Consider the following 57671-nt stretch of genomic DNA (forward strand, 5'->3'; position numbering starts at 1 on the left):
GACGGTCGTCTTCTTGAACCCCTTCACCGGGGCGTCGCCGAAGCCGCCCATCTGACTCCAGGCCACGACCGTCACCCTCGTGCCGTCCCGGCCGACGGAGAGGAGCCGGATGTCGGTCGCGCCCAAGGACGTCTCGGTGTGCAGCCCGTAGACGTGTGCGCCCTCCTCGACATCGAGCTGCCCGTAGTCCCTGAGCGTGGCCTCGACCTCCGGGTCGGCCCGCTCGATCCGGCGGGCGCAGGACCTGATGTCCTGGTTGATCCGCGAGTACCGGCCCTTCGCCGCGCTGACGCTCGACGACCGGATGCTGAACTGACGGGCGCTCGTGTCGAGGTCGGTCCGGAAGTCCCGGTACCAGGAGTTCGAGCCGTCGCCCAGTGCCCTGCCGAGGCAGCGGTCCGTCTCCACGTCGGGCGATGCGCCGGCGGTGACCTTGCCCGCCGTCCAGGAGGAACGGGGGCGCGGGGGGAGATCCGCAGCCGAGAGGAAGCCCGGCCGCTGCGAGGCCGCGACGCCCGCCGGTGGGGCGAGCACGGCGCCGAAGGCGGGGCCCGTGCCCGTGAGTGCGGTGAACCCGGTGAGCGTGGTGAGTGTGGCGGCTCGAATGCGCTTGGGCATAGATGTCCCCCGTGAGTGAGTGCTGAGTGAGTGCATGAGTGTGGAGTAGGTGCATGAGTGTGGATGGTCGCCACAGGTCCGGTCGGTCGTTTCCGGCCCTGGTCGGTGCGACACCAAGAGCATCGGCGGTTCCCCCGGCGCGCTGCAACGGTCCTCGCCCGATCGGCTGTGGTGGAACCATCCCACCCCATCTGACGTGCAGGTATATGTGTGCCTGGGATGACCGCCCGGGCCGGACGAGCGCGGGGGACCGGTGTCGACCGACGACTGTGTGAGCGATGTGACGGAGTTCGCGTCGCTGCTGACGGAACTGAAGGGACGCACCGAGCGCAGCTACGGCTCCCTCGCGCGCCGCCTGGGCATGAACACCTCGACCCTGCACCGCTACTGCGCAGGGGAAGCGGTTCCGCAAGATTTCGCCCCGGTCGAACGGCTCGCGGAGTTCTGCGGGGCGACACCCGAGGAACGCATCGAACTGCACCGGCGGTGGCTTCGAGCAGCGTCGGCACGACAGCGACCGCGGGACACGAGGGCCACGGAAACACAGGAACAAGCGGAAACGGCAGCAACTGCTGGAACACCGGGAACAGGGAAAACCGGGGAAGCGGCAGAATCCTGGGTAACGCCGGGAAAACGGGAATCGAAGCAGGAAACACGAGAAACGCAGGAAACGTCGGAAACAACGCGGAGTTCGGAAGCACCTGAGGTGCCCCGAGCACCCAGAGCCCCCGGAACTCCCGGAGCCCTCAGATCCCTCAGATCCCTCGGAGCCCCTGGAGGTGCTCGGGCATCCGGGGCAAGCGAGGCCTCGACGGGCGCGAAAGTCGGGGCTCCGGCGGTCGCGGCAACTCAGAAACCGGCTTCGACGCAAATACCGCCGCACCGCTGGTACCGCCGTCGCACTTCCGTCCTGGTCGGCGCCGCGTGCGCACTCCTCACCACCCTGAGCACGTTGTCCGCGCTGCCCGGCGGCAGCCACCCCTCGAAATCGGACGACTCGGCCCGGTCCGCCGCGTCCCCCGCCGTCTCCTTTCCCACAGCCACCCCCGGCCGCTCCGCCGCATCCGCCCCGAAGCCGACTCCCGCCTCCGCGACGCCCCCCTCCCCCTCGCCCTCGCCCTCGCCCTCGCCCAGCCTCGGGAGGACCTCGCCCGTGGCAGAGGCCGCCCCGACCGGCGCCGGCGCTCCGGCGTCCCCCGCCATGGGTGAACCGCTCACCTTGACCGTCGACTCACAGGTCTGGGCACAGGGCTGCGGTCATGACTACGTCATCGGCAAACCGCCCGCACAGGTCCCGCCTCCTCCGATGGCGCAGGACGCCGGACCCTGGGCATCGGCGCAGGGCGCTGTGCACGGACGGGAGACCAACGTGGAGATCGCCGTTCAGGGCCGCGGTTCCGCTGCCGTCGCGCTGACCGCGTTGCGTGTGCGGGTCGTCGGACGGGCGACGCCGGCCCCCGGAACCGTGTACGCGATGGAGCTGGGCTGCGGGGGCTCGCTGAGCAAGCGTTACTTCGCCGTCGACCTCGACCAGGACAGCCCGCGTGCGCGTTCGGTCGCCGGCGCCGACGTCGACACGCCGATCCCGGCGGTGAGACTGCCGTACCGGGTGTCCAGTAAGAGCCCCGAAGTACTCCTGGTCACGGCACGGACGGAAAACTGCGACTGCAGCTGGTACCTCGAACTCGGCTGGTCCTCCGAGGGACGTAGCGGCACGGTCCGCATCGACGACCACGGCCGTCCGTTCCGCACCACCAGCATCAAGGGACTGCCCCGCTTCTGGTACGGCTCGGACGACGGTGACCGCCACTGGATCCCGATCACCGACTGAACCCACCTACCGCCCCACCCGCCACCTCGCCGGTCGGCGCCACCGACCGACCCCGCCGACCTACGGCGGAGAGCTACGGCGTCGACGTACGGCGTCGAGCTACGGCGTCGATCGGCTGTTGGCTGACGTGGCAAGGCGGATCGTCCAACGCTAAGGCCGGGGCATGTTGCGCAGGTTGGAGCGGGCCATCTGCAGCATGCGTCCCACTCCCCCGTCCAGGACGATCTTCGAGGCCGACAGTGCGAAACCGGTGACCATGTCAGCGCTGATCTTCGGCGGGAGGGAAAGCGCGTTGGGGTCGGTGACGACGTCGACCAGGGCCGGGCCCTTGTGCCGGAAGGCGTCCTTCAGCGCACCGGCCAGTTGCCGGGGCTTCTCGACGCGTACACCGTGGGCGCCGCAGGCACGCGCGACCGCGGCGAAGTCGGGATTCTTGTTGCTCGTGCCGTGCGAGGGCAGACCCGCGACCAGCATCTCCAACTCCACCATGCCCAGCGAGGAGTTGTTGAACAGTACGACCTTCACGGGCAGGTCGTACTGGACGAGGGTCAGGAAGTCGCCCATCAGCATGGAGAAGCCGCCGTCGCCGGACATCGACACGACCTGGCGGCCGCGGTCGGTGAACTGCGCACCGATGGCCATGGGCAGCGCGTTCGCCATGGAGCCGTGGGAGAAGGAGCCGATGACACGACGGCGGCCGTTGGGCGTGAGATACCGCGCGGCCCAGACGTTGCACATGCCGGTGTCGACGGTGAACACGGCGTCGTCGTCGGCGAGTTCGTCGAGGACGGACGCCACGTACTCCGGGTGGATAGGAACGTGTTTCTCGACTTTCCGCGTGTACGCCTTCACGACCCCCTCCAGTGCGTCGGCGTGTTTCTTCAGCATCCGGTCGAGGAAACGCCGGTTCTCCTTGGCCCGCACGCGCGGGATGAGACAGCGCAGCGTCTCGCGCACGTCACCCCATACGGCGAGGTCCAGCTTCGAGCGTCGGCCGAGGTGCTCGGGCCGCACGTCGACCTGGGCGATCTTGACGTCGTCGGGGAGGAAGGCGCTGTAGGGGAAATCGGTTCCGAGAAGGATCAGCAGATCGCACTCGTGGGTGGCCTCGTAGGCGGCGCCGTAGCCGAGGAGACCACTCATCCCGACGTCGAACGGATTGTCGTACTGAATCCATTCCTTTCCGCGCAACGCGTGCCCCACCGGGGATTTGATCTTCCCGGCGAACTCCATCACCTCGGCGTGCGCGCCGGCTGTTCCGCTGCCGCAGAACAGAGTGATCTTGCCGGCGGCGTCGATCATCTCGACGAGGGCGTCGATCTCGGCGTCCCCGGGCCGGACCGTCGGGCGGGCGGTTACGAGAGCGGTTTCGACGGCTTTCTCCGGTGCGGGCCGGGCGGCGACGTCCCCGGGCAGGGACACGACGCTGACGCCGCCGCGTCCGACCGCGTTCTGGATGGCGGTGTGCAGCAGCCGCGGCATCTGTTTCGGGTTGGAGACCAGCTCGCTGTAGTGACTGCACTCGCGGAACAACTGATCCGGGTGGGTTTCCTGGAAGTAGCCCAGACCGATCTCGCTGGAGGGGATGTGCGAGGCCAGGGCGAGTACCGGGGCCATGGAGCGGTGGGCGTCGTACAGGCCGTTGACGAGGTGGAGGTTGCCGGGCCCGCAGGAGCCCGCGCAGGCGGCGAGCCTCCCGGTGACCTGGGCCTCCGCGCCCGCGGCGAAGGCGGCGGTCTCCTCGTGGCGGACGTGGATCCAGTCGACGCCGGGATGGCGTCGCACCGCGTCCACCACGGGGTTGAGGCTGTCCCCCACGACACCGTAGAGGCGCTTGACACCCGCACGGGCGAGGATGTCCACGAACTGCTCGGCGACGTTCTGCTTGGCCATGGATCGACGCACCCCTTCGGTTTCCTCGGGTCGGTCCCTCCACAGTGGCGGCGGCGGCGCGCTCACGCCTCCCAGACGGCCGCGGCCGTACGGTCGTCGGCGTAGCCCTTCACCCTCACCTGGGTGTCGGCGAGGAAGGCGGCGAGGCCGGGCGGGGAGGTGCCCGACCAGCGGCCCGTCAGGTACGCGGACAGTTCTGGCTCGCCGCGCAGGGGGTCGGCCAGCCCGCCGGTGCACATCAGGAGCGTGTCACCCGGGCGGGCTACCGAGGCCCGGAAGCGGAAGGGGGCCCGGGGCGGTCCGGGATCGGGCTCGTACGGGTTGGGCGGTGTGGCGATGCCCAGGTCCATGGTGAGCCGGTCGCCCTCGGGCGTCTCGGACGGGAGCGACCCGAAGCCGACGACCGGCTCGCCGGCGACCTCGCCCACCTGCGGTTCGATGTCCCGCCAGACGCCGCCGCGCAGCCGGAAGAGTCCGCCGCCGCCTACGCCGAAGAACACGCGCGTGCGGCAGTCGGGGTCGGCGGGCAGCAGCAGACAGCGCAGGGTGGCCGCGTACTCCTCCGGCTCGAGACCCTGTTCCGCGGCGCTGGCACGGAGCCGGCCGAGGCTGCGGTCGGTGAGCCGGTGCAGGCCCGACTTCAGATCGCCGCGTCGGGCCGCCCTTATGTCCTCGGCGAGGCGGACATGGCTGCGGCCCACGGCCCTCCCGATCCACCGGCACGCCTCGGCGGCCGCACGATGCGCGCCCGGAGTCGCCCTCGCGCCCGTCGCCATCGCGACCAGGATCAGCGCGTGCTCGCCCGTCCCGAAGCGGGCGGTGAGAAGCGAGTCCCGGCGCGGCTCGCCCCGGTACCGCGCCGAATCGCCCCGCACGGACGCGGCCCGCAGCGCCCAGGCCCCGTACCCGGCGCCGTCCAGGACGGTGTCGGCGACCAGGTCGTCCAACGCGTCCGGGTCCGCGGGCGGGAGAGCGGTGGGCTCGGCGTCGTAGGTGGGCGGCCCGGAACCGACGTAGTCCTTGGAAGCGGGGCCAGTGGGGACAGTGGGGAAGGTGAGGACGGTGGGCGGGTGGTCCGGCGGAGCGGGCTCGGCAGCCCGGTCCGGTGCGCGGTCCGAGGCCGTGGTCGGGGCCGGGCCCGTGGTCGGAGCCGGTGCGCGGTCCTGCCCCCGGTCCTGGGCGGGGGCGGCCGACGGACCAGCCGCGACGAAGGAGGGTGCCGGGCCGTCGGCGTAGGCGGTGGGAGCCTTCGGGGGCGGCGGGGCATGGGCCGGTGCGGGCGGCTGCACGGGCGGAGGCGGCGCCACGGCGGGGGCAGGGGGTACCGCAGGTGCAGGGGGTACGGCTGGTGCGGCAGGAACGACAGGTTCGACCGGAACGGCGGGTACGCCCGGCATGGCGGGTACGCCCGGCATGGCTGGCACGGCTGGCACGGCTGGCATGGCTGGCATGGCTGGCATGGCTGGCATGGCTGGTACGGCTGGCATGGCTGGTACGGCAGCGGGCCGGGAAGGGGAGGTCGTCTGCGCCACGGGCGGGGTGGCTGCCGTGGGCAAGGGCGAGGGCGGTGCCTGGGGTGAGGGAGGCAGTCCAGGTGAGGGGGGTTGCGGCGTGAGCGGTTCGACGGTGGCGGACGCCCCGTGCGGCGACGTGTGGCCGTCGGTCGTGACGGGAGCGGAGCCTGCGTCCCGGACCGGCTGCTCGGCGAACCCCGGCGGCAGCGGACCGGAGGGAAGGTCCGCGGGTGCGGGAGGCCCGTCCGGCGGTGGTTCCCGCCGGGCTCCCCAGCCCAGGTCACCCCTGGCTTCGGTCCATGCGTCGCCGCGGGCGTCCGGGCCGGCGCCTTGGGCGTCCCGGTAGGGGCCGCGGTCGTCGGCGGCCGACCCGGTGTCCGGTCCGGTGTCCGGTCCGTCGGTGTTCCGCTCCCCGGAGCCGCGCCCGGCACCGGGCGCAGCGGTCGCGGCAGGCACGGCAGATGCGGCAGATGCGGCAGGCGAGGAAGGCGCAGCGGGCGGGGAAGGCGCGGCGGGCGGGGAAGGCGCAGCGGGCGGGGAAGGCGCGGCAGGCGGCCGGCTTCTCGGCTGCGGAACGGCGGCCTCGGACGACGGGGGTGCCGGTGGCGACGTCATGCCCTGCGAGGTCCACCGATCGTCTGGTGCCCCCGAGCCGGACCGTTCGGAGCGGGGCGACGGCAGAGGGTTGACGGTGCGGGAGCCGGCCTCGCCGTCCGCCGTACCGCCCACCACGTCGCCCACGGCACCGTCCGCCGCGCCCGCGCGCACCGCTCCGGCGGCCGAGGCGAAGCGGTCGTCCAGGGAGTCGACGGCGGGCGCGGGCCCCGTGTCCTCGGTGGCGTCGTCGTACAGCTGCCGCCACCAGTCGTCCTCGCGACCGGTGGGCCTTCCCCCCTGCTGACTCATGCCGCCAATTGTCCACCGCACGGGCCGTATGAAAACGGGGCATGCGGAAAATGCGCCGCACCACGGGTGTCGAACGATTTTGCGAGGGATGCACGGGAGCCGGCGGCGGCTGTGCCGGGCGAGACGCGACGGTGGCCGCCGGGCGGTTCCACCCCCCACGGGAGAACCGCCCGGCGACTCGGGTGACCAGGGCTCGAGTCCCCTGTTGCGCCCCTGCGCGTCACGAGCCCGGATCACGTCTGGCAGACCTCGGAGGCGGCGCGGCGGCCGGGCTCTTCCGGGTGTGCACGGCGTTCGCGGATGCCCACCGTGGATGATCGGTGGATGGACACATGTTCCCGCCGTGGCCACACATTGGCAGAGTGACCGGCGGTACGGCGATGATGTGCGGCGGCGGGTTGACGCCGTGGCCGATTCCCGCCACGCACGGGACGTCGGTCGGCCACGCGCGGGACGTCAGCGTCAGAAGGAGGAACGGCACTCCATGCTGGGAGCGATAGGACTCGACGAGACGCACGAGTCGGCATACCGGGCGCTGGTGTCGGTCGGCGCTGCGGACGTACCCGATCTGGCACGCCGACTGGCCCTGGGCGAGCGTGACACGGAGCGCGCGCTGCGCCGGCTGGAACGGCACGGCCTGGCGGCTCAGTCCTCGGGCCGGCCGGGACGCTGGGTCGCCGCTCCGCCGGGCGTCGCCCTGGGCGCTCTGCTCACCCATCAGCGGCATGAGCTCGACAAGGCGGAGCTGGCGGCCGCCCTGCTCGCCGAGGAGTACCGGGCGGCCGCCGCGGAACCGGCGGTCCACGACCTGGTCGAGGTGGTGACGGGCGCCGCCGCCGTCGCCCAGCGCTTCCTGCAGCTTCAGCTCGGGGCGAGCGACGAGGTGTGCGCTCTGGTCACCGGCTCTCCGGTGGCCGTGACCGGCAGCGAGAACGACGCCGAGGAGCGGGCCACGGCCCGCGGGGTGCGCTACCGCGTCGTACTGGAGCGGGCCGCCCTCGACCAGCCGGACAACATGCGGGAGCTGACCGCCGCGCTGGCCCGGGACGAGCAGGTTCGGGTGGTCGACGCCGTCCCGACGAAGCTGGTGGTCGCCGACCGCTCGCTCGCCCTGGTGCCGCTGACCGGCCGCTCGGCGGAGCCCGCCGCACTGGTGGTGCACGCCAGTGGACTGCTCGAGTTGCTGGCGGGGCTGTTCGAGTCGGTGTGGCGGGAGGCGCTGCCGCTGGGCCTGGGCGCAAGGGGGGTCGCCGAGCGGGACCCGGCCACGCCCGACGTCGGCGACCTGGAAATCCTCTCGTTGCTGCTGGCCGGGATGACCGACGCGAGCGTGGCCAAACAGCTCGATCTGGGGCTGCGGACCGTGCAGCGCCGGGTGAAGGGACTGATGGAGCTGACCGGAGCGACGACCCGGCTGCAACTGGGCTGGCACGCCTATGAACGCGGTTGGGTGACCCGGGAACGGTGACGACACCGCTTGCCGGCGTTTTCACGGCCGTCCAGCCGTAAGCCTTGACCTGCGCGTTCCCTCCGGCTCGGGCAGGCTGGGCAGATGGGAGTGTGGGATCTCCTGCTGGTCGGGCTGGTCGTTCTGCTCGGCCTGTGTGGAGTGCTGGTGCCCGGCGTCCCAGGATCGTTGCTGGTATGGGCCGCGGTCCTGTGGTGGGCGCTGGACGATCCGCGCCCGGTCTCCTGGTTCGTGCTGGTCGGAGCGACGGTAACGCTGTTTCTGTCCCAGGTGGTGCGCTGGGCTCTTCCGCCCCGCCGACTGCGCGCGAGCGGCGCGACCCCGCGGATGGCGGTCTTCGCGGGAGGCGGCGCGTTTCTGGGATTTCTGCTGTTGCCCGTGCTCGGCGCGATCCCCGGCTTCATGGGAGGCATCTACCTCTCCGAACGCCTCCGTCTGGGCCGCCACGGCGAGGCCCGCGCGGCCCTGCGCACAGCGATGCGCTCAGGCGGCTGGAGCGTGCTGGTCGAACTCTTCGCCTGTCTGCTGATCGCGGGGGCATGGCTGGGGGCTCAACTTTGGGGCTGACAGCTGCGGGCTGACGACCCCGGGACTCTACGGACGCTGGACATTACGGATGCGGGACATTACGGATGCGGGACATTTCGCAGGCGGGACATTGCGGCTGCAGGACTTATGGCGGGCTCGGAACGCGCTCCGCCGTCAGACGGACGGTGTCGGAAGCACCCCCTCCAAGGTCAGCAGTCGCACCTTGCGGTCCAGACCGCCCGCGTATCCGGTCAGTGAACCGTCGGCGCCGATGACCCGGTGGCAGGGCCGCACGATCAACAAGGGGTTCGCTCCGACGGCGCCGCCCACGGCTCGTACCGCCATCCGCGAAGCTCCGACTCGCGCGGCGACCTCACCATACGTAGTGGTCGCCCCGTAGGGGACCGAGTCCAGGGCGGCCCACACCCGCTCACGGAACGCCGTGCCGTCGCTGCGCAGGCGAAGCGTGAACTCCTTGAGGTCGGCGGCGAAGTAGGCGTCGAGCTGTTCCCGCGCGGAGCGGAAGGGGCCGGGATCATGCCGCCAGTCCGCCCGGACGATCCGCCCGCCCTTCTGCCCGGGTACGGAGAGGGAGGTCAGCGCACCGTCGGGAGCGGCGGTGAGCAGCAAGGGGCCGATGGGGCTCTCCACACTCGTCCAGTACGTCGTCAGGTCGGCCGGGATCGTCAACTCAGCCGGGTGGGGCAGCTCGACCGGCCGGGGCAGGTCCGTCAGCCCGGTCGGCCGGAGCAGGTCCGTCGACTCACTCGGCTCACTCGGCTCGGTCAGGTCGGTCAGGTCGGTCAGGTCGGTACGGTCGGTACGGTCGGTACGGTCGGTACGGTCGGTCATCGTTCCTCCGCGGCGCGCAGGTGGTGCAGGGCGTAGGTGCGCCATGGGCGCCAGGTGTCGGGGACGTCCGCGCCGGGCGGCGCGACGTCGGGGTCGCCGAGGGCGCGGGCACGGATCGCCGCTACCGTCCTGGCGTCCAGGCCGGGAAGGGACAACAGCGCGGCCTGTGCGTCGTCCCGGTCGACGCCCGGGTCCAGGCGTACGGCGCCGTCGGCGAGAGCGGCGACGAGAGTGCCCAACGGGCCGTCGGGCTCGGACTCCGCCAGGACGGCCGGCTCGGGGAAAAGATGGGTGAGAGTCCCGCAAGGGGCGTCGAGGACCTTCCCGTAGACGCGCACGAGCCGCTCCGCCCGGGCCCGCCCGACGAGCGCCCGCACCGCGTACTCCTCCGGGTCGGCCGCCCCCGGCGCGCGCAGCCCGGGGCGCGCGGCGACCAGCGGGGCGAGCCGTGGATCGGCGCCGAGCCGCTCGTCGACGGCATACGGGTCGGCGTCGAGGTCGAAGAGCCGCCGCAGCCTCTGCACCGCGGTGGTGAGGTCGCGGGGGTCGGTGAGGTGCAGCCGGGCGTCTAGCCAGCCGCCGGGGTGGACGGCCGACGCCCGGCCCGGGTTCCCCGCCCGCTCGTCCACGGCGACGATCCCGGTGCCGTACGGCAACCGCAGCGTACGGCGGTAGGTGCGCCGACCGGCCGGCCCGCTCACCTCCTCCACCCCGGCCACGGCCTCACGCTGCAGCAGGTCGAACACGGTCTGCGCGTGGTACGGGCCCCGGTGGGCGAGTCGCAGCGGTATCCCGGCGGCGGGCGTGGCCGTACGGCGTGGCGCGCGCACGGCGGCCCGCAGCTCGGTCGGGGTCGTCGCGTACACGGCCCGGACGGTGTCGTTGAACTGGCGCACGCTGGCGAACCCGGAGGCGAAGGCGATCTCGGTGACCGGCAGTCCGGTCGTCTGCAGCAGGACGCGCGCGGTGTGCGCGCGCTGCGCCCTGGCGAGCGCGACCGGTCCCGCGCCGAGCTCGGCGGTGAGCTGCCGCTGCACCTGACGGGCGCTGTAACCGAGTCGGTCGGCCAGCCCGCCGACACCCTCCCGGTCGACGATTCCGTCGCCGATCAGACGCATGGCCCGGCCGACGACGTCGGCCCGCGCGTTCCACGCCGCCGATCCGGGCACGGCGTCCGGGCGGCACCGCCGGCAGGCCCGGAAACCCGATCCCTGCGCGGCGGCGGCCGTCGCGAAGAACCGCACGTTGCGACGTTTCGGCGTCACGGCCGGGCAGCTGGGCCGGCAGTAGATGCCAGTGGTCTCGACGGCGAAGAAGAACTCGCCGTCGAACCGGGCGTCCCTGCTGCGGACCGCTTCGTAGCGGGTTTCCTGGTCCGTCATGAGTCCCAGTCTCAGACCGCGACGAGCACACTGCTAGCGGAAATCGGACGTGACGCTGGTGACGTCCGAGACGTGACCACCACCGGCCCCGTTCCCCACCCGACCCCACCCGCCCGCTTCGCCGCCCGGCCGCCATCCGGTCGGCTTCCCGGTGTGGCTGGTGTGGCTGGTGCGGCCGACGCGGCCGGTGCGAAACCGGTCACGCAAAAGAAACCGCCTTCGTAACGGAGACCTTCGCACCACGGCATGAAACCGGTTACCGAGCGAGACCCGCTACGAAATCGCTTCCCGAGGGGTAACCGGTTACCAAGCCACTACCGTTGGTCAACCGCCAGCCGAACGGTTACCGGGGCGGTGCAGGCCGCCACGACCCGCGACCCCGCTTCGCCTCCCCCGCCGCGCGACCCTCGGCCTGCCTGCGCTTCCAGTCCTGACGGACGCCGGCGCGCATGCGTGCGTCGGACTTGGCGACGATCCACTGGTTCTCCCGGACGAGTTTGCGGTAACTCTCCAGTCTGCGCACCGACAGTTCGCCTTCGTCGACGGCCGCACGCACGGCACACCCCGGCTCGGCGTCGTGCGCGCAGTCGTGGAACCGGCAGTCCCGGGCGAACTCCTCGATCTCCGCGAACACTTGGCCGACGCCGCCGCCGGCGTCCCAGAGTCCGACACCGCGCAGCCCAGGCGTGTCGATGAGGACGCCACCGTCGGGGAGCGGCAGCAGGTTGCGGGTGGTGGTGGTGTGCCGCCCCTTGCCGTCCATGTCGCGGGTGGCCTGGACGTCCATCACGTCGTCGCCGACGAGTGCGTTGGCGAGGGTGGACTTGCCCGCGCCGGACACCCCGAGCAGCACGGAGGTGCCTCGCCCGATGAGCGCCGCCAACTCCTCGACGCCGTCGCCGTCCCGGGCGCAGACGGTCAGCACGGGCACGCCGGGCGCGCTGGCCACGACGTCCTCGACCAGGTGGGACAACGCGACCGGGTCGGGCACCAGGTCGGCTTTGGTGAGCACGACGACAGGCTGGGCGCCGGACTCCCAGGCCAGGGCCAGGAACCGCTCGACACGGCCGAGGTCGAGTTCGACGGCCAGCGACATCGCAACGACGGCGTGGTCGACGTTCGCGGCGAGGATCTGCCCTTCGGAGCGCTTGGAGGAGGTGGAGCGCACGAAGGCGGTACGGCGAGGGAGGAGCATCCGCACGTATCGCGGATCGCTGCCGACGGGGTCGACGGCGACCCAGTCCCCCGTGCACACGACCTTCATCGGATCGCGGGGCACGACGAACTCGGTGTCGGCGCGGACGACGCCGGTCGCGGTGACGACGTCGCACAGCCCTCGGTCGACGCGCACCACACGGCCGGGCAGCAGATTCTGTACGGAATAGGGGATGAATTCGGTTTCCCAGCCCTCGTCCCAGCCATAGGCGGCAAGAGGGTGCGAAGAAACCGATGAGGAGGAGAAATGCACGGGAGACCCTTCACAGGGGCAGCCTCGGCAGCGCTCCGCTCCAGCATGTGAAAACGTTCACGTAACGGAAGCAGGAGGGTACGGAGCGGGAAATTCGGTCAGCCGGAGACCGCGGAGGTGGAGCGAACGAACGTCTGGCCGCTGCGCAGAGCGACCCTCGTGGCGACAGTCATCGGTCACACCTCCCTGTTTCTGGCACGGCTCACCGCGGTGGCCGATACGGCCCCGCGTGAGGCTCACTCAGGATAGGTACGACGGTAGCCGGTTGCCACTCATTTTCCGCCCGGCAAGGTCGCAGGTGCAGCCATGGCTGGCAGCCGGTGCTCGCCGCCGGTGCAGGCATCGAGTGCAACCGGCTGGGACCGTAGATGCAGCGAACACGACGGAGACGGCGCAGGCCGCGCAGGCGGCACAGGCGGCGCAGACCGTGAGGACGGTGCAGATCCGTGGGGACGGTGCAGATCCATGGGGACGGTGCAGGCGGTGATGACGGAGGTGCCTTCACGGCAGCGTCGTCGCCATCCACCCGCCCGTCCTGAGCATGCGGACGGGCGGCATAAGAAAGGGCAAGGATGTAACCCTTTCCCTGCCACTCTCAACCTATAGCGCATCTGGGGGCTTGCCACAAGGCCCCTGCCCTATCCGAGAATTCCAGGCCGAGGCAGGAATCTACGGACCCGGGAGTTGTGATGATCGACGTTGTCATCGTCGGCGGTGGGCCGACCGGGTTGATGCTGGCCGCCGAACTGCGGCTGGCCGGAGTGGGGACGCTCGTCCTGGAGAAATTGGCCGAGCCGACCGGGCAGTCCCGCGGTCAGGGCTTGCACGTACGCAGCGTCGAGATCATGGATCAACGCGGTCTGCTGGACCGGTTCCTCGCGGTCACTGAGAAATTCCGGGTAGGCGGTTTCTTCGGCGGTATCACCAAGCCATGGCCGGAGCGGCTGGACACGGCTCATCCCTACGGCCTCGCCATCCCCCAGCCGGCCACCGAGCGACTGCTCAACGAACGGGCCCTTGAGCTGGATGCCGAGATCCGCCGCGGCTGTGAAGTCGTCGGGCTGAGTCAGGACGAGAACGGGGTGACCGTCGAACTGGCGGACGGCACTCGGTTGCGCTCGCGCTATCTCGTGGGTTGCGACGGCGGTCTCAGCGTCGTGCGCAAGCTGCTCGGCGTGGGCTTCCCCGGCACGCCCGCCACGGTCGAGACGCTTCTGGGCGAGATGGAGGCGACCGAGGATCCGGCGACGATCGCAGGCGTCGTCGAGAAGGTCCGCAGGACTCAGTCACGGTTCGGCGTTATCCCCCTCGGGGGCGGTACGTATCGCGTGGTCGTGCCCGCCGACGGTGTGGCCGAGGACCGTGCGGCCACACCGCCCCTGGAGGAGTTCAGGAAACAGTTGCGGGCCCTGGCGGAAACCGATTTCGGCGTGCATTCACCGCGCTGGCTGTCCCGGTTCGGCGACGCCACCAGGCAGGCCGAGCACTACCGGGTGGGCCGCGTGCTGCTGGCAGGCGACGCGGCGCACATCCACCCGCCGACCGGCGGGCAGGGACTCAACCTCGGCCTCCAGGACGCGTTCAACCTTGGTTGGAAACTGGCCGCCGAGGTGAACGGCTGGGCTCCGGACGGACTGTTGGACAGCTACCACGAGGAACGGCACCCAGTGGGCGCCCGCGTCCTCGACAACACCCGCGCGCAGATCACGCTGTTGGGAACCGACCCGGGCGCGACCGCGCTGCGCGGGCTCCTGTCCACACTGATGGACTTCGAGGAGGTGAACCGGTACCTGACCGGCATGATCACGGCAGTCGACGTCCGCTACGACCTCGGCGAGGGCCACGAACTGCTCGGGCGGCGTCTGCGCGACGTGAAACTGAAGCAAGGACGCCTCTACGAGCTGATGCACGCCGGTCACGGCCTGCTGCTCGACCGGACCGGCGGACTCTCGGTGCAGGGCTGGGCGGATCGGGTCGACCACGTCGTCGATGTCGTCGATGTCGTCGATGTCCTCGACGATGTCGCTGTAAGCGAGGAACTGGACCTACCCGCAGTGCTGTTGCGACCGGACGGCCACGTCGCATGGGTAGGCGAGGATCAGCAGAAGCTGACCGGCGGCCTGGAGAAGTGGTTCGGCACCGCCGTCGCCTGAGCCGGACACCCGACGACGATGACGGCGCAGGAGTCGGTGACGGCGCAGGCGACGATGACCCGCCCGGCCACACGTGCCCGGCCTGACCACGCCCCTGACCACGTGCCTGACCACGTGCCCGGAGGACGTGGACGGACGGCGGGACCGGCCGGAAGAGTGCCCGGCCCGCCGGACCGGTCACCCTCCGGCCTCACGACTCCGGCCCGCGACCTCGATCGGCTGTCTGCCTCAAGAAGCGGTGCACGTCTTCCCGTTGAGGGTGAAGGCGTAGGGTGCCGAATTCTTCTTCTGCCAGGAGGCGAGGAACCCGAAGGTGAGGGTGCCGTTCGCGGAGACGGTCCGGTTGTAGTCGGCTGCGGTCGCGGTGACGCGAGGGCCGTTCTGGGCCAGGCTCGCGTCCCACATCTGGTCCACCCGCTGGCCGTCGCGGAAGGACCAGGCCACGCGCCAGGAGTCGAGGGCATCGGCGGTCGTGACGGTGACGGTGGCCTGGAAGCCGTCCGGCCACTGGTTGACCAGGTCGTAGCGGACCTCGCAGGCCGCCTCGGTCTCGCTGCCCCCCGCGCCCGCGGTGGACGAGGAGGTCCCCTGGGGCTCGGGGTCGGGCTTGCTCGCGGTGCCGGCGCCGTCCGCCGAGGGGGTGCCGTCGGCGGACGGCGCCGGGCCGGACGAGGACGGCGCGGCGGAGGTGGCCGGCACGGCGGACGGCAGGGCGGAGCCCGGCCCTGCCACCGGACTGCTGTCCGTGGGACCGCTCTTGGCGAGGGTGTCGCCCCCGCTGCCGCCGGGCATCATCGAGACGGCGAGCGCCAGTCCGGAGACGAGGACGGCGGCGGTGAGCAGTGCGTTGCGCCGTACGCGCGCCTTGCTCGCGGCAGCGCGTTGGGCCGCGCCCTCCGGGTCCGAGGTGTCGGGGCGTCCGGGGCCGAGTCGCACCTCGGCGGCGCGGCGGCGGCGCTCCAGATAGGCGAGGCCGCCCCAGCCGATCACGCCCTGGGCGAGGGCTGCGGGCAGCCCGCCTCCGTGCAGGCGCAGACAGGCAGCCGCCTCCGCGCACTCCACGCAGGTGGCGAGGTGCCGGGAGAGGTCCGCCGGGGTGTCGGCTGCGGGCGAGCGGGTGACGGCGTCCAGCAGCCGAACGTAACTGCGGCACTCCGCGTCCATCGGCGTGTCGAGATGGTTACGGTGACAGCGGTCTCGAAACAGGCCGCGGACTTCGTTGAGCTCTTCCACGGCGGCCAGCGGGTCCAGGCCCTGGCGGCGGATGACGGCGTGCAGCGGCAGCGCCTCGACCTCCGCCAGCCACAGCAGGGCGGCGTCCGGTTCCTGCATGTCGCGCAGGCCGCGCAGGGCGATGGGACGGCTCAGGGGCGGTCCGACATAGCGTGCGGCCTTGCCTGAGTTCAGCCACAGGCGCAGGTCGGGGTCGAGTTTGTGACCTTGGCCCTGGGCCTCCCAGGCAGCCGCCGTGGTGCGTACGGCGGTCAGCAACAGGGGGATCCGGGGCAGCCGGGACGAACGGCGGCCGGCGCCGCGTGCGGTGCTGTCCTCGGCAGCGCGGGCCTCGCGTATGCCGAGCGCGAACGCCTCTCGGGCCAGCTGGTTCGCCGCGGTCGAGCCGGACGTGCACAGGTCCGCGTACGACAGGACGGCGTCCCAGCACTCGGAGAACAGCGCGGCCTCGGCGGCGTCCTTCGGGGTCGGCAGGTCGGGCATGGGTCTCCTGCATCCACAAGCGAGGTCAACTCACCATGACGGCTTTGGAGTTGGGGGGAACCTCGCGGCAGGGGCAGAGCTTTTCACGTTTCCCGCACAACTGACAAGCGCCCTGTTCAGATGTCATGTCAGGACAGCAGGACAGGACGACCGAAGGCGACCGCGCCCGCCGCTCCGAGCTGTTGTACGGAAGCGGACCGCTTCGCGTTCAACGCCGGCACCGACTTTCGAGACCGGTTTCACCGATGTTCCGCACAAGACCACCTCGAGCGAAATATTTCGAACGGACCGTTTCGAACGGACTGTCTCGACTCGCGGCACCCGCCCCCGGGTTGCTTCGAAACCGGTTCCACGACCATACGTCCGGGGACTATACGGTCGCCGCGTCCTGCGCCGGAAGGCTGTCCATGAAAGAGCTCACCGAGAAGACCGCGCGGCCGGGTCCGGGCGGGCCGTAACCGGGCGGCGAGGAGAGGCCGAACTCGTCCATGGTGGCGCGGTAGGCCTGCAGCAGCCGGATGTGGTACTCCAGCGGCGCGCCCTGAGGATTGGCCTTGCCGAGCGGGGTCGTGGGCTCCGGGCACCAGGTGGTGAAGCGGGGCGTGATGCCGTGCGACATGAAGAAGCGCAGGCCCTCCGTGGTGGAGGCGATGGCCTCGTCGACGGTCCCGAATCCGAAGGGCTCGGCCATCTCGACCCCGGCGACGAAGTTGGGGATGACGTTGCGGGCGCCGAAGATCTCCGCCGAGTCGAGGATCCTCTTGTGCCACTCGTCGCGGCCGACGTAACGCTCCTTGCCCGGGCAGTACAGCTCGAACAGCCTGCGGTCCCAGACCTCGTAGTTGGGGTGGTAGATCTGCACCCCGTAGTCCTTGAAGCGCTGCACGTCGTCGCGAGGCAGCGCCTGGGCCACGACCTTGCCGATCCAGCGGCCCGGGAACCGCTCCTCAATGGCCTTGGCGTAGTGGCCGTAGAAGTCGGCCTCGTCGCGGCCCGCGACGGTCTTCGTGATCGCGCCGCCGGTGAGCGTGTAGGCGGTGGACGCCTTCTGGGTGTCGTAGCGGTCGATGATCTCCAGGGCTTCGAGGACCTCCTCCACGTCCTTGACACCCGTGTAAGGCCGCCCGGCCGCCTTGTGCTGGCGCCAGTTGTGGTTGATGTCGCAGTACTGGCACTCCTCCTTGGCGCCGAAGTACTGACACACCCGGAAAACGGTCAGGTAAATCAGGTAACCCCACTGGATGGTGGGGGCGACCTCCATGACGGACTTCCCGTTGGAGAGCTTGTGCCGGTAGTACTCGGGCATCGGCGGCACTCCGACGTCGGCGATGCGCGCTCCGTCGAGGTACAGGCCGAGCAGGCCCTCGTCGTCGGCTGCCACGCGATACGGCGAGGCGGGGTTCACCCGGACCGAGACGACCGTGCGCCGCAGGTCGTAAGGGCCACCCGTGAGGATGATCTCCTCAGGCGGACGGCGCAGCGCGGCCTCGCCGAGCTCGGGCAGGGTGCCGTGGTCGAAGGAGAAGATGAAGTACGACTTCGGTTTGACCTCTCCCGACTCGTTGTCGCTGAGGGCCGAGGCGTCGAAGGCCACGCCTCCACGCAGCAGGTCCTCCTTGATGACGGCCTCCCGCGGCACATGCGGAAACCGCTCCATCAGATCCTCGACCAGCGCGGTACGGCTGTCCATCCGACTCTCCTCCCGGCTCAGGCGTACGACTCCTCACGGTATGCCCCTGCCTGCGCGAAGGCGGGGGCGGGGGGCCTCGTGTTGCGGCAGGGTAGGTTCCACCTGGGAACCGAGGGTTCTCGATCTCCTCGGAAGGGGCGAGCAGTCGCATGACGGAAACCGTTACCAACTGGGCCGGCAACATCGTCTTCGCCGCGAAGGAAGTACACCGCCCGCGCTCGCTCGACGAGCTGCGCGCGCTGGTCTCGGGGAGCGCTCGGGTGCGGGTGCTGGGCAGCGGACACTCGTTCAACAAGATCGCCGAGCCGGGTGGCGACGGGGTGCTGCTGTCGCTGGACGGCCTGACCGGCGAGATCGACGTCGACGTGTCCGCCCGCACCGTGCGGGTCGGCGGCGGCGTCCGGTACGCCGAGCTGGCGCGCCGGGTGCACGAGCACGGGCTCGCGCTGGCGAACATGGCCTCCTTGCCGCACATCTCGGTCGCCGGGTCGGTGGCGACCGGCACGCACGGGTCCGGGGTCGCGAACGGTCCGCTGGCCGCCTCGGTGCGGGAGGTGGAGATCGTCACCGCCGACGGCTCCACCGTCGTCGTCGGGCGGGGCGACCGGCGCTTCGACGGGGCCGTCACGTCGCTGGGCGCCCTCGGCGTCGTGACCGCGCTCACGCTCGACCTGGAGCCGGCCTACGAGGTGGAGCAGCATCTGTTCACCGAACTCCCGCTGGAAGGACTCGACTTCGAGAGGGTCGCGGGTGCGGCGTACAGCGTCAGTCTGTTCACGGACTGGGGTGCGCCCGGGTTCCGGCAGGTGTGGGTGAAGCGGCGCACGGACGAGCCGCTCGCCGACTTCCCGTGGGCCGCGCCCGCCGTGGAGGCTCTGCACCCGGTGCCGGGGATGCCGGCCGTGAACTGCACCGCGCAGTTCGGGGTGCCGGGTCCGTGGCACGAGAGGCTGCCGCATTTCCGGGCGGAATTCACCCCGAGCAGCGGAAACGAGTTGCAGAGCGAGTATCTGCTGCCGCGTGCGCATGCCCTCCGGGCGCTGCGAGCCATCGAGGGCATCCGCCGGACGGTCGCCCCCGTGCTGCAGATCTGCGAAGTGCGGACCGTGGCGGCCGACGAGCAGTGGCTGAGCCCCTCCCACGGCCGGGACACGGTGGCCCTCCACTTCACCTGGATCGAGGACACGGCGGCGGTGCTGCCGGTGGTGCGGGCCGTGGAGGGGGCGCTGGAGCCGTTCGAGCCGCGTCCCCACTGGGGCAAGGTCTTCCAGCTGCCCCCGGACGCGGTACGCGGTCGTTATCCCCGGATCGACGACTTCACGGCTCTCGCGCGGGTGCTGGATCCAGCGGGCAAGTTCAGCAACGCCTTCGTGCGGGACGTTCTCGGCGGCTGACGTCCGACCGGCTCGGGCGACTTTATAAAGCCCCTTTCCTAATCCCTTGTCGAACTCTGCGGCACGCCATAGCCTGACGCGGCGCCGGTGCCGTCGCAGTGCTGGCCCGCCCGGCATGCGAAGGGACGGCAGGATGAGGGGGCACGTTCCATGAAGCGCGGCACGTCACGGGACATCCGCACCGCGAACCGCTACGAGGTGCTGCGCCAGATCATCGCCGCGTCGCCCACCTCCCGGCAGGAGCTCGCGGCCGCGACCGGACTCTCGCTCGCCACCGTCGCCACCCTGGTGGGCGAGCTGCTCGACCTCCGCATGATCACGGAGGTCGGGTTCGAGGACTCGGCGGGCGGCCGCCCCCGGGGCCTCGTGGCCGTCAACGCGTCGGGGGGCGCGTTGATCGGCGTGGACATCGCCGAGACGTACGTCCATGTCGAGCTGTTCGATCTCGCGCTGAACGTGCTGGCGCGCGCCGAGGAGAACATGCGGCCCGGCGAGAGCCGTCCGCAGCAGGTGGTGAGCCATGTCGCCACGGCCGCCGGTTCGGTGGTCGCACAGGCCGGCGTCGAGGCGGCTCGGGTGCTCGGCGTCGGGGTGAGCGTGCCCGGTCAGGTGGACCGCGCGACGGGAATCTCCGAGTACGCGCCCAACTGGGACTGGCACGACGTGCCGTTGCTCGATCTCCTCTCCGAACACATCGCGTATCCGCTGTACTTGGACAATCCGCTGCGGGCCGGCGCGGTCGCCGAGCTGTGGTTCGGGGCGGCGCGCGGGCACGGGGACGCCGTGGTGGTCAACCTCGGGACCGGCGTCGGCGCCGGTCTGGTGCTCGGTGGCGGACTGCACCGAGGGGTGAGCAACAGCGCGGGCGAATGGGGGCACACCACCCTCGTGCTGGACGGCCGGCTGTGCCGCTGCGGCAACCACGGCTGCGTCGAGGCGTACGTCGGCGCGCCCGGCATCATGCAGAATCTCAGTGAACTCTTCCCGCACAGCCCGCTGTTGCATCCCGACGACCAGACCGCCACCATCGACGCGCTGGCGATCGCGGTCGCGGCGAACGAGCCGACGGCCGTCCAGGTCGTCCGCGAGACGGCACGTTATCTCGGTGCGGGCATCGCCAACCTCATCAACGTGCTCAATCCCGAGGTGGTCGTGTTGAGCAGCTGGGTCGCCGCCCGGCTCGGCGAGCCTCTCCTCAAGGAGGTGCGCGAGGCGGTGGCGCGGCATGCGCTGAAGCGGCCGCTGGCGGCCAACCGGATCGTCATCAGCCCGATTCCGACCGACCCGGCCTGTCTCGGCGCGGCGACGTTCGCGCTGGAGGGGGCGCTGCAGTCCGTCGGCCAGCGAAACGTCAGACGCATCGCTTCCGCGGGGGCGCGCAGCCGTACGGCACCGTCCGGATGAGCGGCCGTCCTGATGAGGCCGTGCACATGAGGCCGTGGTCATGAGCGGCCGTCCGCATGACAGCGCAGCCGGGACGGCCCGCGTGCTGTGCGTCCAGCGCACGCGGGCCGCGACGAACCACTCATGTGCGTGCACGTTCGCGTGTTCGTGCGCATGTGCGTGTTTCGGCGCAAGTGCGTGCTCGTGCGCAAGTGCGTGCTCGTGCGCAAGTGCGTGCTCGTGCGCAAGTGCGTGCTCGTGCGCAAGTGCGTGCTCGTGCGCAAGTGCGTGCTCGTGCGCGTGGAAGGCGGCCGTGAGGCTCGGCCGTCGGCCCAGCCGGGTGCATCGCCCTCCCGACGGCCGGAGGAGTCGGCGGTGACCCGCAGCGGGAGGCAGCACGGACTCGAAGGGTCCCATGAGGCCCCGGCCGGGCGGTAGTTCGCCCGAGGGTCTCCCACTTGGACCGAGGGCCGCCGGCCCCTGACGCCGGCGGCCCTCATCTCCCCTTCCTCACATCCGAGTCGCACCTTGCGCGATTCCTTCACAACACACGCCCAGAACACGTCCGTTCGCCATGCCGAACCGATCACAACGCTTCGAACAGACTTCGTCCAACCCCTTGCCGAAGCCTTAGCCGAAGGTTAACGTCCCGCTCCGCAGCGTCATTTGAGCCACCGGCACCGAAGCCGCCGAGCCGCAGCCGTACTCGAGACAAGGACGTCACCATGTCGGCAATGAGCAACAGCAACTGGTCCCGCCGATCCCTCTTCCGGGCGGCGGCGGGCATGGCCGCGGCCGGCACGCTCGCCGCATGCGGCAGCAACAACGGCAGGAGCGGCGGATCGGGTTCGGGCGTCGACCTGACGCAGTTCTTCCACGCGTACGGAGAGCCGGGCACCGAGCAGGCGATCAAGAAGTACGCCAAGGCCTACGACAAGGCCAACGTGACCACGCAGTGGATCACCAGCGCCGACTTCGAGAGCAAGCTCTTCGCCACCCTGCTCACCAAGAGCGCGCCCGACCTGTTCGAGTTCCACCCGCAGATTCAGATGATCAGGAGCGGTCAGGTGGCGGACCTGACCGACATCGTCGAGCCGGTCAAGAGCGACTTCAACCCGGCCGACATCAAGTCGCACACGGTCGACGGCAAGATATACGGCGTCCGCATGATCGACGATCCGCAGTTCTTCTTCTACCGCAAGTCGATGCTGGAGAAGGCCAAGGTCCAGGTCCCCACGACGCTCGACGAGTTGATGGAGGCGGCCGCCAAGCTCACCACCGGCAAGGTCAAGGGCCTGTACATGGGCGACGACCTGCACAGCGTCATCAACCCGATGATCTGGTCGGCGGGCGCCGACACCCTCGACGAGAAGAACCAGATCGCCTATCACACCCCAGGCGTCATCGAGGGCATCAAGAAGATGCGCAAGCTGTTCACCAGCGGCCACCTCCTTCTCGGCGCGCCGACCGCGTCCTGGGACCCCTCCTCCCTCAACCAGGGCCTGTGCGCCATCCAGTTCTGCGGGATGTGGGCGATGCCGGGCATCCAGAAGGCGCTCGGCGACGACTGGGGCGTCTTCCCCTTCCCCAAGACCGTCGACTCCGGCAAGCAGTCGGTCTACAACGGCGGCTGGTCGATGTTCGTCAACGCCAAGGGCAAGAACGTCGAGGCCGCCAAGGAGTACGTCAAGTGGCTGTGGATCGACCAGAAGAAGTACCAGGAGGAGTGGGCCACCTCCTTCGGCTTCCACATTCCGCCGCGGACCTCGATCGCTCAGACCGCCACCAAGCTCAAGTCGGGCAACGCCGCTGAGGGCGTCAAGCTGTTCAACGAGTTCGGGCACTTCGACAACATCGGCTGGACCCAGGCCATGATCACCTCGCTCGAGGACGTCTTCGCCAACGCGGTCCGCAAGGACATGGACCCGGAGGCCGCGCTGGACAAGGCCGACACGGCCGTCAACCGCGAACTCAAGAAGCTGTTCGGATAGGCCGCGGGACGGACCTCGACATGTCGACGACCGAGACGCGCGACGTCGCGCGCCCCGCCCCGGCGAAGGCCTCACCGGCCAAGCCGCGGCGGGGACTGCGGGGCAGCCCCACCCTCAACTTCTGGCTCTTCACCGGGCCGTTCCTCATCGGCCTGGCGATCTTCGTCTACGCCCCGATCCTGTGGAGCATCTGGCTCAGCTTCTTCGAAGCCCGGTTCACCGTCACGCCCGACAAGTTCGTCGGCTTCGAGAACTACACGTACATGCTGACGAACGACGACTTCGTCGGCTCGCTCGGCACCTTCACCGCGTTCGCCGCGTTCATCGTGCCCACCACCTGGGCGCTTTCGCTGAGCCTGGCCCTGCTGGTGAACCGGCTGCGCTTCATGCGCGCCTTCTTCCGGTCGGTCTTCTTCCTGCCGACCGCGTGCAGCTATGTGGCCGCCTCGTTGATCTGGAAGATGTCCATCTTCAGCGGGGTCCGCTTCGGCATGATGAACACGGTCCTCGGCTGGTTCGGGATCGAGAACATCGCCTGGCTGGTCGACCCCAATCCGCCTTGGTACTGGGTCGTCATCGTCTCGGCCCGGCTGTGGCTGCAATCCGGTTTCTACATGATCCTGTTTCTGGCGGCGTTGCAGAACATTCCGGGTGAGCTGTACGAGGCGGCCGCCATCGACGGTGCCAAGCCGGGCTGGCAGACGTTCCGTTACATCACGTTGCCGCAGCTGCGCGCCACGTCCACCGCGGTGATCCTGCTGCTGCTCATCACCGCCTACCAGGCCTTCGACGAGTTCTACAACCTGCTGTCGAAGACGACATGGGGCCGTCCGCCCCTGGTCGAGCTGTACTACAAGGCCCTGGGGGAGAGCCAGGACTACGGCGCCGGCAGCGCGGGCGCGGTGATCCTGACCGTGCTGATCTGCGCCGTGACCCTGCTCCAGGGCAAGTTCCTGGGCTTCGGAAGAGGGGAGGAGTCCAAGTGACCACCACGATGCCCGAGGTGCGGGAACCTGCTCCCCCGTCGTCAGACAGGGACCGCCGCCCCAAGCGCGGTGGCGGAGTGATGAGCTCCACCGGGCTCTACATCGCCACCGGGACCGCCGCCTTCCTCTTCCTGGTCCCGTTCTACCTGCTCGTCCGCAACGCCCTGTCCACCGACGCCGAGATCACGGGGGAGAACTGGAAGTTCTTCCCCACGCACCTGCAGTGGGGCAACGTCACCGAACTGTTCACCGACGAGACGGTGCCCTTCGCCCAGTCCCTGTGGAATTCTGCGGTCGTGGCCACCCTGCACACCATCGGCGTCCTCCTGGTGTGCTCCCTCGCCGGCTACGCCCTCGCCCGCATCCCGTACCGGCACGCCAACAAGGTCTTCTACGCCGTCCTGGGCACTCTGATGGTCCCGACGGCGGTCACCTTCGTCCCGAGCTTCGTCCTGGTGTCGTCACTCGGCTGGGTGGACACCTATCGGGGCCTGATCATCCCGGGACTGTTCAGCGGTTTCACGTGCTTTCTGTTCCGGCAGTACTTCCTGGGGTTCCCCAAGGAACTGGAGGAGGCGGCGCGGGTGGACGGACTGGGCTACTGGGGCGCGTACTGGCGCATCGTGGTGCCCAACTCGCTGAACTTCTTCGCGGCGATGGCGACCATCACGTTCATCAACGGCTGGAACTCCTTCCTGTGGCCGCTGGTCATCGGCCAGGACCCGGGCTCGTGGACCGTCCAGGTCGCGCTCTCCAACTACATGACCAACCAGACCGTGATCTTCCATCTGATCTTCATGGCCACGGCGTTTTCCATCCTGCCCCTGGTGTTCGTCTTCCTCTTCCTCCAGCGCTGGCTGGTCCAGGGGATCGCGCAGACCGGAATCAAGGGCTGACCTAGGAGACCGATGTCTTTCCGCACCTCCCCCTCTCTCGGTTCCGCTCGCGCGGGGGCAACCTCCTCCGCCGACTACGTCGAGGACGTCTCGCCGGGCGTCGGGGCCCTTGCGCCCCGCGCCTGGTACGCGACCTCGGACGCGAAGTCCCTTTCGCTGAACGGACGCTGGCGGCTGCGTGTGTCGGCGACGGCCGACGCCGAGGACGACGCGTTCGCCGCGGAGGGGTACGACGCCGGGGACTGGGCCGAGGTCACGGTCCCCGGCCACTGGGTGCTGCAGGGGGAGGGCGCCTTCGGCTCGCCCGTCTACACCAACCATCTCTACCCCTTCCCGGTCGACCCGCCCCGCGTGCCCACGGAGAACCCGACGGGCGACCACCTGAGGGTCTTCGACCTCCCCGAGGGGTGGCCGGAGGTTTCTGAAGGCGGTTTCGTCCTCCGTTTCGACGGTGTCGAGTCCTGCGCGCGCGTCTGGCTGAACGGCACGGACATCGGCGAGTTCAAGGGGTCGCGTCTGGCACACGAGTTCGCGGTCGGGCATCTGCTCAGGCCGAGCGGAAACGTCCTCGCGGTCCGGGTCCACCAGTGGTCGGCGGGCTCGTATCTGGAGGACCAGGACCAGTGGTGGCTGCCGGGCATCTTCCGTGACGTCACCTTGCTACACCGTCCGGCAGGCAGCGTGCTCGACTTCTTCGTGCACGCCTCCTACGACCACGTCACGGGCGAGGGCTGTCTGCGCGTGGACTCCGATGCCGACGGGAGGGTGAGCGTGCCCGCCCTGGATATCGATGTCGCGACCGGGGAAGCGGTTACCGCACCGGTTCAGCCGTGGACGGCGGAGACGCCCACGCTGTACGACGGCGTTCTGGTGACCGCGGGCGAGCGCGTGCCCCTGCGCATCGGCTTCCGCACCGTCGAGCTGGTGGACGGGCTGATCAAGGTCAACGGCCGCCCGATCCTCTTCAAGGGCGTCAACCGGCACGAATGGCATCCCGAGACGGGCCGCGCCCTCGACCTGGAGACGATGCGCGAAGACGTGCTGCTGATGAAGCGGCACAACGTCAACGCCGTCCGTACCTCGCACTACCCGCCGCACCCGGCCTTCCTCGACCTGTGCGACGAGTACGGGCTGTGGGTGATCGACGAGTGCGACCTGGAGACCCACGGCTTCGTCGAGCAGGACTGGCGGGACAACCCCGTCGACGACGACCGCTGGACCCCCGCCCTCCTCGACCGCGCCGCCCGTATGGTCGAGCGGGACAAGAACCACCCGTCGGTCGTCATGTGGTCCCTCGGCAACGAGGCCGGCACCGGGCGCGGTCTGACGGCCATGGCCGAGTGGATCCGCGACCGCGACCCCTCGCGCCTCGTGCACTATGAGGGCGACGTCAACTGCCGGGACACGGACGTCTATTCACGCATGTACGCCTCCCACGAGGAGGTCGAGCGGATCGGACAGGGGCTGGACGGCGGTGCCCTCGGGCGTCGTCAACTCCCCTTCATTCTCTGCGAGTACGCGCACGCCATGGGCAACGGCCCCGGCGGACTGGCCGACTACCAGAAAATCTTCGAGGCCCACGACCGACTCCAGGGCGCCTTCGTCTGGGAGTGGATCGACCACGGCGTCAAGCATCCGCGGCTGGGCTACGCCTACGGCGGCGACTTCGGCGAGGAACTGCACGACGGGAACTTCGTCTGCGACGGGCTGGTCTTCCCCGACCGCACCCCCTCCCCCGGCCTCGTCGAGTTCAAGAAGGTGATCGAGCCGGTCGCCCTGGACGCCACCGCCGAGGGCACGGTCCGCGTCACCAACAAGCAGGACTTCGCCGACCTCTCGGCGCTGGCATTCACCTGGGCCTTCCAGGTCGACGGCGAGACCGTCGGGTCAGGATCTCTCGCGGTGCCGCCGCTCGCGGCGGGCGAGTCGGCCGAGGTCAAACTGCCGGAGCCGCCGGCCGGCGCGCAGGCCGGCGCGGAGACGGGATGGACCGTCCGGGCCGTGCTGGCCGAGGACACCGCCTGGGCGCGCGCCGGGCATGTGGTCTCCTGGGGCCAAGTGGTTTCAGCGCCAAGGGCGTTGCCGTCCTTCGGTCCGGCGGTCGTACCGGTCGTGCCGGTCGCCGGTGAACGGCTCGTCACTTTGGGCCCTGCCTCCTTCGACGTCCGCACGGGTGAGCTGCGGACCCTCGGCCCGGTGGCGGTGACCGGCCTGCGCCTGGACGTGTGGCGGGCGACCACCGACAACGACGACGGCGCCTCCTGGCAGTCGGACGTCCGCCACGGTCTGCTCTGGCGCAAGCTGGGCCTGCACCGGATGCGGCACCGGCTGGACGCGGTCGAAGTCGGCGACGCCGCGCTGACGGTACGGACCCGGGTGGCGCCGGCCGGCTGGGAGGTGGGCCTGTCGACGGCCTACCGGTGGACGTCGGACGGCGACCGCGTGCGGCTGACCGTCTCCGTGACCCCCGAGGGCGACTGGACGGTACCGCTCCCCCGCCTCGGAGTCCGCTTCGGGCTGTCCGAGGCCGACCGGGTGACGTGGTTCGGCGGCGGGCCCGGCGAGGCGTATCCGGACAGCAGGTCGGCGTCCGCGGTAGGACGCTGGCAGTCGACCGTGGACGCCCTGCAGACGCCTTACGTCCGCCCCCAGGAGAACGGCGCCCGCGCCGACGTCCGCTGGGCGGAACTCGGCGGACTGCGCATCGAGGGAGACCCCGCGTTCTGGTTCACCGCGAGGCGCTGGACGACCGAGCAGCTCGACGCCGCCGCCCACCGCACCGACCTGGTCCCGGGCGAGACGGTGTGGGTCAACCTCGACCACGGTCAGCACGGTCTCGGCTCCCAGTCCTGCGGCCCGGGCCCGCTGCCCCAGCACTTCCTCAACGCGGCACCCGCACAGTTCTCGTTCGTCTTCACACCCACGGACCGGCCGACGGACTGAGCAACCAGCCGAACGATGCCGTCCCCCGCCATGGTTCGGCCGGCACCGATCGGCCGGCATTGCTCCAGCGACGTGGCGCGAACGGTTCAAATCAATCAACCAATCAATTAATCAACCATCTGATCGATATCCCGACTCGGTGATGACGTCTCCCGCGGCCGACCGGCTCTCCCGCTGGCCGGCCGCGCTTCACCGGAGGTCGAACGAGTGATCGGCAGCATCGAGGTGCGCGGCGTGCCCCGTACCTTCCCCACCACCGTCCGCCGGTCCGGCCCCGTCGGAGGCCCGCGTTCCCTGATGACCCGGAGCGGGTCGCCAAGCAGGCCGTCCGCGACATCACCTTCGACGTTGCCGCGGGCGAACTCCTCGCGCTGCTCGGGGCGAACGGCCGCGGCAAGTCGACCATCATCAGGATGCTGACCGACCGCTCCCATCCCGTCTTCGAGGTTGATGCCGACCACGCCCACCGCCGCCAGCTGACGTGCGAACTCGGCCACCTCATCCGGATCTTCACTGAAACCGTTTTCGGCGTCGACCGAAAGCAGAAAAGGTCGCGAACCGAGTACCAGCGCCAGTTTGAGCGTCTCGTCCCGGGTCGCGGCGGGCCCGTCCGGCACTCCCACCGCCGTCGGCGTGGTGAAAAGCGGAGAAAGGGCTCGTGGTCGCACCGGGTGCACGCATGCTGCTCACGCTAGCCGCGTGAATGTTCGGCAGACGCCGAACCGTCCCGGTCGGCCGATCTCCGCCTCCGTCTGTCCGGGTGGTCCGTGCCGCACAGTCCGTTCGCGTGCCGCACCGCCGCCGACTCACCCAGCCGCCCGCTCCCCCGCACTGCGCTCCACGCAGAACTCGTTCCCCTCCGGGTCGGCCAGGACCGCCCACCCCGTACCGTCGGGTTTCCGGTGGTCGTCGACGAGGGTGGCGCCGAGGGTGAGCAGGCGCTCGACCTCCTCTTCGCGGTTACGGTCCTGCGGCTGCAGGTCGAAGTGGATCCGGTTCTTCTGGCTCTTGGCCTCCGGGACCGTGACGAAGAGCAAACCCGCATCCTCGATCAGCGCTTCCTCGTCACCCGGTTCGTCGTCCTCCTGGAGAGGCATTCCGAGCACCTCGGACCAGAAGATACCGAGGGCGTAGGCGTCGGAACAGTCGATCGTCACATGCCGGAGGGCAGAAGTCATGCGTGGATTCTTGTGGAAGCGGTTACGCAACGCAACGGGAATTCCCCGGCCAACCGCCGACGTCCCCGCAGTGCCACAGTGCCGCAATACCCCACGGCAAGGACCGATCACTCCTTCCCTGAAAGCCCCTGGCGGTCTCGAAATACACCACCCGGCCCCTGCGTCGCCCCTCCCTCACGCCGACCTACCCGACAGGCCTCGCCGAGGGACGGGCCTCACCGAGGCGCCACCGACCACGACGCCGTTGTCGACCGCTCGTCCGCGACCGTGCAGCCGAAGCGGAAGTGCTGCTCCGAGCCGCTCGACCAGCGGACGGTCAGGTCGTGGACATCGTGGGCGCCATCGGTGGCCACCACCTTCATCTCTACGGACACCAACTCGGCGAGAGGCCGGGGGTTGTGCTCGGCGGTGAGGCGGGCCAGCGCGACGAAGAGCGTCGGACCGTCTCCCACCGTGCCCGAAAGCTCGGAGTCACCCGTCAGCCCGTGAACGCCCACCAGGTCGGCCCGCGCGTCTCCGCTTTCCGCCCGTGCCCACCCCGTGACGTATACGTCCGTCCCCGGCCCCGCGCCGGACACCAGGTGAGCCCTGACCTCCACCGCCCCCTCGGCCACCACCAGGCTGGTGAGTTCGGCTCCGGAACTCAGCGCATTCCGGGAGGCCGCCCAGCCCTCCCCGGCCCCGAGAGGCACGATGCCCTCGCGGTGCGGATCACCACCGACGGTGACGGAGTTGTCCGGCGGCGAGATCAGCGGCCGGGTGACCGTGGAGTAGGCGAAGCGCGTGTAGAAGGGGTCGTAACGGACGTCCTCGCTCCCGTGGTTGTGCAAGCGGACCAGGCCGTCGGAGCTCGTCGATTGCAGCAGCCAGTTGGGGCCCGCAATCGGTGTAACCGCGTTCTGCCGTTCCGCAGGTCCCGCTTCCTCCTGCGCCGTCCACACCGGGTGGTCCGACGGCAGCAGCAAGCCGAGGAACCCCTTGCTCGCCCAGTAAGGGGAGGCCGGTCCGGAATAGCCCTGCAGAACCGACTCGTCGGGTCCGTGCCAGCCGAGCGTCAGCAGTCCCTGATCGTCCACCGCGTCCCGCTCCAGGAAGTACTTCAACGCGCCCGAGGCCAGACGGCGGGTCTCGCCGGGTTGCAGCGGAGTGTGGTCGGTCAGAGCGCCCAGCCACAGCGGCGCGGTGGTGGCGAACCGGTAGGTGAGAGAGCGACCCTGGTGCAGGGGCGCTCCGTCGCCACCGAACAAGCGTGCGTAGTCGGCAAGATGTGTTGTGAGTCGGCCTCCGTACAGGCTGAGCAGGTCAGGGTCGTCGGCCAGCCAGGCGTGCAGGACCGGGTAGAGGTGCATGGCCCAGCCGTTGTAGTAGTCGAAGGCACGACCGGGGCCGTCGGTGTACCAGCCGTCCCCGACGTACCACTGCTCGATGCGTTCCAGGCCGCGGTCGATCGCCTTGCGAGAGGCCTCCTGCTCGTGACCGACCGCTTCCAGGAAACCGCCTACCGTGACGGGGAACAGCTCCCAGTTGCAAGGCCACGGTTCGGCGGTCAGGGCATCACCGAGCCAGGCAGCCGCACGCTGCCGGACCCCGTCGTCGAGACGGTCCCAGAGCAGCGGACGGGTCAGGCGCAGTGCGAGGGCGATCGATGCGGCCTCGACGAGCGGCTGGCTCCGGTCCTCGATGCGGGGCCAGGCGCCGGAGACGCCTGCCGCGAGACCGCTTGCGTAGCGTTCCAGCGCTGTCTCGTCGCGGCGGAAGGCGGCCAGCAGAAGCGTGCGGGCGTATCCCTCCAGTCCGTCGGAGAGTCCACCGGACCAGCTCTCCCGGGAGCCGGGAAAGTGGTAGAGAGCGCGATCCTCGGTGGCATAGGGCTCCACCGCGGCGAGCAGGGCGTCGGCGGCCGCCTGCCAGTGGTCGCGGGTGTATCCAGTACGGGGGCTGAGAGCGGCATCGGGCGGGGGGAGGTGCATCTGTCGTTTCTTCCTTCGCGACCTGGTCGGGGCCTGGGATGTCAGGACCTGGGGGCGTCCCGGTTCCGGTCGAGGCGCCCCCAGGCGTTCATCCCATCCGCACGGCGCCCTTCGGCACCAGATGCCGGGCGACGAGTTCGTCGCGAACCAGGCCCGCGTAGACCGTCGCGCCGTGCAGGGAGGTGTGCGTGTTGTCGCGTTTCTCGTTGTAGAGGTAGAGAGCCTTGGAGCCCTCGACGCCCAGGGACTCCACCAACGCCTTGGTCTTGGCCGTCAGGTCGATCAGCGGGACGCCCTGCGCGGCGGCGACCGAACGGATCACCGCCGGGTGGTCGACGCCAAGTCCGTTGACCAGCAGAGCCGTTGCGTTGTTCAGCGTGCCGTCGGCATTGAACCAACGGCGGACGATGGGGGTCACCAGCACCGGCCGCCCGCCCTTCTCCCTCACCCCTGCCACCAGTGTCTCGAGGTTCGCGCGGTACGTCGTCTCGTCGGTTGTCTTGTCGTTGTGGGCGAGCTGGACCAGGACGAGGTCGCCGGGGCGGATCAGCGGCCGAACCCTGGCCCACAGCTGGGGGTTCCCCAGATACGTGACCGTACTCTCGCCGGAATCGGCGTAGTTGGCGACCGAGATTCCCTTGCGCAGGTACTGCGGCAGCTGCTGGCCCCAACCGGTGTACGGCTCGGCGGGTTGGTCGCAGACGGTGGAGTCGCCGATGAGGAAGATCTGTCGGACGTGCCGGGCGGGAGTGACCCTGATGTCGGCCAGCGCCGGCGCGGAGCCGCCGAACGCCAGGTCCAGTCCGGGAACACCGTCCGCGCCGGTCGGTTCGCCCTCGGGGGTACGGACGTCGACCGTGAAGCTGCGGGCGATGCGGGCGCCGGCGGGGGCGGTGGTCTCGGGCAGCACGGCGCGCCGGGTCTCCGCGGTGACGCTGGTGCTCGACACTGCGTCGCCGCCGAGGACGACCTTCACGTCGTAGGAGCCGGGAGGGACGTCGAAGTGGCATGCGGTGGCGGCGCAATGGTCGATACCGAGGGGCGCCCGGCCACCGTGGGCGGAGGCGGGCACAGCCGTCAGGCCGGCCGCCAGGGTCAGCGCCGCCAGTGCGGCCATGTTGAAACGTCTCACTTGCGGCTCCTCCGTCGCGGGAACAGGGGCTGGCGGCTGGACGGTACCGCCTCCTGCAAGCGCTTTCTAGACCTTGAACGGATTTCACAAGATTGCCGATCTCGCGCAGGCGAAAGCCCTTTCGCGAAATCGATTCAACTGTCACTCTCTCAGGCACCCGCACCCCCACACCTCTCGAAGGAGGCACCCCCATGTCCGGATTCGACAGCCGCAGGCCGGTCCGACGCCGCACCTTCGTCCTCGGCGCCGCCGCCGGCTCGGCCGCGCTCGCCGGGCCGCTCGCCGTGCCGTCCGCCGCGGCGGCGGCGTTCGGCCACACCGACGACGGCTCGAACTACGTCGTCGACACCGGCGCCGCCCTGGTCTTCAAGGTCAGCAAGACCACCGGCGATCTGACCTCGCTGACCTACCGAGGCACCGAGTACCAGGGCTACGGCGGTAAGAATTCGCACATCGAGTCCGGCCTCGGCAGCTCCACCGTGACGATCGCACAGTCCGGCTCGACCATCCTGATCTCGGTCACGCACGGGACTCTCAAGCACTACTACGCAGCCCGCAGCGGTGAGAACAACGTCTACCTGTGGACCGACAAGGCCGATACGTCCGTTTCCGCAACCCGTTACATCGTGCGTGTCAAAGCGGGCCGGTTCCTGAACGACGAGCCCGACTCCTACACCTACACGACCAGCACCATCGAGGCTTCCGACGTCTTCGCGAAGCCGGACGGTCAGACCCGCTCCAAGCACTACTCCAAGCTGCGGGTCATCGACTACGACTACACCGGCTGGACGACCGGCAGTGTCGGGCTGTGGGTCGTGCGCAGCAACCACGAGAAGGCCTCCGGTGGGCCTTTCTACCGATCCCTCCTGCGCCACCAGAGCGCCGATGGCGGAGGCCTGTACGAAATCCTTTACTACGGCCAGAACCAGACCGAGGAGCAACGTTTTGGTCTCCAGGGCCCGTACGTGATCGCATTCACGGACGGCGGCGCACCCTCGTCCTCGCTCTTCTCCGGGAACCTGACCACATCCTGGGCAGACTCGCTCGGCATCTCCGGTTACGTCGGGACGAGCGGACGCGGCCGGGTCGCGGGGGTCGGCATCACCGGGCGCAACACGGCGTACCCGTACACGGTCGGACTCGCCAACGCGGCTGCGCAGTACTGGGGTTCGGCACGGTCGTCCGACGGCTACTTCTCGATTGCCGGGGTGCTGCCGGGGACGTACACGCTCACCGTCCACAAGAGCGAGCTGGCCGTGTACAGCACGCAGGTGACCGTGTCCGCCGGCGGGACGACCACCCTGAACTCGATCGCCATCCCGTCGTCGAACGACCCGAGCAACGCGAGCGCGATCTGGCGCATCAATGACTGGACCGGCACGCCGAGCGGCTTCAAGAACGCCGATCTCATGACGTACGCGCACCCCTCGGACGTACGGGCCTCCGTGTGGACCGGCAACGTGGTGATCGGCAGCGGAAGCGAGACTTCGGCGTTCCCCTGCTACATCTGGAAGGACGTCAACAGTGGTCTGCTCGTCTACTTCAAGCTGACCGCTGCCCAGGCCGCCGCCGCGCACACCCTGCGCATCGGCGTGACGACGGCCTATGCCAACGGCCGTCCGCAGGTCGTCGTCAACGACTCCTGGACCTCGGCCATCCCCTCCCCGCCCACCCAGCCGAACACCCGATCTCTCACGAACGGGTCCTACCGGGGGAACAACCACACGTTCACCTACAGCGTTCCGGCGAGTGCCTGGCTCACGGACACCAACCAGTACAACGTGCTGAAGATCAACGTGGTAAGCGGTTCGAGGTCGACCTCCTACCTCAGCGCGGGCACGTCGATCGATGCGATCGACCTGCTGTCCTGATTGTCTGTCATCAGTCGCGTGTCCACTGCTGGTTGGAGCCGCCGTTGCATGCGTACGTGATGACGGCGGCCGAATTGGCGGTGGACGCGCCGTTCACGTCCAGACACTTGCCACTGGCCCGGGACTCGACGTTCACGTAGCTGCCGGAAGGCGTCAGCGACCAGTGCTGGCTGGTGGCCGTCGCGCTGCAGTCCTCCTGGGTGACCGTGTTCGCGTTCTCCTGCACGCAAAGAGAACTGTTTCTGACGATCAACTGGTAGTAACCGCTTCCGACGGGCTTGAACCAGTACTTCTGGTTGTTCCCGCCGTTGCAGTCGTACTGCTTGATCTGCGCTCCCGCCCACAGGGACTGGCTCGTGACGTCCGCGCACTTGCCGCTGTGCCGGGCGATGAGCGTGTCGTACACGGCACTCGTGCCGGCGACCGTTCCGGCGGCTGAGTCGACGGTGACCTCGGGGGTCCACGACAGCGTCAGCGAGGTGGACGTGGGGAAGCCCAGGGGCAGCCAGAGGTAACGGGAGTCGTTGACCGTGCCGCCGAAGGAGTTGCCCCAGCGGTCACCCAGGTAGAGGTAGGACGTGCCCGAACTCCCCTGAACGGGAAGGACGTATGCGGTCTGCGATCCGTACGCCGTCGAGTCTCCGACGTCGGTCATGGCCGTCCAGGGACCGGCGAGGGACGTCGCCGTCGCGTACTGCTGCTGATTGGGGTTCCAGCCGGTGGCCGCCGAGGTGAGCATGAAGTAGACGCCGTTCCGCTTGAACAGTGCGGGCGCCTCTCGATGACCTCCGTGCCATGGGTCGGCCACCAAACTCGCGATACCGGTGTAGTCGGCGGTCAGCCGGTAGATCTGCAGGTCGTAGTTCTCGCGTGCGGCCGAGATCATGTACCCGGCGCCGTCGGTGTCCACGAAGACCGTGATGTCCCGGGACATGTGCTGGTCGAGCGGGCGGAAGCTGCCACGCCAGCTGTAGTTCCCGTCGACGGTGTCCGACACGGCGACGGCGGCCCGGGCCTCGCTGTAGTCGACGCCGTTCTCCTTGTGCATCCACATCACGAACTTGCCGGTGGAGGCGTTGTACATGACCTTCGGGCGCTCGATGTTGGCGGTGGCCAGTTCGGAGGCGCTCGACTGGGTGAGGACGTGGTTGCGGAACTCCCAGTTCTTCAGGTCCGTGGAACGGTAGGCGTCCACGTATCGAAAGGTGTTGTCGGCGTTGCGGTTCTCACCGAACCAGTAATAGTAGGAGCCGACTTTGAGGACGCCTCCGCCATGGGCGTGGACGGGGTTGCCCGAAGTGTCCTTGAACTGGGTCCCGTTGGTGATCGTCATGGGCGCCGCCTGGACGGGTCCCGCGGTGGCGAAGGCGCCGATCAGCGCCAGACAGAGGGCGAGCAGGGTCGCGTACGCACGTCTCATCTCACGCACTCTCCTTCACGGTGACGGCGATTCGAGCGCCGAAGTCGGGGTGGCCTCCGGTGGCCGGCCGAAGGTTGGAGGCGGGGTGTGGGGGCTGGGCTCGTTCAGGGAGAGCCGCCGAGTGGGGACGGATCGCCGTGTCGTCGTGGAAGCCGTCGCCGTGACGGTCGATGGGCGGATCAGCGCGGCCAAGGACGGGTGGGTCGGCGTACAAGGGCTGCCTCTCGAGAGAGGGGCGCGTTCGGGTCTGCGAACGACATGTGGAATGACGAACGCCGAAAAGGTAAGGGCGCGTTACGAGCAGGTCAACGGGTCTGACGGGACTTGATGGAAAGCCCTTTCCGGAACTTTCCGCCCGGATGGTGGCTTTCTGGGTCCCGAGAGCCGGCCGGCACATAGGGGAAGCAAGATTTCTGTTATCGGTCCCGCTGTGCCGCGTCTCCGTAGTGTGCGCAACCCTCTTCACATCTCCACCGCGGCCATCGGCGCCCTCGCGGCCGCCGCAGCCCTCCTCGCCAGCGGTCCCCCGGCCATGGCCGCCGACGTCCGGGACGTCACCGCCGACGTGCTGGCAAACCGGGACGTTACTCTCACCGGCGACTCGGCGGTGACCGTACCCGCCGGGACGACGACGTACAGTGGCGTGTTTCGCGGCCAGGGAACACTGACAGTCCGAGGCGGGGGGACCCTCGTCCTGAGCAAGGACAGCGACTTCACCCTGCCCAGCCCACGTCGGCGACAGGTGGTGCGCACACAGGGCGGAAACCACCCGTACACGACGGTCAGCAACCCCGATCCGCCCGCGATCACAGTGGAGCGCGGAACGACGTTGCAGTACGGCACCGGTGGGGGTACCGGACTGATCGGGCACTTCCCGTACGACACTCCCGGCTACCGGCTCAACCAGCTCAACATCCGCGTCGACGGCACGCTCCGCCTGTCGCTGACCCGCACTTTCAACATCGGCACGATCAGTGGTTCCGGCCTGGTCACCCAACCTCGCAACATGTGGGGCACGCTCGACCTGGCCGGTACGCACCCCTTCTCCGGCGTCATCGACAACGGCACCGGCATGGCGGTCGGCCGTCCCGAGTACCCCGTCTCGCTGCCCAACACCCGGGCGATCCTCAACCAGGGATCCTGGATCATCGACACTCCGCTGGACAGAACGGTCACCCTGCGCCAGAACTTCTACCAGCGGCAGTACGGCAGCGACGTCAACGTCCACACGCGGCCGGGCAGCAGGGTCGTCCTCACAGGCCAGTACAGCTACAGCGACCAGGGTGGCGACACCGCGCCCACGCTCAGCGACCCGGTCCTCAACTGGCGTGCGATCCCGCACCAGTTGAACAAACGCGGCACGAACATCGAGGGCGCGAACGTGCAGTGGGGTGACGGCACCACGCACAAGATCTTCATGCCGGGCACGAAGGACACCGTTTACATCAATTTGCACGAGGCCAGCGGACGGCGGTCGTTGCTGACATTCGACTACGACGGCCCCGTCACCCTGGGTGCGCCGATCGGTGGCGGCAAGTACCACGACACCCTGGCCGCACCCGGCGCCGGCGACGTCGTCATCGCCGGAACCAAGGGGAACGACGTCACCTTCGCGGCCGCGCAGTACTACGACGGTTCGACGACCGTGCAGAAGGGAGCGATCCTGCGACTCGGATCAGCGCAGGGGGACGGCTCTGTGCTCACCGGAACCGACCGGCGACGGATCGTGAATGACGGCACACTGATAGTGCGAAACACGAGGCACGCGGTTTCATTGTCCCGCCTGGGAGGCAGCGGCTCTCTCGTGCAGTCCGGGGCCGCGAAGACGACCCTCACGGGATCGGCGGTGACGTACACCGGAACGACCACGATCGAACGGGGAACCCTCGCCCTCGAGAACGGGGCGACGCTGGCCAACAGCAGGGCCATCCGGCTGACGTCCGCGGCAGCACAGCTGGACACCGGCGGCTCGGCATTGCGGGTGACGAGCACACTCAACGGCAAGGGAATCGTGCGCGGCGCCGTGACGAACGAGGGCGTCGTCACGGGAGGGCTGACGGTCACCGGGGCATACACGCAGCATGACGAAGGCCAACTGGTGTTGGCGGACACACCCTTGACGGTGGCAGGCAAGGTGACCCTGGCCGGCGGACTCGACCTGTCCGCCGGGGACAGGGCCACTGCGGCAACGGATTCTGGTACCGCTTTCGACAAGTCGTCCGCGTCGCGACGGACCGATACCGCTTCCAGCAAGGCTTCCGAAACGGCCGGCAGTAATCCGGGCCGCACCATCATCGTGCTGAATCACACAGGGAGCACACCCGTCAGAGGTACCTTCGACGGTCTGCGTGAGGGTGGGGAGGTGAAGCTCGACGACACCGTTTACCGGATCAGTTACAAGGGAGGGGACGGCAATGACGTCGTGCTGGCTGCCACGGCCGAAAGCTCTTCGGTGAGCGCAAGCGGGCGGGCTTCCTCGCGAGCCGTCACCGCAGAGACGCGCGGCGCCGATGCGACCAGGCCCAGCGCGTTCGGGTGGTGGCCGTACGTGCTGACAGCCGGCCTGCTCGGTGCGCTGCTGGTCCCCAAAACCAGGCGCTCACGGGGCGGACAGCGCAACCGGGGCGGCCGCCACTCGGCGCCCAGGGGCTGATCCCCGAACCCAAGCCGTGCCCCAGCAAGGCCCCGGCCACCGCACTGCAGTGATCGAGGCACGGTGCGGACGCCACCCCTCCCAGGACGCGGTGCACGCGGTCTGTGACAGGGTCAGCTTCATCAGGTGTTCGGATGTCTCCCCCTTCCCGCCCCGCTCCAAGGGCGCCGATCCTGGAGGGCCCGAACCGTACGCTTCGCGATCGTGGTCGGCAACAGAGGAAATGATCGGTCTCGGCTGAACGACCCGACGAGTGCCAGCCCTCGCAGTCGCAGTCGCAGTCAACGATCAGAAAGCAGCGCAGGAGCACGATCATGAGGCCTCATCCCACGATGTGGTCCCGCTGCTCACACCCTGGACTCATCGGGCTGTAGCTCGTCCCTTCGGCTAGCGTCTTGCCATGACCAGCGACATACCTTCTCCTCTCGCAGAGACCTCCCTCGCCACGGCGCTCGCCACCGGGGCCGTCGTCCTCGACGGCGGCATGTCGAACCAGCTGGAGTCCGCCGGGCACGACCTGAGCGACGAGCTCTGGTCGGCGCGGCTGCTCGCCGAACGCCCCGAAGCGATCATCGAGGCCCACCTCGCCTACTTCGAGGCGGGTGCGAACGTAGCGATCACTTCCAGTTACCAGGCCACTTTCGAGGGATTCGCGAAGCGTGGTATCGACCGCCAAGAGGCGGCACGGCTGCTTACGCTGAGTGTGGAGCTGGCTCGGGAAGCAGCACGGCGGGCACAAGGCAAAGGGGCCACGCACCCGTTGTGGGTGGCCGCGTCGGTCGGACCGTACGGGGCGATGCTCGCGGACGGTTCCGAGTACCGAGGGCGGTACGGCCTGAGCGTCCAGGAATTGGAACGCTTCCACCGCCCCCGGTTGGAAGTGCTGGCTGCCGCCGCGCCCGACGTGCTGGCGCTGGAAACGGTTCCCGACGCCGACGAGGCCGAGGCACTGCTGCGCGCGCTGCGGGGACTCGGTGTTCCGGCCTGGCTGTCGTACTCCATCACCGGAGCCCATACCCGCGCCGGGCAGCCGCTGGAGGAGGCGTTCGCTCTGGCCGCCGACGCGGACGAGGTGATCGCGGTCGGCGTGAACTGCTGCGCGCCCGAGGACGTCGACGCCGCCGTGGCAATCGCGGCGCGGGTGACGGGCAAACCCGTCGTCGTCTACCCGAACAGCGGCGAAGCCTGGGACGCGGAGGCCCGCGCGTGGAAGGGCCGTTCCTCCTTCCTTACCGAACAGGTGCTGGGTTGGCACGAGTCGGGGGCCCGCCTCATCGGCGGCTGCTGCCGCGTCGGTCCCGAGGCCGTCGCCTCGATCGCCCGGACCTTGTCGCCCGTGTAGGCCCTGTTCGGTCGGCTTCCGCTGACATGCATGATCGTGAAAGCGGTCGCTTTCGAATTCCGCCGGAGGAAGGGGCGACGGGATCACGAGGCATGCTGTCGGATGGACGCAAAACGCCCCATGAGACACGGCGACCAGCGCCGGGGTCCCGGCCGACTCCCCCGGGGGCTGGCAGCGTGCGTCCCGCGAGCGCATCCCGGCACAAAAGCGCGCGGTGCGGGCGAGGCGGTGCGGGCGAGGCGGCGCCTACGCCGTACCGTGCATCAGAAGGACCCGGCGGTTTGGCGGCCCAGCTCAGAGATACCGGACGAGGTACACAACGTGTCAGCGACCGGTTACCACGGCATTCCGTTCGCGCGCGACCTGCTCCGACGCTGACGACGACACCCTGCCCCCCTCCCAGGAGCCAGGCCGGCACTCCTCAGCGCCCCAACCTGCCGGGTGGTGCTCCTGACGCATCGGGTGGGCACACGCTGGTGGCGACCCGAATGGTCACGTGGGACTGGGTGGGGGCCGTCGGAGAGGCCCCGTCCGCCTCGATTCCGACCCGGCTCCCGTCTCGGCCCGGCTGCAGCTTCGAAGAAACACCTTTCGCGAGACGCAGCGGTCACGGGCACCAGCCCGAGGACATCTGAGGACACCCGAGGACACCCCGAATGCCAGGTAAACGAAGAAGCAGGTTTCCTCCGCGCATGGGGGGGGCGACCGACGATCAGCGCCCCCGCACCCCTCCGGCGCGGCGCAGTCGCCGCACCGCCGATCTCAACTCTGCGCGGCGCGCGGCCCTGCCTAGCAACGGATCCCGCGCCGGCGGCCCGTCGACGGGTTCGTCCGGAGCGACGGCTTCGGCTCCCGCCGCCGTCCACAGCGCCAACTCGCGATCGCGCAGGCCATATGCGGTATGGGCCATGTGGTCGGCCGCGTGCGGCCCGCTGCCCGCCTCCGTGCGCCGACCATCGGCTGGTTTACCGACACCGTTGAGCGCCGCCTTGCCCCTGCCGGCCTCATGAGCAACTCCGCCGAGCGCATCCCGCCCCCCGCCGACCTCGCCGAAGACCCGCACCGGATGCGCCGTGCCCCAGGCTTCCCAGCCAGGTTTGCCCGTCGTCACGAATCGTGTCCACGCCTCGTGCATCGCGTCGGCGAGCGCCTGCGGCGCTCCGTCACCGGCGAGCTTCGCAGACTCGGGCGTCTCGCCGGTATCGAATACGAAACCGAGTTCCAGAGCGTGGCAGGCGCCGAGTCCGGGCCGCAGGGAGGGCCAGGCGAATTCGTACACGTAGGACGACCCGGGACGGGCATCGGCCAGTTGTCGAAGCGGCAGCCGCAGCAGTTTGTCGGTGACCATCTGGCCGACGAGTTCGGCGGTGCCGGCCTCGGGGTGCAGGGCGCGGTAGCCGCGCGGCACCTCATGGCCGCAATGACAGCGGGCCATGGCTCCGGCGAGAGCGACGGGGCCCATCCGGTCGACGCGCTCCAGCAGACCTCCCGGCACCAGCCAGAGCCGGTACTCGTCGCGTGTCCAGCCCATGAGCAGGTCGACACCGTGGGCCACGTCTCCGTCGACGAGGGCCTGCAGGGGATCGCGCGGGACGAGGTCGCCGTCGACCACGATGCCGAAGGCGGGGCCGCCCAGCACAGGACTGCTCAGTCTGCCGACCTCGGCCTGGGTACTCAGCAGCAGATCTCGATCGATGGCGGCGAAAGCTTCGGCAGTGGCCGGGATCTTCAACCGGTTGGCCATTCGACGCACCATGCGCCGCACCTTGTCCCGCTCGAAGGCCTCCGGCGGTCCGCTCTGCAGGACAGCCCGCCGGAAGAGTCCTTGTGCCTGCGGGGCCGCGATCAGTGCGCCCACGCTGATGGCGCCTGCGGACTGACCTGCCAAGGTGACCTTGTCGGGATCGCCGCCGAAGGCTCCGATCGCTCGGTGGACCCATTCCAGCGCGGCGAGCTGGTCGCGCAGACCCGGGTTGGCGGGCGCGTCCGGGAAAAGTCCGTAGCCCTCCACGCCCAGCCTGTAGTTGATCGATACGAAAACGATTCCAGCAGCGGCGAACTTCCTTCCGTCGTATACCGGTACCGCTGAGGAACCCCTGGTCAGCGCGCCGCCGTGCAGCCATACGAGGACCGGCAGCCGGGCGCTCGGCATGGGTTCCGGCGTCCAGACGTTGAGGTTGAGGCAGTCGTCACCCGGAATGACAGGGTCGGACAGATACTGCGCGAAGGCCTCGGAGTACGACGGTTTGGGTGGCGTCGGACCGAAGGCCCCCGCATCGCGCACCCCGTCCCAGGGTTCCGGCGGGACAGGCGGCTTGAAGCGGAGTGTCCCGAAGGGGGGCGCCGCGTACGGGATTCCCCGGAAGACGGAGATGCCGTGCTCATGTCTCCCACGGACGGGCCCGTAGGGGGTCCTGACCACAGGGTGTGGGGCGGACTCCCCCCTGGCGTCACTCGCAGGATTCGTCTCGTCTGCTGCCACCTGCTCACCAGCCCTTCGCCGCGCTCGCGCACCGGTAACACCAGAGCACCACAACAAGGCCCGCTATTCCGGTGCAGAAGCCTCTGGGAGGGCTGTTCGGCGTACATCAGTGTGTCGAGATCGAGCCGGTCGCAGCCGCCGGTCCGACCGTTCCTGCCGACCGATTGACCGTACTGCAGCCCAGACCTACGGTAGATGGCGGCTACAGAAAGCGCTTCCTATTTGTTTCTACGCACCTCAGGAGAGTCATGCCCAGCGCCTCCCTGCCGAGGGCCGTGTTCGCCATGGATCCGGTACATCTCCCCCTGCTGTTCCCGGATCCCTTGATGGCCCGGTTGCGCCGCACAGCCGAGATCGACACCGGGTTCGTCGTTCGCGATTTCTCCGATCACGCCGCCACGACGGCGCTGGCCGACATCGAGGTCCTGATCACTGGCTGGGGCTGTCCCCGCCTGGAGGCGGGCATCGCTGCCTCGGCACCCCGACTGCGCGCCGTGCTCCACGCCGCGGGCTCGGTTCGCTCACTGGTCGGCGAGGCGCTGTGGGAGCGGGGAGTGACCGTCTCCAGCGCGGTCACCGGCAATGCCGTTCCGGTGGCCGAGTACACCCTCGCGATGATTCTGCTGGCCGGAAAGGACGTCTTCGCTCACCGTGAGCGGTTCCGTCGCACCCATGCCCAGCCGACCCCCGCCGAGACCTCGGCCACGGGCAACTTCGGTCGCAGGGTAGGCGTCATCGGCGCGTCGCGTGTGGGCCGACGCCTGCTGGAACTGCTGCGCCCGCACAACTTCGACGTCCTGCTCCACGATCCGTATGTGGACGCGGCCGAAGCCGCCGAACTCGGCGCGCAATCGGTTTCCTTGGACGATCTCCTTCTGCGCAGCGACATCGTCAGCCTGCACGCGCCGGACATCCCCGACACCCGTCATATGCTCGATCACGCCCGCCTGGCCCTGATCCGGGACGGCGGCGTACTCATCAACACATCGCGGGGAGCCCTCGTGGACCACGCCGCCCTCACCGACGAACTGGTCTCCGGCCGGCTGCACGCGGTGCTCGACGTCACCGACCCGGAACCGCTGCCGGCCGACTCCCCTCTATACCGGTTGCCGAACGTCTTTCTGACGCCACACATCGCCGGATCCCTCGGCAACGAGCTCGAGCGCCTCGGCCGTATCGTCGTGGAGGAACTGGAACGGCTGGCCGACGGGCTGCCGCTCGCCCATGAGGTGCGCCACGCCGACCTGGCCAGCATGGCCTGACGACGCCGTCGGCAGGAGCCTCCACCGAGCCGGCTTTTCGGCTGTTACCGGGGGTATCCACAGGCCGGTCCACCTGGCACGGCATCGGGATACGGTTCCCGAGCCGACGGGGGGCCAGGCCCCGTCCGTCCGGCGATCAGGCCACGCCGTCCTCCGAGTCCGTGGCCCCGAGGCGCCCAAGATGGCACGACGGTAAGGAGCCGCAACGTGAATCAGCGTAAGACGACCAGTGACGTAGTCGGCCGGGTGACCATAAGGGACGTGGCGGAGCGCGCCGGTGTGTCTGCCGCAAGCGTTTCCCGCGTTTTGTCGAGTAGCAACTACCCCGTTTCCGACACGGTGCGCAGCCGTGTGATGCAGGTCGTGCGAGACCTGGACTACGTGACGAACGCGCACGCGCGGTCTTTGGCCGGCGCGGGCACGCCGACGGTGGCGATACTGATCAACAATGTCACCTCCGCGGCGTTCGCCCACATCGCGAAGGGCGTCGAGGGCGCGGCCACACTGCGCGGCTGGCTGTCGCTCGTCGGAACCACGGGCGACGACCCCGAACGTGAGCTGGCTCTCGTCAACCTGATGCGGCAACAGGGTGTCGCCGCCGTCGTCTTGCTCGGTGGTGCCTACGACTACGACGAGTACCAACTGCGCATGGCCCGCTTCGCCCGTTCCCTCGATGCCGCCGGCTCGCACCTGGTCCTGGTCGGCAGGCCCTCGTTGCAGGGCGACGTCCCGGCCACGACCGTCGACTACGACAACGAGTCCGGCGCCTACGCCATGGCCGGCCACCTGCTCTCGGCCGGCCATCGACGCATCCTGGCCCTGCCCGGCCCGGCTGAACTCAGCACGGCGCAAGGCAGGTTGAACGGCGCACGTCGAGCCTTCGAGGCGTACGGGGTGCCGTTCGACCGGGGACTGGTGCGGCGCGGCCCCTATGACGACGCGTACGGGTACGCGGCAGTGGAAGCGGCTCTGCATGAGACGCCGGACTTCACTGCAGTACTCGCCGGTACCGACGTCGTCGCCGCGGGCGCCATGCAGGCGTTGCGTGCGGCGGGGCTGCGGGTGCCGGAGGACGTGTCGATCACCGGCTATGACGACATCCCGCTGGCGTCCCAGCTCACCCCTCAACTCACCACGGTGCACGTGCCTTACGAGGAGATGGGCCGGGTGGCCCTGCGTGCGGCGGCGGACCGACGGAAGGGGGCCGGAGCCGCAGCAGGGCGCAAAAGTTCGGACTCCGAACACCTGGTGCTGGGGACCCATGTCGTCGTGCGGGATTCGGTGCGCCCCCCGAAGCGGCTCCGGTGAGTCACGGCGTCAGCTGAGACCTGCCCGAGGGTCAGTTCGTAGGCCTTTTCTTCCAGTTCACAAGGTGCAGGGGTCGATCCAGTTCACAAGGTGCAGGGCTCGATGGGGACCTGACCGCGGGCGCCCGGGACGGCCTCCCGGAGCACAACGCGCCCGACCGATCCGGAACCATCCTTCTGGGTCCCCACGCCCCCAGCCGCGCGACGCGGGAACCGTACGCCGTGCCGCTGCAACGTTTGCTGCACAACCTTCGATGCCGTCGAGAGCCTGGGTCTACCGTTTTGAGCAACCGGTTACTGCCGCCTCCGCCGCACGCGCAACGTCGTCCGCCCTCCGGCCATCGCTTCCGACGAGCACGGAGCCTCGCGGGACGCCCATGATCCCGCGTTACCCGGCGTCTTCCCGCCATGCCGAGGCGCGCCTAGGATAGCAAGCGCTTTCTGCGAGCCGCCTGTTTCTGAATCGGCTCCCAAGCGGCGCTGGTCGAACGTTCGCTGGCCCTCGGGCGGGCCGGAGAGGTGGTTCCGAATGGTGCGCACGGCGAGTGCGAGCATGGCGGCCGGGCCGACCCTGGCCGTCGTGGCCCGCGAGGCGGGGGTGTCCGTTCCCACTGCCTCCAAGGTGGTCAACGGGCGCGAGGATGTCGCTCCTGAGACTCGGCGCCGAGTCACGGAGGCACTGGACCGGCTCGGGTATGTACGCAGACCCCGCTTCGACGCGTCCAGGCCGCCCCGGCTGGTGGACCTCGTCGTGCACTCGCTGGACAGTTCCCGGTCCGGCGCGGTCCTCCGCGGCGTCGAGGAGGCGGCGCACGACGCCGGTCTGGACCTGGTCGTCTCCGCCGCCCTGTCCCGTACCCCCGTCGGACGCCCGAAACGGGGTTGGCTGGACAAGCTGACCGTGCGCGGGTCGGCTGGAGTCCTCTTCAATCTTGCGGAGTTGACGAGCTCTCAATATGCCTGGCTGGAGCAGCATCGCATTCCGTTCGTGATGATCGATCCTGTTCTGGAGCCTCCCTCTGGCGTCATGTCGGTGGGTGCGGCGAACTGGCAGGGCGGAGTCACGGCGACCGAACACCTACTGACACTCGGCCACGAACGCATCGCGGTGATCGCCGGACCGAGACGGAAGATGTGCAGCAGTGCCCGGGTCGCCGGCTATCGCTCGGCACTGGCCTCGGCCGGCCTCGTACTGCGCCCCGAGTACCTCCGCGACGGCGGCTTCGACGAATCCGTCGCGTACCGTCGCATGCGCGAGCTCTTGGACCTGCCCGTGCCGCCGACGGCCGTCTTCGTCTGCTCCGATGGCATGGCCCTGGGCGTCTACCGTGCCCTGACAGAGCGGGGGTTGCGGATTCCGTACGACGTCAGCGTGGTCGGTTTCGACGACCTGCCGGAGTCCCGCTGGACCACCCCCGCTCTGACCACGGTCCGTCAGCCGCTCGCGGAGATGGCGGCGACGGCGCTGCGCATGTTGGTGCGGATGATGGACGGAGAGCGCCCGGAGGGCGCCCGGACCGAGCTGTCGACGCGACTTGTGCAGCGGGCGAGCACTGCGCCGCCGCAGGCCTGACATTTCGCGTCCGTCCCGCTTCGGCTCCCGGCCCGCTCACGCTCATACCCCGACGTCCGACAACGCCCTCGCGCACCCTGCGTCGTGAACCACCACAGCGAACCCCGCTTCGTAAACGCTTACCTGTCACAGGCTCGCAGTCACGGCTTTCTCCGTTTTCTCCGCTTCCTGGTTCTTCTGCACTTCTTGTGCGTCTCCCGTTTCTTGCCTGTGAGCCGTGATTTCCACGGCCGGGCGGCGGTGCGCGATGTTGCCCTCCAGGAGGCGGGTCGCAGTCGCCACCCCCACCCCGTTCGTGGTGTCCGGGGTGGGCAGCCGCCCATCCGTCCGCTTCAGTTCTGCGAGGGCTGCGTGCATCGCCTCGTGAGCCGCGAACAGACATGGAGTGCTGTAGATCGCCACGTCCACGCCGAGATCGGACAGCTCGCTCAGTGACAAACGGGGGGATTTGCCGCCGGCGATCTGGTTGAACAGCAGCGGCTTGTCGCCGACCACTGCACGGATCCGGCGAATCCACTCCACGCTGCGGACGCCGTCGACCAGGACGACGTCCGTGTCCGTAGCGGCGAGAGCCTCGGCGCGGTGGAGGATGTCCTTCTCGTCCGTGGCATCCGTACGGGCGACCACGACCAGGTCCCCGCGGGTCGCCAGCACCATTTCCAGCTTGGCAAGGTACTCGTGCAGCGGCAGTACCTGCTTGCCGTCTGCATGTCCACAGCGACGCGGTCGTTTCTGGTCCTCCAGGATGACGCCGGACGCCCCGATTCGTTCCAGGCCCTCCACCACGTGACAGGCGACCTCCGGGTCGACGTATCCGTCGTCGATGTCGACAAGCAGGTGGTGCCTTGGAAACGCGCCCCGCAACCGCTGTACGAATGCCATCATGTCCGGCCAGGCGATGAATCCGATGTCCGGCAGCCCGTAGTAAGAGGCTGCGAATCCGAATCCGGAAACGAACATCCCGTCGTAGTGCTGAGCCGCGATCGACGCCGAGTACATGTCGTACACGCCGATCAGCGGAGTCGTCCCGGGTCCGGCGATCCGCTCCCGCAGCTTGGTCCCGTAAGTCACCGTAGGGCTCCTCCTGAATATTCTTTCCGGAACGTTTTCCAGAAAGGCGTTTCGGAACAGGTTTCCGAAACAAGAGGATCTCGACGCACAGGCGGACACCATCCACCGCGCGGCCCTCACTCACCCCGATGGCGCAAGCGGTTCACCGAAGAAACGTCACTTGTCTTTGCTCGGCACCGGCTGCCCCAGTGAGCCCGCCTCGGAGGTGGGCGAGGAGGTCAGGGCTCCGGTAGGCGTCGGCAGCGTGGCCGAGTGCCGGGTAGAAAGCGCTTCCCTGCCCCTGATCACGACACCACACGAGCGGATGGTCGATCCCCATCCCACCGCCTTCGTGAGAAGACTCGTCGGCGACGGCCAGGACTTGTACCTATGGACGCGGGTTGACTCGGAAGTCGTACCACTCGTCGGTGAAGCGCCAGACGGCACGCAGCGAACGGGGTTCGGGATGCTCGCGATCCTCGATCACCGCCTTGACCGGCTGGTATTCGGGGCGGCGAGCGAACCGCGCGCCGATGGGCTCGCCGTAGTACGGCCAGTCGTACTCGGTGCAGGCTGCCGCATGCGCCCCGGCGAAACCCCCCTCCTCGATGTAGCCGGCGAGCCGCTCCCGCCCAGCCGGCGTCAGCACGTCGCCGCTGGTGGGCAGAAAGGCGACGGCTGTTTCTACATGGGACACGAATCCCCGGCCGACTCCAAACCCGTGCGCCTTCATGCAAACAGGGGGTACGACATCCCTCACCGGCGGCGATTGGCTGTGAGGTAAACGCATCGGCGTCCGTATCGCCCGTAAGGGCACCAACTCCAGCGAGCGGCTCGGCCGGTGCAGGTGGGTCAACGAACACACCATGTCCTGGCTGACCGGCTACCGCCCTCTCAACCACCGTTACGAGCGGAAACCAGGCAGCTGACCGGCCTTTCTCGGACTGGCATCCGTTCTCTACTGCTACAAGCGGTTCCTCAAACCGACCATGTAGGACACGGTCTCAGGCGCGTCGCCTCGGGCCTGACAGGAGCCCTCCCCGCACAATTCGATCACGACATCGGGCCTTGCCCCCGTGTCCAGGACTCGGGGGAAAGGCCCGGGGGCAGGACCGGGCCCGGGCTTGATCAGGGTTGGGAGCGAACCTGGTCGATGCCTGACGTGTCCGTTTCTTTCAAGACCGGTTACATCAGCCTTGCCTACGGTGGCCGCATGAGTCCACGTTTCGATGCCATCGGCCTGGTCGTCTCAGACATGGCCGCCTCCGTCTCTTTCTACCGCCGACTCGGGTTCGCCTTCCCCGAGGGAGCCGAGCGGGAACCACACACCGAGGCCGGGCTTCCGGGCGGGGTGCGGCTGCTGCTCGACACCGAGGACACCGTCCGCTCGTTCCATCCTCAGTGGCAGCCACCGTCCGGGGGCGGCCGCAGCTCTCTCGTGCTGCGCTGCGACACACCCGGCGAGGTCGACACGGTGTACGCAGAACTGGTGGGCGCCGGCTACCACGGCGAGCTGAAACCGTGGGACGCCTTCTGGGGCCAGCGGTACGCCCTCGTGCTCGACCCCGACGGCAATGGCGTCGATCTGTTCGCGCCGCTGGCCGAATAGCCGGATCACGCGCCAGCCCCCACCCGAGCACGCGGCTGCAGGGCGAACCAGAACATGTTTGGATCTCAGACCCGCCCTGGTACCCCGCTGAGGCAGTCCTCCCGCGCCGAGCTGCCTGAACCGTACGGTCGGCGCACCAGTTCTCCTAGTGTCATACCGGTGAACTCCCGGACGTCCCGCGACAGGTGGGCCTGGTCCGCGTATCCGGATCTCGCCGCAGTTTCCGCGTACGGAACGCCCGACCGTGCCAGGGCGAGCGCCCGTTGCAGGCGCAGGATCCGGGCCAGCGTCTTGGGGCCGTAGCCGAACGCCACCAGGGAACGTCGGTACAACTGGCGTGTGCCGAAACCGAGTTCGTCGGCCGTCTCAGCCACGGGACGGCCTGCGGCAAGGGCGGAGACCAACAGGCGCAGTGCGGCCTCGGGTGGCTCGGCACGCTCCAGCGCCAGCGTCTCCAGGGCGGACGCAGCGTGCGGTGCGGCAGCGATTCGGTCGCTCCAGCGCCGCACCTCACGCGTCGGCCACAGGTCAGCCAACTGGACGCGGCGGTTGCGCAGTTCGTGGGCCGGTACGCCGAGTAGCGCCGGCGCGGTGCCGGGGAAGAAGCGAATGCCTGACCAGGGAGCGGAAGGGTCTGCAGGAGCGTAGGCCCGGGTGTCCGGTCCTGCGACCATCAGTTCGCCCTCGCTCCACAGCAGGTCCATGCAGCCGTCAGGCAGTACGGGGTGCACGACAGGTTGCGTCGACGGTGTGTTCGTCCACACCACCGCCCCGCTCAGCCGGGAGGCCCACTCCTCGTACACGCACGCCAGCCTACGCCGCGGACAACCGGAACACCTTTCTACTGGCGCCTGCTGCCCTTTGCTGATCTTCGCCGTCCCTAGCTGATCCTTTCTGATCCTCGCTGCGCTCCGGCGTCTTGCTGCGCACGTTGCTGCGTCATTCTCGACTCCGTCCTGTCTTGTCCGGCCCCGCCTCAACGCGAGCCGCTCCGTTCCCTCTCGTCCAGCCCGCCCTGTCTCCTGCGGTCCAACCCCGGCCCCACCGCGGGCCGCCCCCACCCCCACCCCCGCCCCCGCCCCTGCCTCCTCGTCCCTGCCTCCTCAGGCGGTCCGCGTCCGGTGCTCCTGCGGGCTGACTCCGTACTGGCGTTTGAAGGCGCTGGACAGGGCGAACGCGCTGCCGTAGCCGACCTGGCGGGCGATCGCGCCGATCGTGTCATCGGTGTCGTGCAGTCGGTCGGCAGCGAGGGCGAGGCGCCAGCCGGTGAGACAGGTCATCGGAGGCTCGCCCACGAGGTCGGTGAAACGACGGGCCATGGCCGCACGGGAGACGCCTGCCTTGGCGGCGAGGGAGGCGACCGTCCACGGGTGGGCCGGATGGTCCTGGACGAGGCGCAGGACGCGGCCCACGACCGGGTCGGCCAGCGCCGAGTACCAGGCGCGCGTCGCCGCCTCGGGACGGGAGAACCAGGCGCGCAGCGCGGCGATGACCAGGAGGTCCAGCATGCGGTCCAGGACGACTTCCTGACCGGGTTCGTCGCGGACGATCTCCTCCGTGAGCAGCGGTGTGAGCGGGCACTGCCACACGTCGGAGGTCAGGGACAACAGCGGTGGCAACGCGTCGAGCAACCGGTTACTGATCTCGCCCTGCAGCAGATACGTGCCGATCAGGACGACCGTGGATCCGTCGAGGCGGTCGCCCCAGGCGCGCACGCCCAGATCCATGGAGCCGTTCAACAGGCGGCCGTCGGGATAGGCGCACTGCCCACCCGGAAGGATCAGCGCCCGCGGTGGCGTGCCGAGGGCGTCGGCGCACGTGTACGGCGCCGGACCGCGGGAAGCGATTGCAGTCGTCGGACAGGCGGCCGGTCGTGAGCTGACGTACAGGCCTGTTCCAGCGCAGCAGTACGGTGAGCAGCTGACCGGATTCGGGGTGCCGCTTGCGGAAGCGGCGTTTCTGGTGGAGCTGTTCGAGCCGTTGCTGGACGGTCGTAACGCCTATCTCTCGACGGGCGTCCAGGATGTGCTGGGCCGTGCACCGCGTGACTTCGCGGACGTCGCGAGGGAGGCAGCCGGGACCGGCGTGTGGAAGTCGTAGGGCGAAGCCGCGTCGAGGCCCTCCCCTGGGTCTCCTTCTCCGTGGGCTTCGTCCCGCAGACTGCTACCGCTCCGGCTACACGCGTCGCCCGGGCCGCTGCGAGACTCCGAAGGCTTCGCCCGGGCGGCCTTGATTGGCGAAGGTGGTTTCCCTCCAGGCCGCTGCGCTTGCGAAAGCGCTCCCCACCGAGGTTGCCGCGCCTCCCGACGGCTTTCTCGGTCGGGGCCGCTGCGTCACCGAAAGATCACTTCTCCGGAGGCTCTTCCTCGTCGTTCCCGCCGTCCGGTCCGTTCGTTTTCGGGTAGTTCTTCACATGCGCGCGGAATCGTCCCGTCACATCCTCCGGCGGCAGGAAGCGGGACCACCTCTCCGGGAACTCGGACGGCATGTCGGGATCGTCCGGGTCGTCGTCCTCGTGGGCACGGGCCGCGGCGACGCGGGCGACGTACTCCGCGGCCTCCTCCTGGCGCAGCCGTTCGTTGGCGGCACGGGCGGCGGCGGTCGCGGCGGCCGGCCAGACCCGGTCGATCGCCGCGTTGACGGCCGCGCCCACCAGCACGGCGAAGGCGGACACGCCGATCCACAGCAGGACGGCGACGGCGGCGGCGAGGGAGCCGTAGATGGTGGCGCCCTCGATCGTGCTCGTCAGGTAGATCCGCAGCAGGAAACTGCCCAGCACCCACATGGCGAGGGCGACGAGCGCGCCAGGAACGTCCTCGATCCACGGTGAGCGCACGGGTACGGAAACGTGGTAGAGCGTGGTCAGGAATGCCACCGACAGGACGATCACCACCGGCCAGTACAACACCTGCACGACGGTCGTCGACCACGGCACGATCCGAACCACCGCGTCCGGTCCCGCGACCATCAGCGGCAGCGCGACCGAGCCGATCAGCAGGGCGGCGACGAAGAGCAGAAACGCCACCAACCGTGTCTTGACGATGCCGCGCACGCCGTCGAGGCCGTACATCACGGTGATGGTGTCGATGAAAACGTTCACTGCGCGCGATCCGGACCACAGGGCGAACAGGAAACCTATGGAGATGACGTCGGGACGGCCGCCCTTCAGCACGTCGTCGAGGATCGGCTGGGCGATCTCACGTACTCCCTTGTCGGACAGCACCGTGCGGGAGGCCTCTACGAGGTTGGTCTCCAGGCTGGTGATGGTGTCGGTGCCGGTCCAGTCGTCGACGTAGCCGAGCAGACCGATGAGGCTGAGCAGCAGCGGAGGCACGGACAGCAACGTGAAGAAAGCGGCTTCAGCGGCGAGTCCGAGGATGCGGTACTCGATGCAGGAATTGACGGTGTCCTTCAACAGCAGCCAGGCGGTCCGCCGCTTGGAGACGTTCCGGTAAAGGGCACGCGCCCGGTGGAGACGCCCGGCGGGGCTCCCGGGTTGCTCGGGTGAGTGACTTGCTGGCTGCACGCCCTAAAGGTATCCGCCGTTCGGGGTCGCACTCACCTCCGGCGAGGCAGCTTCACCGGGTCGGGGAACGCGGCGCGGGCTTCGGACGGCCATGACCGCCGTACCCGGGGGTAGGTTCGGGCTATGGCAGGCAGCACGCACACCGTGACCAACCAGCCCCCGCCCCTGACCGGGTACGACGTGTACGGCACCGACCAGGCGTTGGTGGAGGCCGTGGAACGGCACCTCGATCCGGGGCTGCTCGACGAGGCGCGCGCCGAATTGTCGGCGCTCGGGCGGGCGGCCGGATCCGCGCAGGTGCAGGAGTGGGCGGTGCAGGCCGACGAGCACCCGCCGAAACTGCGCACCCATGACCGTCACGGCCATCGCATCGACGAGGTCGACTTCCATCCGGCCTGGCACCGGCTGCTCGGCAAGGGCGTCGGGGCCCAGCTGACGGCGGCCTGGGGGCGACCGGGAGGGCATGTGCGGCGGGCGGCCGGGTTCCTGGTGTGGACGCAGGTCGACGCGGGCAACTGCTGTCCGCTGTCGATGACCCACGCCGCGGTGCCGGCGCTGCGCGCCGACCCGGAGCTGGCCGCCGAGTGGGAGCCGCGGCTGACGTCCACGATCTACGACCGTGAGCTGCGGCCCGCCCGCCTGAAGGCCGGCGCGCTGTTCGGGATGGGGATGACGGAGAAACAGGGCGGCAGCGACGTCCGGGCGAACACGACGGTCGCCGCTCCGCTCACCGAGGACGGGACGTACGAGCTGACCGGGCACAAATGGTTCTGTTCGGCTCCGATGTCGGACGGGTTCCTGGTGCTGGCCCAGGTGCCCTCCTCGCGGGGCGCGGGCGGACTCACGTGTTTCCTGGTTCCGCGAGTTCTCGAAGACGGTACCCGTAACGTTTTCCGTCTCCAGCGGCTCAAGGACAAGCTGGGGAACCGGTCCAACGCCTCCAGCGAGGTCGAGTTCGAGGGGACGTGGGCGCGCCGGGTCGGTGAGGAGGGTCGCGGGGTGCGCACCATCATCGACATGGTGGCGGCGACCCGGGTGGACTGCGTGCTGGGCTCGGCGGGGTTGATGCGGCAGGCGGTGGCGCAGGCGATCCACCACTGCACCTACCGTGAGGCGTTCGGCGGGAAGCTGGTCGACAAGCCGCTGATGCGCAACGTTCTGGCCGACCTCGCGCTGGAGTCGGAGGCGGCTACCGCTCTTGCGCTGCGGCTGGCCGCGGCCTACGACGACGGTGGCGAGCAGGAGCGTGCGCTGTTGCGGATCGCGGTTCCGGCGGCCAAGTACTGGGTGACCAAGCGCTGCGCGCCGGTGACCGTCGAGGCGTCGGAGTGCCTGGGAGGAAACGGTTACGTCGAGGAGTCGGGGATGCCCCGGCTGGTACGCGAGTCGCCGCTGAACTCGGTCTGGGAGGGGGCGGGCAACGTCCAGGCGCTGGATGTGCTGCGGGCCCTGCAACGTGAGCCGCAGGCGCTGAACGCCTATCTGCAGGAGGTGGGCCGGGCGCGCGGGGCCGATCACCGCTTGGACGGCGCGATCAAGGGTCTGCTGACGGACCTGGCCGATCTGGACGGCGCCGAGGGGCGGGCCCGGCGACTGGCGGAGCGGTTCGCACTGGTGCTCCAGGGTGCGCTGCTCGTACGATTCGGGCCGCCTGAGGTGGCCGACGCGTTCTGCGCCTCGCGCCTGGGCGGGGACGGCGGCGCGGCCTTCGGGACGCTGCCGCACAGTCTGGACCTGGCGTCCGTCGTCGAACGGTCCGCGCCTCGGTCCTGACAGCGCCGACCTGCGAAGCACCGGAGAAAGTCGCGGAAATTCGAGGGAAACAGGAAGCGGGGGTGGTGCTGCGCCGACACGGCACCACCCCCGCCGCAATGGCCCTGCGAGGCCAGAATCGCCGCTCGGGACGGCGTGGCTCAAGTTTCAAACAGTCTGTGGACGTCCACCAGGGTTGCAGGGGGTTGCAACTTGTCAGTGGTTGTGACCGGAGTGTGCCCCTCCGGCACGCGTGGACGGCAAGATGGTGGGCTTCAGTAAGACCGGAAACAGTCGGCGCAGGAGCTTGACATCCGGTCGACGGCCTGTGTGTACCCGGGAGGCCCAGTGGTGATGCCACCGATGAACGTGCCGCAGCTCGCGGCCGTCGACGCCGCACGGGCGGCACGGGTGCTCAACGAGGTGCGCGACGCCCGGCTCGCCGGTCAGCGGGCGCGTGTGGCGCCGCGCCCGGTGATCGAGCAGTCCTGGGAGCGCATGCTGCGCAGCGGCGTCGATCCGGAACACGGTTTCAGATCCGGCCTGCTCAGCTCCGACGAGGTGCGGCGACGACGCGAGGAGTCGCCGTTGCGAGAGGTGCTTCCGGTGCTGCGCGAGGGGCTGCTGTCGGTCGCGGACGTGGCCCACCACATCATGGTCGTCGCCGACGAGGAGGGCCGGGTGCTGTGGCGGGAGGGCTGCAGCCCGGTGCTGCGCAAGGCCGACGGGCTCGGTTTTGAACTGGGCGCGGACTGGGGCGAGGCCGTGGTCGGCACCAACGGCGTGGGGACGCCGGCGGTGGTGCGCCGGCCCGTGCAGGTGTTCGCAGCCGAGCACTTCGTGCGCTCGCACGCGGCCTGGACCTGTGCGGGCGCCCCGATCACCGACCCGCGCAACGGCCGGCTGCTGGGTGTCGTCGACGTCAGCGGGCCACTGGAGACGATGCACCCGGCCACCCTCGCCTGGGTCGACTCGGTGGCGAAGCTCGCCGAGGCCGGGCTGCGCGAGAAGCATCTGGGGGCGCTGGAGCGGCTGCGTGCGGTGGCGGCTCCGGTGCTGGCCCGTCTCGGCGGCCGGGCGGCGGCGGTGGACGCGGACGGCTGGACGGCGGCGGTGACGGGAATGCCGTACGCGCGCCGGATCGCGCTGCCCAAGTCGCCGTCGCCGGGCCGTCGATGGCTGCCGGCGTTCGGGGTGTGCTCGATCGAGCCGCTGGCCGGCGGGTGGTTGGTGCGGTCGGTGGACGAGGCCGCCGAGCCGCTGCCACGCGACGCGACCCGGATCGTGCTGGACGTGACCCGGGCCCGGCGCTGGTCGGTGACCGTGTCGGGGAACGCAGGCTCGTGGTCCCACGAACTCAGCCCCCGCCATGCCGAGTTGCTGTACCTGCTGGCCGCGCAACACGGTGGCCGCAGCGCGGCGGAACTCGCCGAGGACATGTTCGGCGACCCGGCCCGGACGGTGACGGTGCGGGCGGAGATGTCCCGGGTGCGACGATATCTGGGAGGGTTACTGGAACACCGGCCGTATCGTTTCTGCGAGGGTGCCGAGGTCGAGGTGCTGCTACCGGCCGACCCACAGGGCCTGCTGCCCCATTCGACCGCGCCCGCAGTGGTGGAACACCGGATGTCGCCGCCGCAGCGGTGATGACGCGTAGGCGCTCTTCCGGTGGCGTCTTCCGCATATTTGCGCAGTCTTCGTCCTCTGCGGTGGCCGACTGCCGTAGCATCCCTCTACGGGTCACCCCACCTGCTCCTCGGTCAACGTACGGATCATCAGGCGCAGTTGGCCCGCCTCGGGAGGACGAATGAGACATCGCGGCCGACACCGCCGGCGTAGGCGAGGCAGGGCACTGCGGGCGTTTCTGTCCGGAACGGCCCTCGCGCTGACCGCTGCCGCCACCATGATCAGCGCCTCCCAGGCGACGGTCACCCACGACGGCCCTGGACGTCTGAAACCGATTGCTACGTCCGCCGAGACCGGAAAGCTGCAGCTGAGGGAAGACCTGGTTCCGCGGACCGTTCTCGACCGGCTCGCCGCCGGAATGGGCAGGCCGGTCGGCGTCAGCGCCGTCCTGGAGGAGGCCGACCGGACCCTGCGGGACGCGATCGACTGCTCGGCCGCCGAGCGCGGGGCGCTGCCGGTCTCCCCCTCGGCCACGCGTGCGTACTGCTGGAACACGGACGACACCCAGGGGTGGCGGCCGGGCGCGGTCACCACGTCGGGAGACGCGGACGACGACGGCGTCTGGGGTGCGAACCGGGTGATCCTCTCGGGCTGGTCGCGCGACGGCGGCGCACCGGCCGACCACGGGCTGGCCCGGGTCGGCTTCGTGAACGCGGGCGACCTGAACCACCCCTCCTACACGTGGGCTCTGCTCGCCGTCCCGGTCGACGGCGGGCGGGACTACCGGGGGCTTATCTCCCATGTCTCAGGGATGGTCTGGTACCAGGACAAGTTGCTGGTCACCGCCGACGACGGGGATCGGGCCGCGCTCTACGTCTACGACATGAACCGCGTCCAGCGCGCCACGGTCGCCGGGGACGCGGTCGGCCGGGTGCCGGGCGGCTGGTCAGCACACGGTTACCGCTTCGTACTGCCGGCCGTCGGTTCCTACGAGGTGAGCGGCGGCTCCGACGCGCCGCGTCCTGCAACCGTTTCTCTGGACCGCAGCACCGCGCCGGACAGCCTCGTGGCCGGTGAATGGACCCTCGACGACGGCGACCGGGGAGCGCGTCTGTGGCGTTACCCCTTCAGCGCCGCCCCCGGGCACGCGGGGCTGCTCGCGACGGACGCCGCCGGGCGGGTCCACGCCTCTCAGGCGTACGAGACGAAGCTGACCGAAGTGCGGGGCGTGCTGTCCTACCGGGAGCAGTGGTACGTGACCCGCGCCGCCGGTCCGCGCGACCGGCACGGAACGCTGTGGCGGCAGAACACGGATGCCGACAGGGCGGACGACAGGGCGAGCGGTTCCGGCGCCGCCGTGTGCGGTGCGGCGGAAACGCACGACTGCTGGAGCCCGCAGACGGAATCCCTTTCCTACTGGGAGGCGACGGGCGAGGTCTGGACCCAGTCGGGCCGGGCGCTCTTCGCGCTTCCGCTGGCCTCGATCGACAGAACGACGGAGTAGGTGGTTCCCTGACGGGCATGGCCAACATCCCCGTGACCACCTGGTCCCTGGAGCAGACGGACGCGACCGACCTCCTCCCGGCCGTCGCGCCCGAGGGCGACGTCCGGATCGTCCGCTCCGAGGTCCCCTCCCCCGAGTTCAGCCGTTTCCTGTACGCGTCCGTCGGCGGGGACATCCGCTGGATCGACCGGCTTCGCTGGACGTACGCACAGTGGCAGGAGCACCTGATGCGACCGGGGGTGGAGACCTGGGTCGCCTATGACCGGGGCACACCGGCGGGGTACGTCGAGCTGGAGCCGCAGGACTACGGAAACGTAGAGATCGTTTACTTCGGCCTGCTCCCGGCGTTCCGCGGGCGGCGGATCGGCGGTCGCCTGCTGTCGTACGGCGCCGCTCGGGCCTGGGACCTCGCCGAGCGCTGGCCCGGGCTGCCGCAGACCAAGCGGGTGTGGCTGCACACCTGCAGCCTGGACGGCGAGCACGCGATGGACAACTATCAGCGGCGCGGTTTCAAGCTGTTCGACACCAGGGTCGAAGAGCAGGCCGAGGTGCCCGCACCGGGCCCGTGGCCAGGGGCGTTCCCCGCCTGACCTACTGTTCTCCCCTGTTCTCCTACCTTTTCTGACCTGCGCAGACAAGGGGACGCGCAACTCATGTGATCGAGGACACTCCCGTCTCGCACAGTGAGACTAGGGTGTCCGCATCGCGGACGAAGCTGGACTGTGTCCAGATTGCCGTGACACGCTTTCGTCATGTCCGGAACTGGAATTGCCTTGGTGAGTCGGCGGCACGTCGACCTCGG

The 57671-nt window shown here is 69.4% G+C and carries 40 protein-coding genes and 5 pseudogenes (2 of these 45 cut by a window edge); 26 read left to right on the plus strand and 19 right to left on the minus strand.

What is annotated here, in order from left to right:
* A protein-coding gene (locus Sri02f_RS11685) for a hypothetical protein (protein ID WP_109001079.1) crosses the window boundary here: on the minus strand, positions 1 to 618 show its 5' portion. 24 nt of this gene lie to the left of the window's left edge; the window shows 618 of its 642 coding nt (coding positions 1–618); its start codon is at positions 616 to 618; the stop codon falls past the left edge of the window.
* A gap of 253 nt (positions 619 to 871) precedes the next feature.
* Between Sri02f_RS11685 and Sri02f_RS44325 the strand changes: the two genes are divergently transcribed.
* A complete protein-coding gene (locus tag Sri02f_RS44325; protein ID WP_109001080.1) occupies positions 872 to 2449 on the plus strand; it encodes a helix-turn-helix domain-containing protein in 1578 nt (525 codons plus the stop codon).
* 150 nt (positions 2450 to 2599) lie between these two features.
* Here the strand turns inward: Sri02f_RS44325 and Sri02f_RS11695 are convergent, their stop codons facing one another.
* Both Sri02f_RS11695 and Sri02f_RS44330 read right to left on the minus strand, forming a co-directional pair.
* Positions 2600 to 4342: a pyruvate dehydrogenase gene (locus tag Sri02f_RS11695; RefSeq protein ID WP_109001081.1), complete on the minus strand. Its 1743-nt coding sequence runs from the start codon at positions 4340 to 4342 to the stop codon at positions 2600 to 2602.
* Between the two features lie 62 nt (positions 4343 to 4404).
* Positions 4405 to 5829: a protein phosphatase 2C domain-containing protein gene (locus Sri02f_RS44330; protein ID WP_245970601.1), complete on the minus strand. Its 1425-nt coding sequence runs from the start codon at positions 5827 to 5829 to the stop codon at positions 4405 to 4407.
* Positions 5830 to 7246: 1417 nt separating this feature from the next.
* On the opposite strand from Sri02f_RS44330, the gene Sri02f_RS11705 reads away from it, so the two are divergent.
* Complete coding sequence (locus Sri02f_RS11705; RefSeq protein WP_109001083.1) at positions 7247 to 8230, plus strand: helix-turn-helix domain-containing protein; 984 nt, start codon at positions 7247 to 7249, stop codon at positions 8228 to 8230.
* An 84-nt stretch (positions 8231 to 8314) separates the two neighbouring features.
* Positions 8315 to 8797: a DUF456 domain-containing protein gene (locus Sri02f_RS11710; protein WP_109001084.1), complete on the plus strand. Its 483-nt coding sequence runs from the start codon at positions 8315 to 8317 to the stop codon at positions 8795 to 8797.
* 135 nt (positions 8798 to 8932) lie between these two features.
* Here Sri02f_RS11710 and Sri02f_RS11715 read toward each other — a convergent pair whose 3' ends face one another.
* The 3 genes from Sri02f_RS11715 to rsgA form a co-directional block, all read right to left on the minus strand.
* Positions 8933 to 9448: a methylated-DNA--[protein]-cysteine S-methyltransferase gene (locus tag Sri02f_RS11715; protein ID WP_174855640.1), complete on the minus strand. Its 516-nt coding sequence runs from the start codon at positions 9446 to 9448 to the stop codon at positions 8933 to 8935.
* 158 nt (positions 9449 to 9606) lie between these two features.
* A complete protein-coding gene (locus Sri02f_RS11720) occupies positions 9607 to 10992 on the minus strand; it encodes a DNA-3-methyladenine glycosylase 2 family protein (protein ID WP_109001086.1) in 1386 nt (461 codons plus the stop codon).
* Positions 10993 to 11335: 343 nt separating this feature from the next.
* Positions 11336 to 12460 carry a ribosome small subunit-dependent GTPase A gene (gene rsgA / locus Sri02f_RS11725; protein ID WP_109001087.1) on the minus strand — a complete coding sequence of 375 codons (1125 nt, stop codon included), beginning with the start codon at positions 12458 to 12460 and terminating at the stop codon, positions 11336 to 11338.
* A gap of 689 nt (positions 12461 to 13149) precedes the next feature.
* On the opposite strand from rsgA, the gene rox reads away from it, so the two are divergent.
* The gene (gene rox, locus Sri02f_RS11730) at positions 13150 to 14613 is read left to right on the plus strand and encodes a rifampin monooxygenase (RefSeq protein ID WP_109001088.1); all 1464 of its coding nucleotides are present in this window, start codon (positions 13150 to 13152) and stop codon (positions 14611 to 14613) included.
* 228 nt (positions 14614 to 14841) lie between these two features.
* Here the strand turns inward: rox and Sri02f_RS11735 are convergent, their stop codons facing one another.
* A complete protein-coding gene (locus Sri02f_RS11735; protein ID WP_109001089.1) occupies positions 14842 to 16329 on the minus strand; it encodes a cellulose-binding domain-containing protein in 1488 nt (495 codons plus the stop codon).
* A gap of 370 nt (positions 16330 to 16699) precedes the next feature.
* Positions 16700 to 18019, minus strand: coding sequence for a radical SAM protein (locus Sri02f_RS11740; protein WP_109001090.1), 1320 nt, complete (start codon positions 18017 to 18019; stop codon positions 16700 to 16702).
* Positions 18020 to 18168: 149 nt separating this feature from the next.
* Between Sri02f_RS11740 and Sri02f_RS11745 the strand changes: the two genes are divergently transcribed.
* The 8 genes and pseudogenes from Sri02f_RS11745 to Sri02f_RS42220 all read left to right on the plus strand — a co-directional run.
* Positions 18169 to 19413 (plus strand): FAD-binding protein, encoded by a 1245-nt coding sequence (locus Sri02f_RS11745; protein ID WP_109001091.1) that lies wholly within the window; start codon positions 18169 to 18171, stop codon positions 19411 to 19413.
* A 150-nt stretch (positions 19414 to 19563) separates the two neighbouring features.
* Positions 19564 to 20817 carry an ROK family protein gene (locus tag Sri02f_RS11750; RefSeq protein WP_109001092.1) on the plus strand — a complete coding sequence of 418 codons (1254 nt, stop codon included), beginning with the start codon at positions 19564 to 19566 and terminating at the stop codon, positions 20815 to 20817.
* Between the two features lie 123 nt (positions 20818 to 20940).
* On the plus strand, positions 20941 to 21234 hold the full coding sequence (locus Sri02f_RS42685) for a hypothetical protein (protein ID WP_245970602.1): 294 nt from the start codon (positions 20941 to 20943) through the stop codon (positions 21232 to 21234).
* A gap of 287 nt (positions 21235 to 21521) precedes the next feature.
* The gene (locus Sri02f_RS11760) at positions 21522 to 22787 is read left to right on the plus strand and encodes an ABC transporter substrate-binding protein (protein WP_109001094.1); all 1266 of its coding nucleotides are present in this window, start codon (positions 21522 to 21524) and stop codon (positions 22785 to 22787) included.
* 20 nt (positions 22788 to 22807) lie between these two features.
* Positions 22808 to 23773: a carbohydrate ABC transporter permease gene (locus tag Sri02f_RS11765; RefSeq protein WP_109001095.1), complete on the plus strand. Its 966-nt coding sequence runs from the start codon at positions 22808 to 22810 to the stop codon at positions 23771 to 23773.
* Complete coding sequence (locus tag Sri02f_RS11770) at positions 23770 to 24669, plus strand: carbohydrate ABC transporter permease (RefSeq protein ID WP_373865088.1); 900 nt, start codon at positions 23770 to 23772, stop codon at positions 24667 to 24669. The genes Sri02f_RS11765 and Sri02f_RS11770 overlap by 4 nt, the downstream gene beginning before the upstream one ends.
* A gap of 12 nt (positions 24670 to 24681) precedes the next feature.
* Positions 24682 to 27612: a glycoside hydrolase family 2 TIM barrel-domain containing protein gene (locus Sri02f_RS11775; RefSeq protein ID WP_109001096.1), complete on the plus strand. Its 2931-nt coding sequence runs from the start codon at positions 24682 to 24684 to the stop codon at positions 27610 to 27612.
* A gap of 207 nt (positions 27613 to 27819) precedes the next feature.
* Positions 27820 to 28034 (plus strand): annotated as a pseudogene (locus Sri02f_RS42220) (ATP-binding cassette domain-containing protein); the annotation flags it as partial.
* Here Sri02f_RS42220 and Sri02f_RS42225 read toward each other — a convergent pair.
* The 4 genes and pseudogenes from Sri02f_RS42225 to Sri02f_RS11800 form a co-directional block, all read right to left on the minus strand.
* A pseudogene (locus tag Sri02f_RS42225) lies at positions 28026 to 28238 on the minus strand (isocitrate lyase/phosphoenolpyruvate mutase family protein); the annotation flags it as partial. The pseudogenes Sri02f_RS42220 and Sri02f_RS42225 sit on opposite strands and share 9 nt — an antisense overlap.
* A 180-nt stretch (positions 28239 to 28418) precedes the next feature.
* On the minus strand, positions 28419 to 28790 hold the full coding sequence (locus Sri02f_RS41185; protein ID WP_159106701.1) for a VOC family protein: 372 nt from the start codon (positions 28788 to 28790) through the stop codon (positions 28419 to 28421).
* Between the two features lie 215 nt (positions 28791 to 29005).
* Positions 29006 to 30760, minus strand: coding sequence for a DUF2264 domain-containing protein (locus Sri02f_RS11795; RefSeq protein ID WP_109001098.1), 1755 nt, complete (start codon positions 30758 to 30760; stop codon positions 29006 to 29008).
* Between the two features lie 88 nt (positions 30761 to 30848).
* The gene (locus Sri02f_RS11800) at positions 30849 to 31892 is read right to left on the minus strand and encodes a rhamnogalacturonan acetylesterase (RefSeq protein WP_109001099.1); all 1044 of its coding nucleotides are present in this window, start codon (positions 31890 to 31892) and stop codon (positions 30849 to 30851) included.
* Between the two features lie 191 nt (positions 31893 to 32083).
* On the opposite strand from Sri02f_RS11800, the gene Sri02f_RS11805 reads away from it, so the two are divergent.
* A complete protein-coding gene (locus Sri02f_RS11805) occupies positions 32084 to 33763 on the plus strand; it encodes a rhamnogalacturonan lyase B N-terminal domain-containing protein (RefSeq protein WP_109001100.1) in 1680 nt (559 codons plus the stop codon).
* Between the two features lie 10 nt (positions 33764 to 33773).
* Here Sri02f_RS11805 and Sri02f_RS11810 read toward each other — a convergent pair whose 3' ends face one another.
* Positions 33774 to 35183, minus strand: a complete 1410-nt coding sequence (locus tag Sri02f_RS11810) for an RICIN domain-containing protein (RefSeq protein WP_109001101.1) — start codon at positions 35181 to 35183, stop codon at positions 33774 to 33776.
* A 532-nt stretch (positions 35184 to 35715) separates the two neighbouring features.
* Here Sri02f_RS11810 and Sri02f_RS11815 point away from each other — a divergent pair.
* Positions 35716 to 37836 carry an autotransporter gene (locus Sri02f_RS11815; RefSeq protein ID WP_373865089.1) on the plus strand — a complete coding sequence of 707 codons (2121 nt, stop codon included), beginning with the start codon at positions 35716 to 35718 and terminating at the stop codon, positions 37834 to 37836.
* A gap of 400 nt (positions 37837 to 38236) precedes the next feature.
* On the plus strand, positions 38237 to 39178 hold the full coding sequence (mmuM, locus tag Sri02f_RS11820; RefSeq protein WP_109001103.1) for a homocysteine S-methyltransferase: 942 nt from the start codon (positions 38237 to 38239) through the stop codon (positions 39176 to 39178).
* Positions 39179 to 39890: 712 nt separating this feature from the next.
* On the opposite strand, the gene Sri02f_RS11825 is transcribed toward mmuM, so the two are convergent.
* Positions 39891 to 41600, minus strand: coding sequence for a carboxylesterase/lipase family protein (locus tag Sri02f_RS11825; protein ID WP_245970603.1), 1710 nt, complete (start codon positions 41598 to 41600; stop codon positions 39891 to 39893).
* 308 nt (positions 41601 to 41908) lie between these two features.
* Between Sri02f_RS11825 and Sri02f_RS11830 the strand changes: the two genes are divergently transcribed.
* The 3 genes from Sri02f_RS11830 to Sri02f_RS11840 all read left to right on the plus strand — a co-directional run bounded on the left by Sri02f_RS11830 (position 41909) and on the right by Sri02f_RS11840 (position 45802).
* The gene (locus tag Sri02f_RS11830) at positions 41909 to 42922 is read left to right on the plus strand and encodes a hydroxyacid dehydrogenase (protein ID WP_109001105.1); all 1014 of its coding nucleotides are present in this window, start codon (positions 41909 to 41911) and stop codon (positions 42920 to 42922) included.
* Between the two features lie 207 nt (positions 42923 to 43129).
* Positions 43130 to 44230 carry a LacI family DNA-binding transcriptional regulator gene (locus Sri02f_RS11835; RefSeq protein WP_109001106.1) on the plus strand — a complete coding sequence of 367 codons (1101 nt, stop codon included), beginning with the start codon at positions 43130 to 43132 and terminating at the stop codon, positions 44228 to 44230.
* 528 nt (positions 44231 to 44758) lie between these two features.
* Positions 44759 to 45802, plus strand: a complete 1044-nt coding sequence (locus tag Sri02f_RS11840) for a LacI family DNA-binding transcriptional regulator (protein WP_109001107.1) — start codon at positions 44759 to 44761, stop codon at positions 45800 to 45802.
* Between the two features lie 126 nt (positions 45803 to 45928).
* Here the strand turns inward: Sri02f_RS11840 and Sri02f_RS11845 are convergent, their stop codons facing one another.
* Positions 45929 to 46873 carry an isocitrate lyase/PEP mutase family protein gene (locus tag Sri02f_RS11845; protein ID WP_109001108.1) on the minus strand — a complete coding sequence of 315 codons (945 nt, stop codon included), beginning with the start codon at positions 46871 to 46873 and terminating at the stop codon, positions 45929 to 45931.
* Positions 46874 to 47015: 142 nt separating this feature from the next.
* Positions 47016 to 47531: pseudogene (locus Sri02f_RS11850) on the minus strand (ThuA domain-containing protein); the annotation flags it as partial.
* A gap of 12 nt (positions 47532 to 47543) precedes the next feature.
* Between Sri02f_RS11850 and Sri02f_RS42690 the strand changes: the two are divergent.
* Positions 47544 to 47847: pseudogene (locus Sri02f_RS42690) on the plus strand (IS5/IS1182 family transposase); the annotation flags it as partial.
* Positions 47848 to 48065: 218 nt separating this feature from the next.
* Positions 48066 to 48461: a VOC family protein gene (locus Sri02f_RS11855; protein WP_109001109.1), complete on the plus strand. Its 396-nt coding sequence runs from the start codon at positions 48066 to 48068 to the stop codon at positions 48459 to 48461.
* Positions 48462 to 48526: 65 nt separating this feature from the next.
* On the opposite strand, the gene Sri02f_RS11860 is transcribed toward Sri02f_RS11855, so the two are convergent.
* Both Sri02f_RS11860 and Sri02f_RS11865 read right to left on the minus strand, forming a co-directional pair.
* A complete protein-coding gene (locus tag Sri02f_RS11860; protein WP_109001110.1) occupies positions 48527 to 49264 on the minus strand; it encodes a helix-turn-helix domain-containing protein in 738 nt (245 codons plus the stop codon).
* A 300-nt stretch (positions 49265 to 49564) separates the two neighbouring features.
* Positions 49565 to 50302: pseudogene (locus Sri02f_RS11865) on the minus strand (AraC family transcriptional regulator); the annotation flags it as partial.
* Here Sri02f_RS11865 and Sri02f_RS11870 point away from each other — a divergent pair.
* On the plus strand, positions 50280 to 50561 hold the full coding sequence (locus Sri02f_RS11870) for a Rossmann-fold NAD(P)-binding domain-containing protein (RefSeq protein WP_307721030.1): 282 nt from the start codon (positions 50280 to 50282) through the stop codon (positions 50559 to 50561). The pseudogene Sri02f_RS11865 and the gene Sri02f_RS11870 sit on opposite strands and share 23 nt — an antisense overlap.
* A gap of 244 nt (positions 50562 to 50805) precedes the next feature.
* Here Sri02f_RS11870 and Sri02f_RS11875 read toward each other — a convergent pair whose 3' ends face one another.
* Positions 50806 to 51987 carry a YihY/virulence factor BrkB family protein gene (locus Sri02f_RS11875; RefSeq protein ID WP_109001111.1) on the minus strand — a complete coding sequence of 394 codons (1182 nt, stop codon included), beginning with the start codon at positions 51985 to 51987 and terminating at the stop codon, positions 50806 to 50808.
* 123 nt (positions 51988 to 52110) lie between these two features.
* Here Sri02f_RS11875 and Sri02f_RS11880 point away from each other — a divergent pair, with 123 nt between their 5' ends.
* The 5 genes from Sri02f_RS11880 to Sri02f_RS44045 form a co-directional block, all read left to right on the plus strand.
* Positions 52111 to 53760 (plus strand): acyl-CoA dehydrogenase family protein, encoded by a 1650-nt coding sequence (locus Sri02f_RS11880; protein WP_109001112.1) that lies wholly within the window; start codon positions 52111 to 52113, stop codon positions 53758 to 53760.
* A gap of 342 nt (positions 53761 to 54102) precedes the next feature.
* Entirely contained in the window at positions 54103 to 55386 is a 1284-nt protein-coding gene (locus Sri02f_RS11885; protein WP_174855633.1) for a helix-turn-helix domain-containing protein, read from the plus strand.
* A gap of 160 nt (positions 55387 to 55546) precedes the next feature.
* Positions 55547 to 56869 (plus strand): hypothetical protein, encoded by a 1323-nt coding sequence (locus Sri02f_RS11890; protein ID WP_109001114.1) that lies wholly within the window; start codon positions 55547 to 55549, stop codon positions 56867 to 56869.
* Positions 56870 to 56886: 17 nt separating this feature from the next.
* Positions 56887 to 57459: a GNAT family N-acetyltransferase gene (locus Sri02f_RS11895; protein ID WP_109001115.1), complete on the plus strand. Its 573-nt coding sequence runs from the start codon at positions 56887 to 56889 to the stop codon at positions 57457 to 57459.
* Between the two features lie 162 nt (positions 57460 to 57621).
* Positions 57622 to 57671, plus strand: partial view of a putative leader peptide gene (locus tag Sri02f_RS44045; protein WP_309486338.1) — the 5' portion only. 34 nt of this gene lie beyond the right edge of the window; only the first 50 of its 84 coding nucleotides appear in the window; its start codon is at positions 57622 to 57624; the stop codon falls past the right edge of the window.

Origin of the sequence: Streptomyces rishiriensis (genome assembly GCF_003112535.1) — a bacterium.
In the GTDB taxonomy this organism is placed as follows: Bacteria; Actinomycetota; Actinomycetes; order Streptomycetales; family Streptomycetaceae; genus Streptomyces; species Streptomyces rishiriensis.

Bases quoted from the DNA above. Each gene is read 5' to 3' on its own strand.
- Sri02f_RS11695 (WP_109001081.1), bottom strand. From the start codon at position 4,342: ATGGCCAAGCAGAACGTCGCCGAGCAGTTCGTGGACATCCTCGCCCGT.
- Sri02f_RS44330 (WP_245970601.1), bottom strand. From the start codon at position 5,829: ATGCCAGCCGTACCAGCCATGCCAGCCATGCCAGCCATGCCAGCCATG.
- Sri02f_RS11705 (WP_109001083.1), top strand. From the start codon at position 7,247: ATGCTGGGAGCGATAGGACTCGACGAGACGCACGAGTCGGCATACCGG.
- Sri02f_RS11710 (WP_109001084.1), top strand. From the start codon at position 8,315: ATGGGAGTGTGGGATCTCCTGCTGGTCGGGCTGGTCGTTCTGCTCGGC.
- Sri02f_RS11720 (WP_109001086.1), bottom strand. From the start codon at position 10,992: ATGACGGACCAGGAAACCCGCTACGAAGCGGTCCGCAGCAGGGACGCC.
- rox (WP_109001088.1), top strand. From the start codon at position 13,150: ATGATCGACGTTGTCATCGTCGGCGGTGGGCCGACCGGGTTGATGCTG.
- Sri02f_RS11735 (WP_109001089.1), bottom strand. From the start codon at position 16,329: ATGCCCGACCTGCCGACCCCGAAGGACGCCGCCGAGGCCGCGCTGTTC.
- Sri02f_RS11740 (WP_109001090.1), bottom strand. From the start codon at position 18,019: ATGGACAGCCGTACCGCGCTGGTCGAGGATCTGATGGAGCGGTTTCCG.
- Sri02f_RS11745 (WP_109001091.1), top strand. From the start codon at position 18,169: ATGACGGAAACCGTTACCAACTGGGCCGGCAACATCGTCTTCGCCGCG.
- Sri02f_RS11750 (WP_109001092.1), top strand. From the start codon at position 19,564: ATGAAGCGCGGCACGTCACGGGACATCCGCACCGCGAACCGCTACGAG.
- Sri02f_RS42685 (WP_245970602.1), top strand. From the start codon at position 20,941: ATGTGCGTGCACGTTCGCGTGTTCGTGCGCATGTGCGTGTTTCGGCGC.
- Sri02f_RS11760 (WP_109001094.1), top strand. From the start codon at position 21,522: ATGTCGGCAATGAGCAACAGCAACTGGTCCCGCCGATCCCTCTTCCGG.
- Sri02f_RS11765 (WP_109001095.1), top strand. From the start codon at position 22,808: ATGTCGACGACCGAGACGCGCGACGTCGCGCGCCCCGCCCCGGCGAAG.
- Sri02f_RS11775 (WP_109001096.1), top strand. From the start codon at position 24,682: ATGTCTTTCCGCACCTCCCCCTCTCTCGGTTCCGCTCGCGCGGGGGCA.
- Sri02f_RS41185 (WP_159106701.1), bottom strand. From the start codon at position 28,790: ATGACTTCTGCCCTCCGGCATGTGACGATCGACTGTTCCGACGCCTAC.
- Sri02f_RS11795 (WP_109001098.1), bottom strand. From the start codon at position 30,760: ATGCACCTCCCCCCGCCCGATGCCGCTCTCAGCCCCCGTACTGGATAC.
- Sri02f_RS11805 (WP_109001100.1), top strand. From the start codon at position 32,084: ATGTCCGGATTCGACAGCCGCAGGCCGGTCCGACGCCGCACCTTCGTC.
- Sri02f_RS11810 (WP_109001101.1), bottom strand. From the start codon at position 35,183: ATGAGACGTGCGTACGCGACCCTGCTCGCCCTCTGTCTGGCGCTGATC.
- Sri02f_RS11815 (WP_373865089.1), top strand. From the start codon at position 35,716: ATGGCCGCCGACGTCCGGGACGTCACCGCCGACGTGCTGGCAAACCGG.
- mmuM (WP_109001103.1), top strand. From the start codon at position 38,237: ATGACCAGCGACATACCTTCTCCTCTCGCAGAGACCTCCCTCGCCACG.
- Sri02f_RS11830 (WP_109001105.1), top strand. From the start codon at position 41,909: ATGCCCAGCGCCTCCCTGCCGAGGGCCGTGTTCGCCATGGATCCGGTA.
- Sri02f_RS11840 (WP_109001107.1), top strand. From the start codon at position 44,759: ATGGTGCGCACGGCGAGTGCGAGCATGGCGGCCGGGCCGACCCTGGCC.
- Sri02f_RS11855 (WP_109001109.1), top strand. From the start codon at position 48,066: ATGAGTCCACGTTTCGATGCCATCGGCCTGGTCGTCTCAGACATGGCC.
- Sri02f_RS11880 (WP_109001112.1), top strand. From the start codon at position 52,111: ATGGCAGGCAGCACGCACACCGTGACCAACCAGCCCCCGCCCCTGACC.
- Sri02f_RS11885 (WP_174855633.1), top strand. From the start codon at position 54,103: ATGAACGTGCCGCAGCTCGCGGCCGTCGACGCCGCACGGGCGGCACGG.
- Sri02f_RS11890 (WP_109001114.1), top strand. From the start codon at position 55,547: ATGAGACATCGCGGCCGACACCGCCGGCGTAGGCGAGGCAGGGCACTG.
- Sri02f_RS11895 (WP_109001115.1), top strand. From the start codon at position 56,887: ATGGCCAACATCCCCGTGACCACCTGGTCCCTGGAGCAGACGGACGCG.